The 54,373-nt window shown below is 30.8% G+C and carries 45 protein-coding genes; 37 read left to right on the top strand and 8 right to left on the bottom strand.

The window, feature by feature from the left end:
• The 11 genes from B2694_RS05445 to B2694_RS05395 form a co-directional block, all read left to right on the top strand.
• Positions 1–344, top strand: a 344-nt coding sequence (locus B2694_RS05445) for an HK97 gp10 family phage protein (RefSeq protein WP_346884883.1), incomplete at its 5' end; no start/stop codon positions are given.
• An 11-nt stretch (positions 345–355) separates the two neighbouring features.
• Positions 356–712: a hypothetical protein gene (locus tag B2694_RS05440; protein ID WP_346884882.1), complete on the top strand. Its 357-nt coding sequence runs from the start codon at positions 356–358 to the stop codon at positions 710–712.
• A gap of 15 nt (positions 713–727) precedes the next feature.
• Positions 728–1,294 (top strand): hypothetical protein, encoded by a 567-nt coding sequence (locus tag B2694_RS05435; protein ID WP_346884881.1) that lies wholly within the window; start codon positions 728–730, stop codon positions 1,292–1,294.
• Positions 1,295–1,353: 59 nt separating this feature from the next.
• Positions 1,354–1,896, top strand: coding sequence for a hypothetical protein (locus tag B2694_RS05430; RefSeq protein WP_346884880.1), 543 nt, complete (start codon positions 1,354–1,356; stop codon positions 1,894–1,896).
• Positions 1,897–1,913: 17 nt separating this feature from the next.
• Positions 1,914–2,225: a hypothetical protein gene (locus B2694_RS05425; RefSeq protein WP_346884879.1), complete on the top strand. Its 312-nt coding sequence runs from the start codon at positions 1,914–1,916 to the stop codon at positions 2,223–2,225.
• 43 nt (positions 2,226–2,268) lie between these two features.
• Positions 2,269–3,954 (top strand): hypothetical protein, encoded by a 1,686-nt coding sequence (locus B2694_RS05420; protein WP_346884878.1) that lies wholly within the window; start codon positions 2,269–2,271, stop codon positions 3,952–3,954.
• Positions 3,955–3,968: 14 nt separating this feature from the next.
• Positions 3,969–4,706 carry a hypothetical protein gene (locus B2694_RS05415; protein WP_346884877.1) on the top strand — a complete coding sequence of 246 codons (738 nt, stop codon included), beginning with the start codon at positions 3,969–3,971 and terminating at the stop codon, positions 4,704–4,706.
• Between the two features lie 52 nt (positions 4,707–4,758).
• Complete coding sequence (locus B2694_RS05410; RefSeq protein WP_346884876.1) at positions 4,759–5,535, top strand: hypothetical protein; 777 nt, start codon at positions 4,759–4,761, stop codon at positions 5,533–5,535.
• Positions 5,517–7,466, top strand: coding sequence for a phage tail spike protein (locus B2694_RS05405; RefSeq protein ID WP_346884875.1), 1,950 nt, complete (start codon positions 5,517–5,519; stop codon positions 7,464–7,466). Before B2694_RS05410 ends, B2694_RS05405 begins: the two co-directional genes overlap by 19 nt.
• A gap of 17 nt (positions 7,467–7,483) precedes the next feature.
• A complete protein-coding gene (locus B2694_RS05400) occupies positions 7,484–7,711 on the top strand; it encodes an iduronate sulfatase (RefSeq protein ID WP_346884874.1) in 228 nt (75 codons plus the stop codon).
• A gap of 190 nt (positions 7,712–7,901) precedes the next feature.
• Positions 7,902–9,596 (top strand): recombinase family protein, encoded by a 1,695-nt coding sequence (locus B2694_RS05395; RefSeq protein WP_346884873.1) that lies wholly within the window; start codon positions 7,902–7,904, stop codon positions 9,594–9,596.
• A 29-nt stretch (positions 9,597–9,625) separates the two neighbouring features.
• Here B2694_RS05395 and B2694_RS05390 read toward each other — a convergent pair whose 3' ends face one another.
• Both B2694_RS05390 and B2694_RS05385 read right to left on the bottom strand, forming a co-directional pair.
• Positions 9,626–10,012, bottom strand: coding sequence for a hypothetical protein (locus B2694_RS05390; RefSeq protein ID WP_346884872.1), 387 nt, complete (start codon positions 10,010–10,012; stop codon positions 9,626–9,628).
• A gap of 38 nt (positions 10,013–10,050) precedes the next feature.
• The gene (locus B2694_RS05385) at positions 10,051–10,665 is read right to left on the bottom strand and encodes a 3'-5' exonuclease (RefSeq protein ID WP_346884871.1); all 615 of its coding nucleotides are present in this window, start codon (positions 10,663–10,665) and stop codon (positions 10,051–10,053) included.
• A gap of 435 nt (positions 10,666–11,100) precedes the next feature.
• On the opposite strand from B2694_RS05385, the gene B2694_RS05380 reads away from it, so the two are divergent.
• Positions 11,101–12,993 carry a glutamine synthetase gene (locus B2694_RS05380; protein WP_346884870.1) on the top strand — a complete coding sequence of 631 codons (1,893 nt, stop codon included), beginning with the start codon at positions 11,101–11,103 and terminating at the stop codon, positions 12,991–12,993.
• Positions 12,994–13,065: 72 nt separating this feature from the next.
• On the opposite strand, the gene B2694_RS05375 is transcribed toward B2694_RS05380, so the two are convergent.
• Positions 13,066–14,418: an NCS2 family permease gene (locus B2694_RS05375; RefSeq protein ID WP_346884869.1), complete on the bottom strand. Its 1,353-nt coding sequence runs from the start codon at positions 14,416–14,418 to the stop codon at positions 13,066–13,068.
• Between the two features lie 77 nt (positions 14,419–14,495).
• Entirely contained in the window at positions 14,496–15,311 is an 816-nt protein-coding gene (locus tag B2694_RS05370; RefSeq protein WP_346884868.1) for a hypothetical protein, read from the bottom strand.
• Between the two features lie 187 nt (positions 15,312–15,498).
• On the opposite strand from B2694_RS05370, the gene B2694_RS05365 reads away from it, so the two are divergent.
• A complete protein-coding gene (locus B2694_RS05365; protein WP_346884867.1) occupies positions 15,499–15,921 on the top strand; it encodes a LysO family transporter in 423 nt (140 codons plus the stop codon).
• Between the two features lies 1 nt (position 15,922).
• Complete coding sequence (locus B2694_RS05360) at positions 15,923–16,522, top strand: lysine exporter LysO family protein (protein ID WP_346869579.1); 600 nt, start codon at positions 15,923–15,925, stop codon at positions 16,520–16,522.
• Positions 16,523–16,667: 145 nt separating this feature from the next.
• On the opposite strand, the gene B2694_RS05355 is transcribed toward B2694_RS05360, so the two are convergent.
• Genes B2694_RS05355 through nuoE form a run of 3 tightly spaced genes read right to left on the bottom strand, consistent with a single transcriptional unit; the run spans position 16,668 to position 20,814 of the window.
• Positions 16,668–18,401 carry an NADH-dependent [FeFe] hydrogenase, group A6 gene (locus tag B2694_RS05355; protein ID WP_346884866.1) on the bottom strand — a complete coding sequence of 578 codons (1,734 nt, stop codon included), beginning with the start codon at positions 18,399–18,401 and terminating at the stop codon, positions 16,668–16,670.
• Between the two features lie 22 nt (positions 18,402–18,423).
• Positions 18,424–20,319 carry an NADH-quinone oxidoreductase subunit NuoF gene (locus B2694_RS05350; RefSeq protein WP_346884865.1) on the bottom strand — a complete coding sequence of 632 codons (1,896 nt, stop codon included), beginning with the start codon at positions 20,317–20,319 and terminating at the stop codon, positions 18,424–18,426.
• An 18-nt stretch (positions 20,320–20,337) separates the two neighbouring features.
• Positions 20,338–20,814, bottom strand: a complete 477-nt coding sequence (gene nuoE / locus B2694_RS05345; RefSeq protein ID WP_035133630.1) for an NADH-quinone oxidoreductase subunit NuoE — start codon at positions 20,812–20,814, stop codon at positions 20,338–20,340.
• Between the two features lie 412 nt (positions 20,815–21,226).
• Here nuoE and B2694_RS05340 point away from each other — a divergent pair, with 412 nt between their 5' ends.
• The 4 genes from B2694_RS05340 (at position 21,227) to xdhC (ending at position 26,388) form a co-directional block, all read left to right on the top strand.
• On the top strand, positions 21,227–22,543 hold the full coding sequence (locus B2694_RS05340) for an amidohydrolase family protein (protein WP_346884864.1): 1,317 nt from the start codon (positions 21,227–21,229) through the stop codon (positions 22,541–22,543).
• Between the two features lie 103 nt (positions 22,544–22,646).
• Complete coding sequence (gene xdhA, locus B2694_RS05335) at positions 22,647–24,938, top strand: xanthine dehydrogenase molybdenum-binding subunit XdhA (protein ID WP_346884863.1); 2,292 nt, start codon at positions 22,647–22,649, stop codon at positions 24,936–24,938.
• A gap of 104 nt (positions 24,939–25,042) precedes the next feature.
• On the top strand, positions 25,043–25,900 hold the full coding sequence (gene xdhB, locus B2694_RS05330) for a xanthine dehydrogenase subunit XdhB (RefSeq protein ID WP_346884862.1): 858 nt from the start codon (positions 25,043–25,045) through the stop codon (positions 25,898–25,900).
• 14 nt (positions 25,901–25,914) lie between these two features.
• Positions 25,915–26,388, top strand: coding sequence for a xanthine dehydrogenase subunit XdhC (gene xdhC, locus B2694_RS05325; protein ID WP_346884861.1), 474 nt, complete (start codon positions 25,915–25,917; stop codon positions 26,386–26,388).
• Positions 26,389–26,533: 145 nt separating this feature from the next.
• Here xdhC and B2694_RS05320 read toward each other — a convergent pair whose 3' ends face one another.
• Entirely contained in the window at positions 26,534–27,883 is a 1,350-nt protein-coding gene (locus B2694_RS05320) for a nucleobase:cation symporter-2 family protein (protein WP_346884860.1), read from the bottom strand.
• Between the two features lie 421 nt (positions 27,884–28,304).
• On the opposite strand from B2694_RS05320, the gene ygeW reads away from it, so the two are divergent.
• The 19 genes from ygeW to B2694_RS05225 all read left to right on the top strand — a co-directional run bounded on the left by ygeW (position 28,305) and on the right by B2694_RS05225 (position 54,270).
• Positions 28,305–29,501, top strand: coding sequence for a knotted carbamoyltransferase YgeW (gene ygeW / locus B2694_RS05315; protein WP_346884859.1), 1,197 nt, complete (start codon positions 28,305–28,307; stop codon positions 29,499–29,501).
• Between the two features lie 85 nt (positions 29,502–29,586).
• Positions 29,587–32,619 (top strand): putative selenate reductase subunit YgfK, encoded by a 3,033-nt coding sequence (ygfK, locus tag B2694_RS05310; protein ID WP_346884858.1) that lies wholly within the window; start codon positions 29,587–29,589, stop codon positions 32,617–32,619.
• Between the two features lie 47 nt (positions 32,620–32,666).
• A complete protein-coding gene (gene ssnA / locus B2694_RS05305) occupies positions 32,667–33,995 on the top strand; it encodes a putative aminohydrolase SsnA (protein ID WP_346884857.1) in 1,329 nt (442 codons plus the stop codon).
• A gap of 16 nt (positions 33,996–34,011) precedes the next feature.
• Positions 34,012–34,836 (top strand): selenium cofactor biosynthesis protein YqeC, encoded by an 825-nt coding sequence (gene yqeC / locus B2694_RS05300; protein WP_346884856.1) that lies wholly within the window; start codon positions 34,012–34,014, stop codon positions 34,834–34,836.
• 12 nt (positions 34,837–34,848) lie between these two features.
• A complete protein-coding gene (gene mocA, locus B2694_RS05295; RefSeq protein ID WP_346884855.1) occupies positions 34,849–35,430 on the top strand; it encodes a molybdenum cofactor cytidylyltransferase in 582 nt (193 codons plus the stop codon).
• Between the two features lie 16 nt (positions 35,431–35,446).
• On the top strand, positions 35,447–36,268 hold the full coding sequence (yqeB, locus tag B2694_RS05290) for a selenium-dependent molybdenum cofactor biosynthesis protein YqeB (RefSeq protein WP_346884854.1): 822 nt from the start codon (positions 35,447–35,449) through the stop codon (positions 36,266–36,268).
• A gap of 195 nt (positions 36,269–36,463) precedes the next feature.
• On the top strand, positions 36,464–37,681 hold the full coding sequence (locus B2694_RS05285) for a YgeY family selenium metabolism-linked hydrolase (RefSeq protein WP_346884853.1): 1,218 nt from the start codon (positions 36,464–36,466) through the stop codon (positions 37,679–37,681).
• A gap of 164 nt (positions 37,682–37,845) precedes the next feature.
• Positions 37,846–39,084 carry a threonine synthase gene (gene thrC / locus B2694_RS05280; protein ID WP_346884852.1) on the top strand — a complete coding sequence of 413 codons (1,239 nt, stop codon included), beginning with the start codon at positions 37,846–37,848 and terminating at the stop codon, positions 39,082–39,084.
• 43 nt (positions 39,085–39,127) lie between these two features.
• On the top strand, positions 39,128–40,606 hold the full coding sequence (locus B2694_RS05275; RefSeq protein WP_346884851.1) for a pyridoxal-phosphate dependent enzyme: 1,479 nt from the start codon (positions 39,128–39,130) through the stop codon (positions 40,604–40,606).
• 153 nt (positions 40,607–40,759) lie between these two features.
• A complete protein-coding gene (xdh, locus tag B2694_RS05270) occupies positions 40,760–43,399 on the top strand; it encodes a selenium-dependent xanthine dehydrogenase (protein ID WP_346884850.1) in 2,640 nt (879 codons plus the stop codon).
• A gap of 74 nt (positions 43,400–43,473) precedes the next feature.
• The gene (gene guaD / locus B2694_RS05265) at positions 43,474–44,754 is read left to right on the top strand and encodes a guanine deaminase (RefSeq protein ID WP_346884849.1); all 1,281 of its coding nucleotides are present in this window, start codon (positions 43,474–43,476) and stop codon (positions 44,752–44,754) included.
• A gap of 57 nt (positions 44,755–44,811) precedes the next feature.
• Positions 44,812–45,396 carry a TetR/AcrR family transcriptional regulator gene (locus tag B2694_RS05260; protein ID WP_346880000.1) on the top strand — a complete coding sequence of 195 codons (585 nt, stop codon included), beginning with the start codon at positions 44,812–44,814 and terminating at the stop codon, positions 45,394–45,396.
• Positions 45,397–45,532: 136 nt separating this feature from the next.
• On the top strand, positions 45,533–46,369 hold the full coding sequence (locus B2694_RS05255; protein WP_346884848.1) for an FAD binding domain-containing protein: 837 nt from the start codon (positions 45,533–45,535) through the stop codon (positions 46,367–46,369).
• Between the two features lie 33 nt (positions 46,370–46,402).
• A complete protein-coding gene (locus B2694_RS05250) occupies positions 46,403–46,870 on the top strand; it encodes a (2Fe-2S)-binding protein (protein ID WP_346884847.1) in 468 nt (155 codons plus the stop codon).
• A gap of 13 nt (positions 46,871–46,883) precedes the next feature.
• On the top strand, positions 46,884–48,131 hold the full coding sequence (locus B2694_RS05245; RefSeq protein ID WP_346884846.1) for a xanthine dehydrogenase family protein molybdopterin-binding subunit: 1,248 nt from the start codon (positions 46,884–46,886) through the stop codon (positions 48,129–48,131).
• Between the two features lie 19 nt (positions 48,132–48,150).
• Complete coding sequence (locus B2694_RS05240) at positions 48,151–49,101, top strand: xanthine dehydrogenase family protein molybdopterin-binding subunit (protein WP_346884845.1); 951 nt, start codon at positions 48,151–48,153, stop codon at positions 49,099–49,101.
• Positions 49,102–49,208: 107 nt separating this feature from the next.
• Positions 49,209–49,751: an ECF transporter S component gene (locus B2694_RS05235; protein ID WP_346884844.1), complete on the top strand. Its 543-nt coding sequence runs from the start codon at positions 49,209–49,211 to the stop codon at positions 49,749–49,751.
• 233 nt (positions 49,752–49,984) lie between these two features.
• Positions 49,985–51,910 carry an ABC-F family ATP-binding cassette domain-containing protein gene (locus tag B2694_RS05230; protein ID WP_346884843.1) on the top strand — a complete coding sequence of 642 codons (1,926 nt, stop codon included), beginning with the start codon at positions 49,985–49,987 and terminating at the stop codon, positions 51,908–51,910.
• A gap of 41 nt (positions 51,911–51,951) precedes the next feature.
• Complete coding sequence (locus B2694_RS05225) at positions 51,952–54,270, top strand: ATP-dependent DNA helicase (protein ID WP_346884842.1); 2,319 nt, start codon at positions 51,952–51,954, stop codon at positions 54,268–54,270.
• The last annotated feature ends 103 nt before the right edge of the window (positions 54,271–54,373 follow it).

The following is a 54,373-nucleotide window of genomic DNA, read 5'->3' as shown; positions in this document are numbered from 1 at the left end:
ATGAGTTCATTATACAAGGTGACAATATGAAGAAAGTAAATAATCTAAAAAAGGTGATGGATAAATATAAAGATGCAGTTAAAGAAGCCAGTGAGGAAATTAGTATTACTGAGTTAGCTAATATACAATCTAATACTCCAGTAGGAGAAACAGGTAACTTAAAGAGGAGTATAGGAACAGCTATAGAAGGAGATGGAGATAAAACAGAAATTATTTGGGGTAGTGATTTAATATATGCCGCCAAAGTTGAATTTGAAAACACATCTTATTTAAGAGATACTTTAAGGGAAAATAATGACCAAGTTGTAGAAATACTTAAAAAGCACTTAAAAGAAATAAAGTAGGAGGTGCTTAAATGGTAGACTTAGAAGTTATACAAGAGAATATAATTAATCTAATTGCATATGACAATTTATTTTTAGATGAATTACCATCTGATTTTGATTTTATTAATTCTATAGGTATAGTTGCAAGGATAGGTGACTCTATCCAAGACAATACCTATAGAGATGATTTAACATTAGAATTAAGATTGGTGGGTAATAAAAATAAAAAAATAGATATGCAGAGATTAGCAATAGAGATGGAAAGGAAATTAAATAAAACATATTTTTTAAATTGTAGGATTATAAAACAAAATGCTTTTTATTCTAGTTATATAGATGAAGATAAGCAAAATATAGTTCTACAATTTTATATTTTAAATTATTAGAAAGGACGTGTGAAAATGAGTGATATTAAAGATATGAATATCTTGGTTGATAGTGCAGTTCTGTATTACGGAACATTTGACTTAACTACTGGATTAGATACAGTAATGACCACTATAAAGGATAAAGAATTAGGTCTTGCTAAAGGTTCTTTAAAATTTGAAGCCAAACCCGAGATTAGAGATATTGAACATTGTGGAGCTTTAGAAAGAAAGATAGTAGGTTTACAAAGAATTATGAAGTGGGATGTTAAAGCAGAAGCAGAAATACTTGATTTTAATAAAACTGTATTAGAAGCTAGTTTAATAAAGAAGGTTGAAAATACATCTACCAAGTTTGATGTATATGAACCATCTGATAAAATAGTGGTTGCTGATTATAAAGACTTGTTGATAGTAGGTCAAAAACATGGAAGTTCTGACCCAATTATTATACATATTTTAAATTCTTATAATGCTGACGGTATTAGTTTTGAAACTAAAGACAATGATGAAGCTAGTACTGCTATGACATTTAACGGATGTTATAAGTTTAATAGCAACGAAAAACCATTTAGAGTTTATATGCCGAAAGCAGTAATTTAAGGGATAGAGTAAAATCTATCTCTTTATTTGTATTGATGATTTAATTTAGTCTTCTATTTTTGAAGACTAGAAGATTAATAGAATTATTAAAAGTTAGAAAGGAAGTTAGTAAAATGATAAATGAAAATAATGAATTAATAATAACAACAAGTGAAGCATTTGAGGTTATAAGAATTATAAATAAGTTAAATATGAAGGATAGTTTAGTAAGTTCTATGGTAGAATTTACTAGATTAGAACAACAAAGTCAGCAGGAATATAGAAAGGTATCAGAGATAATGATTAAAGAAATTGGTAGTAGAGAAGAATATTTAAATCTTAGTGAGGAAGATAAAACTGCTATTAGTAATAAAGTATTAGCTGAAAATAATAATATTCAAGAATCTCTAGTTAAAATTAATGAAACACAAACTAAAACAGGAATGGATATTTTATATGATTTTATAAGTAAAATACCAATGGCTGAAAAAGAAGTGTATAAATGCTTAAGTAAGATATTTAACAAACCTATAAAAGAAGTTGAAACACAAGAACTAGATAAAACCATCGAAATGATTAAAGAAGTTGTTAAATGTAAAAGTATAATAAGTTTTTTCAAATAAGCAACCAAGTAGAAGAAATGGGAATTAGTCTTGTTGCAATTCTTTTAAAAAATGGTTGCTTTACATATGTAGCTAACATGGATATTGATGAAAGTATTTATATTATTGAAGAAGTATTACAGGAATATATGGACAGTAGGCTATATATGAGATATTGCCTTGATAATATATTATTGCAATTTACTGGAAAAACAATGTCTTATATAGATTATAAATCTGAAATTGGTGGAGTTTCTAAAACTAATAATATAGAGATATCACAAGTAGAAAAAGAAAAAATAAGAAATAATGCATTAGAGACTTTATCTAGTTTAGCTTTAGTTAATTAGATAATCTCTCTTTTTTTATTTTAATAAAAAGGGAGGTGAGAAAATGAGTGATGTATTTGATTTACAAGGTAGTATTAAACTCAATTCAAGAGAAGTATTAGATGGATTATCCAAGGTAGATAAACAAGTTGATGAAACTGGAAACTCTATGGAGAAGTTAGAAGGCAAAAGTGGAAAAGTCGGAAAAGTTATGGGCGGACTAGGTAAAACTATTGCTTCTGCTTTTTCTTTAAACGTTATTAAGAACTTTGCCAAAGAAGCGGTAGAAGGTGCTAATGTCCAGATAATGGCTGAGACCAAATTACAAAATAACTTAATGGCAACAGGTAAAGCGACTATGGAAAATGTAGAAAGTTTAAAACAATATGCTTCACATTTGCAAAAGGTAGGAGTTATTGGAGATGAAGTTGGTATGGCAGGTATGAGCCAATTAGCAACTTTTAATTTGACTAGTGACTCTATTAAAACTTTATCCGATGGAATGTATAACCTTGCAGTAAACCAAAAGGGTGTAAATGCTACACAGGAAGACATGATGGGATATGCCAATATGGTAGGTAAAGCTATGCAAGGACAAGCAACTGCCTTAACTAGAGTTGGTGTAACTATGAATGAACACCAAAAGAAAATTATAGAAACAGGTACGGAGCAAGAAAGAGCGGCAGTTATAGCAGAAGTTTTAAAAGCTAACTATGGTAACCTAAATGAAGAAATTGCTAAGACTCCAGAGGGTAAAATGCAACAACTAAAAAACGATTTAGGTGATATGAAAGAAACTTTAGGTATGGCATTGTTACCTGCTATAACTAAAGTAGTGGAATGGATACAACAATTAGTTACTTGGTTTACCTCTTTATCTCCAACCATGCAAAAGGTAATATTAGTAGGTGGATTAGTGGTTGCTTTTATACCTTCTTTAATAGGATTATTGAGTGGATTGGCTACGATTGCAGGTGCTTGTGGTATTAGTTTTAGTGCTATGGTATTACCTATATTAGCTATTGTTGGAGTTATTGCAGGTGTTATAGCCATTGGAGTTCTATTATATAAGAATTGGGACACTATTAAAGAGAAAGCAGGGCAACTAGGAGCATGGCTAGGTGAGAAATGGAATAACATTAAAGAAAAGACATCTCAAACTTGGAATAGTATGAAAGAAAATACTTCTCAAGCTTGGGGTGGGATGAAATCCAAAATTGAAGAGCATGGCGGAGGAATTAAAGGTATTATTGGAACAACTATGGAAGGTGCTAAAAAAGGTTGGGAATTAGGATTCAATGCAATGGATAAAACCACTGGTGGTAAATTATCTGATATGAAAGATAAGGTTAGCAGAGGGTTAAACGCTGTTAAAGATTTCTTTGCTAATTTAAAACTTCCAGAAATAAAAATTCCACACATCAAGCTACCTCATATTGGAGTTACGGGTGAATTTAGCTTGAAACCTCCTAGAATACCAAAGTTTAATGTAGATTGGTACTCTAGCGGTGCTATATTTAATAAGAAAACCATATTGCCTAACGGAGTAGGATTTGGAGATGCTAATAAAGGACAAGGTAATAATCCAGAAGCAGTAATGCCAATTGATGGTTTAAGAGATATGATTAAAGATTTATTGCAAGTAACTGTTATAAATGAAATGGATGGTAGAGAGATGTCTAGGATATTAGCTAAATACCAAGACGAATTTGATAAATATAATCAAAGAAATCCAAGATTATCATATTAGAGAGGAGGTATAAAATGAATATAGCAAGTGATATGTATAGTGTAGATACACCAACTCATGATTTTAGGTTTAATAGAAACCATGCCACAGATTTTAATTTATTAGTTAGTGAATATCCATCCATACCTTCTTTGAATGAAGAAGTTGAAGAGGTGTTAATACCAGGTACAGGTAAGATATTAACTACTAAAAAAAATGAATATATAGATAGACAAATAAAGTTTAAATTGAAAATGATAGATATTGAGTATTTTTGGGAAGAGATAGATGCTATTAAACTATGGTTAAGTGATATAAAAGACAATAGGTTATATTATGATAGAGAAGATAGATATTTTGAAGTGAAAAGAACTATCCTAGGAGATATATTTAAAGAGTTAAAAATGTATGGGGAGTTTGAAATTACTTTTATAGTAAAGCCATTCATGGTTGGTATGACAAATTCAAAAACATTTTTAGAAAATAATTTTGTTGTAAAAAATCCAGGCACTGTTGAAGTGAATCCTATTATAACTTTATACGGTAATGGAAATTTTCAATTAACAATTAATGATGAAACATTAACTATTAATAATGTAGTTAATCAAGTAAACATTAATTCTCATTTGATGCTTTGTACCAATGGTGATGGTAGTAATAAATTAATGGATATGCTAGGTAATTTCCCAACTTTAAATGTAGGAAATAACAATATAACTGTATCTAGTAACATAACAAACACAACTATAAAATTTGATAATTTGTATAGGTAGGGAAGTTATCTCTACCTTATTTTTTATTTAAAAGAAGAGAGGAAGATATAAAGTGAGATATATATTAGAGAATGAATTTAAATATGATTGGATGGATTCTGAAAGATGCTCTTTTACTCCATATGACACAACATTTGTACTAGAAAAAAGGGCAAAAAAAGATGGTGAACTATTAGAAAATGTAGGTAATTATATAGAAGTTCCCTTGCAAATTAGAAAAGTAGATATAGATGGAATATCTAAACCTATAGTGGGTGTAGAAGTAGAATTTATAAATAGGTGGTTATTTGGACATGCAAATGACCGAGATTTAGAGTACCAAAATAAACATTATAAAGGTTTATTTAGAAAAGGTTATAGATGGAAAGAAAATGCATCAAGTGGAATACTAGATGTTATCTTTACAATGGTTAATAATGCTTTTTCTCTTAGTCGTACTCATGGTGTCAAGGTAAGAGATACTAGAATTATAAAAATAGACAATAGAAGTAATGCAGTCGATTATTTAGATACAGAAATTTTGGTTAATTTAAAGGATAGTAATGTAAATAGTGTAACTATAGAAAATTTAACTAATGGAAATAAGATGGTTTTAGCTAACTTGGAAAGTAAAGAATGTTTATATATAAATAGTCAAAATCAGTACATAGAAAGTAAAGTAGATAGAAATAGAAATATATATCCTAAATTTACAGGGCAATATATTAAGCTCAGCAAAGGTATAAATGAAATAAAAATTACTACTAATGGATTAACTGAGGTTGAAATTATACATCAACCAATTTTTATAAATGAAAGCGAGGTGCTACAATGTCCAGAAATATCTTAATAAGTATATTTAATAAAAATACTCCTAAGAGTAAAGTTCTATCTTCCAATGGACTAGCTATTTTGGATAATATTTGTGTAGATTGCACAACAGAAGAAGACTTAAATGGAAACTATACTTTAGATGCTACATTTTTAATAGATGATGATGGAATTTATAAACATATCCATGAGGAAGCAATATTAAAAGTAAGAATGGATTATGGAAATGAAATATTTAGAATTGCAAAGGTAAATCCTAATAGACGTGATATAAACGTATTTGCTCGTCAGATAACTATAGCAGATTCTTTAGATATATTCTTAGGAGATGTAAGACCAACCAATTTAAATGGACAAGGTGCTATATCTTATATGCTTCAAAATTCCAATGAATATAAATCAAGTAAACAGTATGCTAGAGATTTAGAAGTATTTTCAGACATTTCTACCTATTCAACTGCTTATTACATGAATATGAATTTATATAAGGCTCTTCATGACACCGACCAAAGTTTTGAAAATAGATGGGGTAATTGTGAAGTTCAGAGAAGAGGATATAGGATTAATATAAATAAAAAAATAGGAACTAATAGAGGATTCCAAGTTAGAAGTAAAAAGAATTTAATAGGATTTGAATATGAAACTAATATAGATTCTGTTACTACCCGCATTAAACCAACAGGCTTTAACGGAATCACTACAGTTGGATATTGGGATAGCCCTTTAATTAACAACTATCCTAAAATTAAAACAAAGGAAATTAAATATGAAGATGTAAAAGTTAGAGATGAAAATACTAGAGAAGATGAAGAAGGAATGATATTTGAAACTTTAGAGTTAGCTAGAAATGAGTTAGTAAAAAGGGCAATTAAAGAATTTAGTGAAAACCACATAGATGAATTACAAGCACAATATAGGATTTCTTTTGTTCAGCTAGAAAAGACAGAGGAATATAAAGACTATGCAATATTAGAAAGGTGTTATCTAGGAGATATAGTAACAGTTATAGAGGATAAATTAAATATTAATATAACTGTTAGAGCTATTAAAAAGAAGTATGATGTATTGAGACAAATGGTTACTGAAATAGAACTAAGTAATTCTAACTTAATTAATAAGGGTGTAAGTATAGCAAGTATTATTAAAGAATTAGAAAAAATACCTAATGGCGATGAAATATTACAACAAGCTAAAGAATCAGCGACAAATATGATTAATTCAGGATTAAAAAATTCTTATGTAATAGTTAGACCGAATGAAATATTAATTATGGATACTAAAGATGTAAATACTGCTACTAAAGTGTGGAGATGGAATAACGGAGGTCTTGGGTTTTCTTCTAATGGATATAAGGGTACATTTGGAACTGCTATAACAGCAGATGGTGCTATAGTAGCAGATTTTATTACAACTGGTGTTTTAAATGCCAATCTAATAAAAACAGGTGTACTTTCTAGTATAGATGGTAGTGTATCTATAAACTTATCCAACGGAGCTTTTAGCATAGGTGGAAGAAGTGGTGATGTTGCTACTCATACGGGAAGTTATAGTGAATGGAAAAACACAGATGGTTCTATTACTAGATGTGATGCAAGTGGATTTTATAATAAAGTAGGAACTTCTAAAAGAGAATATCACCATTTAAGTTATAATACAACAGTCCTATTCCCATCTTATAGTGGTACTGGTTATTCTACAAAGTGGGTTACTTTACCTGCTGAGTTTAGAGGAAAAAATATTAATGCAACTGTTAGTATAAGTGAAGCTATGGCAAATGATGTACCGAGTGGATTAGGGGTTATAGGTTCGATGGGGACATATGTACAAGAAATAGACAAAGTTGGAGGAAGGGTACTTATATATGGCTTTATGAGTGGCTATGATGTAATTAATAAAAACTGGCATAACTTAAATCACAAATTAATTGTTAAATTAACAGTTATAGCATAAGAGAGGAGGTGAGAATAATGGAACAAAGTTTAGTAAATGCAATTAGTACATTAGGTTATCCAATAGTATGTAGTTGTGCTTGTGCTTGGGGAATGTGGAGGATGTATCTAAAGATGTCTGCTACCTTAGATGTTACAACAGAAACTAATAGGGAACTTGTTATAACTAATAGTAGTCTAATTAAAAACATAGATAATAAAGTAGATAAGCTAGAAGTAAAAGTAGACAAGTTAATAGAAAGATAATACATATATACATAGAAGGAATGAGTATTGATTTACTTGTTCCTTTTTTATTTTAGATAAGTACATAATTGTAATTGTCATAATTGTAAAGATGATATAATATTAAAATTGTAATTGATTAATATTTATATACTTAGTGCAAATTGTATAGTATAATATATTTATTACAATAAGAGGTAAGGTGAGAGAAGTGAATAAAAAAGCTTGTGTATATGTAAGGGTTAGTACAGACCATATAGAACAAGACCAAAGTTATCAGGCACAAATGACCTATTTCAAAGACCATTATTCTGAATATGATATAGTTGAAACTTACGCAGAGAGAGAGTCAGGTACAAGTATTAAAAACCGAACAGAGTTTCAAAAAATGCTTAAAGATGCAGGATTAGAATTAGAAGTAAAAAGAGGTAATATTAATATTTATAGCACTAATAAAGAGCCTAAATTTAACTATATAATAACCAAGTCTATAAGTAGATTTGCAAGAAATACTGAAATTAAGACCGTTATTAGAAAGCTTAAATCACAGGGTGTATATATAATTTTTGACGATATAAATAAAAGTAGTGAATCCGAAGATGATGAATTATTGTTAGGTATACTACTACAAATGAGTGAAGAAGAGTCACGCAACAAAAGTAAAATAATTAAATGGGGAAAGAAACGAAGTGCTGAGCAAAACGTAATTCCCATGAATATAATTCCCTATGGTTACAAAGGTAATATAGAAGAAAATAAACTTGAAATAGATGAGAATGAAGCCAAAGTAGTTAAATATATATTCCAACTTTATCTAAATGGTAATGGTGGTAGAAAAATTAGAGAGATACTAACCAATGAAGGATATACAAATAGAAAAGGTAAAGAATTTACCGAAAACATGATTTTATATATTATTCAAAATGCTAAATATTGTGGTATAAACGTAAGAAATCGTTACATGAAGGATGATATATTTAATCAAACTAGCCAAATTGAGTTAAGCGAAGACCAATGGTTAAAAATGAAAAATGAAAGAATAGATGTAATAATATCCGAAGAAGATTTTGCTAAAGCACAAGAATTAATTAACGGTAGAAGAAAGAATGGTAGAGGTTACAGAGGGTATACAAAATCTATATATGCAAATAAAATACAATGTGAATGTGGAGGTAACTATATACACAATATGTACTATAACAAAGATGGTACTAAAAGGGGTATATTCGTGTGTAACAGGCGTAAGAAGCTAGGTAAGGCTAAGAGTGGATGTACTAGTAGAAATATCTTTGAAAGCGAATTAGAAGAGGTTATAGACGAATATTGCAACGGTAAATATGAAAAATTATTACTTCATGAAATAGATGTGGCTAATAAATATTTAGATAAGAAATTAGTTGAAATTAAGAAAACCGATATAACTAATATTAAAAATAAAGCTACTCACATCGAGAATATACTTTTAGAAAACAAAAGAAAAATAGAAAAACTAATAGATATGCTTTTAGATTCCTCAAATACTAAAGAAGATATAGTGAATAAAAAAATAAATTTATTGGAGGAAGAAAATAAAAAATTAGAAGAAGATAAAAATGAATTAAGTATAGTAATCAAAAATAAAGATGATATATTAAATAATATAAATAATTTTAAAAAACTATTAAAAGAACTAGGAGATAAAACCGAAAATCTTATGACTTTAGATAAAAATGAATTTATAGAAGATATTTTATTGATTCAATTAGATGAAAATAATAATATAGAAATATATGATAAGATTATACTAAAAGTTAATACTTTACGTGTATCAGCTAAAAAATGGAATATAAATAAAAATTTAAGTGATAACTATAGTGGAATTATAAGAGATTTCAAAGAAAATTATAATAAAAATGATAGCTATTAAAAATTATGTATGTTAAAATGGAATAAAAACTACTGCACCATGTTAGTAATTACATTAGCACTTCCAGGACCAGTTGCCACAGTTGTAATACCAGCGTCTAATGCTTCTTGAAAACATTTGTCCACAGGATTTATTGCATCTATAGCTCTAAGATGAGGTGTAACTGGATCAGTAGTTTCATTTCCATCACTACCTTCAAATCCTAATCCATCTTCCCACATTCCAATATGACAATGAGCATCAATAATACCTGGCATTAAAAAGCCATTTTTCCCATCGATAATTTCTATGTTTTCAGGAATTGATATGTTTGAACCAAGGTTGCATATTTTGCCATTATCAATTAGTATAACACCATTTTTGATAATTTCATCTTCCGCCATAGTGTGGATAGTAACATTTTTAATAGCTATCATTTAAATCACTCCTAAAATAAAAGTTTTACTTCACAGTATTACTTAAATTGTAACATATTAGTAAAAAAATTTGGAGGAATTAATCCAGTTTTTATTCCTTGAATTACTAACATATAAGTACAAGTTGTATCAAATCTTGCATCATGATAGCCAGATGTCTCACCAAATAGAGAAGTACATTTATTTTGAAGAAAATCTCCCTTAAGGTTTAAAAAGTTTATCACTTCTCCAAGAGAAGGATTTTTTAATAAACCTCTAGAATTAGTAGCTTTACATATTTCTTTATAATATGACATAGTACAAAATGAACCTTTAGGATTAAAAGGAATATCTAAAAATTCTAGTTCGCTTTTTAAAAATTTAATATCAAATTGAACATTGTGTCCAATAATTATATCACTATTGATAAAATCATCTATAAATTCCTCATAAGTATCTTCGAAATATTTTCCATTACTTAGTTCGTAGAGCTTTTCTAAAGAAAAGCCATGTATAGCTTCAGCACTTTCATTCATTTCTTCTACAGTGAAGAAATAATTTTTACCTACTGTTGTTTGAGGTTTTGTGCTAGTATCAACAGTAATATATGACAATTGACATATATTACCGGGTTTTATACTAGTAGTTTCAGTATCGAAAAATAATAATTTCATAAATGTATTCTCCTTAATTTCTAATATAAACTATATATTTGCTAAATTTAGTCAACTTTAGCCAACAAATTAATAGTATAATTCTATTAAAGTTATGTCAATATACTGAGTAATTTTAGAGTTCTATAATTTGTATAAATTGTATAATTAATAGAAATAATAATTTGAATGAAAAGAAATATTATAAACATTAAAATATTTAGGTAAATTTTATATTGAGTTAATTATATATTTTACGTAAAGTGAAAAGGTTTAACTTACAATGTAAAGGATTATATATTAACAAAAAGTAAAAAATTAATATATTTTTAACGAAAGGTCGAAAAAAAACTATATATATTAACTTATTGTTAACAAAATTAATTATATTCAATGTTTTTATATTATGCTATAATGCAAATATTGAACACAATTATAAAAGGGGGCTTATATTATATGAGTTTATTATTTGTAATACCTACTAATAAACAAAATAAAGAGGAGTTATTAAAAATACTTCAGCAGCATAAGGAAATAAGATTTGTTTCTCTAGTTGGTATTGACTTTTTAGGTAATGATACAGACGAAAAAATTCCTGTTAAAAATTTCAAAGAAGATATTGAGACATTTTTACATGGTACAGCTGTCCAGACTGATGGATCATCTGTAATATTACCAGGAATAGCTACCCTTAATAATGCAAAGGTAGATATGAAGGTTGATTTAACTTGTAATTGGTATATAGATTATAATTATGATTATATAGATGAAGAAACAAATAAACCAGTAGGAACTATTAGAATGCCATGTCACTTATACCATGAAGATGTTGCCGTAGATTCTAGGTACATACTAAAAAATTCTGTAGATCACTTTAGAGCTTCTATGATGAAGTTATTTGAAGAAAATCCACAATTTTTAACTACCTTTGACATAAACTATGATGAAATAGAGGACGTAAGTATTACAGCAGCTACAGAATTAGAGTTTTGGGTAAATACTCCAAATGAATTAGCTGAAATAGAAGAATTATCCACTTCCCAAGTATTAAAGGAGCAGTACTGGAAGAGAACTAAGGGTCCTGTAAGAACAGCACTGGAAAAATCTTTAGATTTATTAGCTAAATATGGACTAGAACCAGAAATGGGTCATAAAGAAGTAGGGGGAGTTAAAGCTAAACTATCTGAGTCTGGAGTTCTAACTCACATAATGGAACAATTAGAAGTGGATTGGAAGTTTTCTACAGCCCTTCAAACTTGTGATAACGAACTTTTGGTAAGAGGTCTAATAAAAGAAACTTTTAGAAAAAATGGTCTTGAAGTTACATTCCAAGCTAAACCAATTGAAGAGGTAGCAGGAAATGGAGAACATTTACATGTAGGCGTTACTTTAAAGCTTAAAAATGGTAAGAAGATGAATTTATTCCACAGTTATGCTGAAAAAGACTTTTTAAGTGAAGTAGGATATGGAGCAATAATGGGAGTATTAAAGAATTATGAAGTAATAAACCCCTTTGTTTCTTCAAATTATGATGCATTACAAAGATTAAAACCAGGCTTTGAAGCACCAGTATGTATAGTAACTTCTTTAGGATTTACTAAAGATGTGCCTTCAAGAAATAGAACTATTCTTGTTGGACTAGTGAGAGATGCAATTAATCCAATGGCTACTAGGTTTGAGTTGAGATCACCAAATCCTAATACAAATATTTATTTAGTATTATCTTCAGTTATAATATCTATGGTAGATGGAATAAGCTATGTAGTTTCAAATAATAAAAGCAGAGAAGAACTTTTATCAGAACTTTCTAAAAAACCAGGGGAAAAGACTTCTTACCTAGAGGAAGGCAGATGTTATAGAAGTGAAGAAGATGTATTTGAATTCTATACAGAGGAAGAAAGAGAAGAGTATTTTGGTAAGGCTCCAAGTACTGTATATGAAAATTTATTAGCTTTTGATGATGAATCGAGAGTACATGTTTTAACTAAAGATGGAGTAATAACTAATAAAGTAATTACAGGATATAAGGAAGCTGTACTTGAAAGATGGACTACTGAGTTAGAGCATAGAATTCTTCCAAACTATTCTAATGAAATTAGAAGCATTAGAAGATATAATGGCGATGATTTTATGGAGTATGATCTTGAAAAATGGAGTGAAATAAATAAGCTAAGAGAAAAACTTATGAAAGATAATTATGTAAGTAAAAGCTTATTTACTCAAATGAGAGAAGCAATTAATGATAAAAATTATAAGGAATTATCTGAGTTACAATTAATTGTAGATGAAGATATGAGAATTCTAAGAAGGTTATATATGAATTATAGAAGAAATCTTATGGATATATAGAGATAAATAAAAGGTAATCACTGAAAAATTTTCGGTGATTACCTTTTTAAATTAATGATATCTAAAACATAGTTACATAAATATAAGTTTTAGTATAAATATTATGGATAGAATATACATTACTACTGAGATTGGTTTCTTATTTTCTTTCTTACCAAATATGTTATTTAATAAGTTTATTAATGTATATGAAAGAACTCCAAGGGTAAGACCATCACCGATACTATAACATAATGGCATTGCAGCTATAGTAATGAATGCAGGGAAACCTTGAGTAAAATCGGTAAAGTCTATTTTCATAACACTTTCTAGCATCATAAAACCAATCCAAATTAAGCAAGGAGCTGTAGCACAACTAGGTATAGCTATAAATATTGGAGATAGGAACATTGCCAATAAGAATAGAATACCTGTAGTAACAGCGGTTAATCCAGTTCTTCCACCTTCACTAACTCCAGCTGCGCTTTCTACATAAGTAGTAACAGTTGAAACTCCAACTAAAGAACCAAAGGTGGTTCCTATAGCATCTACGAGTAGAGCTTTTCTTGCCATTGGTACATTACCATCTTTATCTAACATATTTGCCTTAGAGCATACACCAACTAAAGTACCAACTGTATCAAAAAAATCTACAAACAAGAAGGTAAGACAAATTGTTATAAAATTAAGAAGAGCCGAACTATTAGTGAATACGGAGAAGTCAAGCTTGAATGCAATTGATTTGATAGATTCATATTTGAATAATCCATTTGGAAGATATATGCCAGCGGTAGTAGCTGCTTCAGGATTTATAACTGCACATATCCAACCGATTATAGAACAAATCAGAATGGACCAAAGCATAGCTCCCTTAATATTCTTAGAGTTCAAAACAGCTATAATAAGAATGCCAATAACTGCGATTATAGCACCAGGAGCTACCATAGAACCTAGAGATACAAGGGTAGCTTCATTAGATACTACAATACCAGCACCTGTTAAACCTATAAAAGCAATAAAAAGTCCAATACCAGCAGTAACAGCATGCTTCATTGTAAGTGGAATACAATTAACTACAGCTTCACGCACTCTAGTTACAGAAAGAATAATGAAAATTATACCTTCTACAAAAACAGCAGTAAGTGCTACTTGCCATGGAACACCCATGGCACCGCATACTGTAAATGCGAAGAATGCGTTAAGTCCCATACCAGATGCCAGTGCAAAAGGTGCATTAGCATATAGTCCCATGAGTATAGTAGTAAGTCCCGCAGCTAGACATGTAGCAGTTACAAGTGCTCCGGCAGTACCATCACCCATAGCTGTACTAAGGAAATTAGGATTTACAGCAATAATGTAAGCCATTGTTAGAAAAGTGGTAATTCCAGCAACAATTTCACGCTTTACGTTAGTTCCGTTTTCAGTAAGTTTAAAATACTTGTCCATATAAATCCCCCTAATATTAATAGATATAATTAATAATATTAGTACAATCTGTAAATATTACTAAAACAAGATATTTATCACATATAAATTATAAAAGGCACAATTTCCAACACTCTCTTATTAGAAGGAAATTCATTATTATAGTTTAAATGAGAAGCAAAGTCTTTATAGTTGCTATGAGATGTAATAAACCCCCATAATAATTTAGATACTAAAGGGTTACTATCAGTAATATTATGATTTGGCTGGGGATAGCCATAACTTGCTATTTCACCAACGATTGTACAAGGTCTACCAATATAACACTCTATGTCCATAGATGCATGTTTACTACAAACAGAAGTAATAATTAAAGTATCAGAATTAAAAGGAAGAGAGGTCGGATATTTTAATACTTTATCTTCTGTTAAAGATTTTATATTTCTTTTTATCCAACTAATCATAGAGGTATTATCTATATCAGAAGTTATTTGTTGAAACTCAAGTAACTCTAATGTATTTCTTAAAAGTTCTAAAGTACTATCTGATTTTTCTATAGTACACTGGAACTCTACAATATCTCCAGGAGAAATTGTATTCAGGTCACTATTTGTTTTTAAAGATTTGATTGCATTGTTTCGATTTAATAAAGTTTCTAGATTTATAAATAGATTAATAGATGAATTCTCTATTTCATCTATTGATTTTCTTTGAGTACTTTTAGATAAAGTCACTGTAGCTGAACCTTGAATAATTTTTCCACAAGTTAGTTCGGACAATGGTAGAGTAGCTTGAATTGTAGTTTCTTCTCTTTTTCCACTTATTTCAATGTTTTCATATCGATTTATAGCAATTTTATACATATCTCTAATAGTATCACCATTAATATAGTAGGGCATAAAGATGTTTTTCATACTATAACTCCTTATTTATAAATTTTTAATATATCCTATTTATATTCAAGATTAAATATATTTATCATTATTATTACAAATAATTTCATGTATAAATGTATAAAGTTAAATATAATAAAAATAATCCAAATATAATGTAACTGTTTCCAAATCTATGATATAATATCGTGGTAGAGGAGGGGGACATATGGAAATTTTAATTGCATTAATACTTGGTGCCATTGTAGGGTACTTTTTAAAATTAGGTGAGAAGGGGAAAATCATAAATGGTAAATTACAACAACTTGGTGTAATATTCTTATTATTTTCTATGGGAGCTTCTATAGGAGCTGATAAGAACATAATAAAAAATCTTCCAACCATAGGGTTAAAGTCTTTTTTATTTGCAGTAGCTACAATAGGTGTAAGTATAGTACTTGTGTATATCTTATCAGAAAAGTTTATGCCTAAAGAAACTCAATTACCCAAGGAAGAATCAATCTTTGATGTAGAAATCACAGAAAATGAAAAAGTGGTTGCTGAAATCCATAGTGAAATTTTAGATGATGGAAATGTTGTAATTGAAGAGTGCAGTGAGCTTTTAAGTGAGGCATGTGGGGAGGACAAGTAATATGACGTACATAATAATAGTATCTATATTAGTTGGAATGGGTTGTGGTTATTTTGTATTTCCACCAGAAATAATGAGTAGTATTGATAATCTTGCATCCATTTCATTATTTGTTTTAATCTTTTTAGTTGGTATAGATGTAGGTGGCAACAAGACCATATTTAAAGATCTAAAAAAGGCAGGATTTAAGGTGTTGTTAGTACCATTTGGAGGAATTGTAGGTAGTTTACTAGGAGGACTTTTAGTAGGATTCCTATTTAACATGGCTCTTAATGAGAGCTTAGCTATAGGTTCAGGATTTGGATGGTATAGTTTATCAGGAGTAATGCTTAAAGAGATGGGTGGAGATACTTTAGGAGCTATAGCATTTTTAACAAATGTATTCCGTGAGATGATAACAGTTATTTCGATTCCGATATTAGCTAAAAAACTGAATGGATATACTGCAATAGCACCTGCAGGAGCAACTTCTATGGATACAACATTACCACTTATATCTAAAGCAACAAATCCAGAGATAGCTGTAATAGCATTTATAAATGGAGTTATATTAAGTTCTTTAGTTCCAGTATTTGTAACATTCTTTTACAACTTAGGATAATATTACTTTATATGTTTTTAATTTTCATAATTGTAAATAAGGAATTATATAAAAATGATGGTATAAATAAGTTATTTATACCATCATTTTTATGTTTATATTTATATTAGTTAGGGACTAATAACTAATAACTAAATTAAGGTGTTTATCTATTTATATAGTGAGTATGAAGTAAATGGTGAGATTTTTCTCCATTAGGTTTTCCAAGGAATTCATCATAAAGCTTTATTATCTCAGGGTTTTCATGAGATTTTCTTATAACCTTATTAGCATCCTCACTATAAAGAGCATTCATTCTTTTTTCTATTAATGAATATTGCTCATTAGAATATGGTTGACCACCACCGTTTATACATCCTCCTGGACATGCCATAACTTCAATGAAGTGATATTTGTTAGATGTATCTTCTATATTATCTAACAAATTCTTTGCATTTGCAAGTCCATTTACAATAGCTATATTAATTTTGTTACCATCAATAACTAATGAAGCTTCTTTGATTCCTTCAAGACCTCTAACAGATTTAAAATCAAGTTCTTCTAAAGTGCTATTTGTAATCCATTCATAAGCAGTACGTAAAGCAGCCTCCATAACGCCACCACTAGTTCCGAAAATAACTCCAGCACCAGTAGATTCACCCATAATAGTATCAAAATCAGAGGAAGGTAGAGAAGCAAATTCTAATCCAGAGCGTTTAATCATTTTAGCTAATTCTCTTGTGGTTATAACTACATCGATATCTGGATTATTATTTTCATTGACAAATTCTTCTCTGTTAGCTTCGGATTTTTTGGCAACACATGGCATTACAGATACAACATAAAGTTTTTCCGATGGTATACCCAGTTTTTCAGCAAGGTATGTTTTTGCAATAGCGCCCCACATTTGTTGAGGAGATTTACATGTTGATGGAAGATTTAATAGATTTCCATAATGTTTTTCTATGAAATTAATCCATCCAGGACAACAACTAGTAATCATAGGAAGATTTTCACCACTCTTATACCTTCCTAGAAATTCTGTAGCTTCTTCCATAATAGTTAAATCTGCAGCAAAATCAGTATCATAAACCTTATCAAAGCCAAGTTCTCTTAGCGCTTCAACCATCTTACCGGTAACAGCACCTTCTTTAATACCAAATTCTTCTCCAAGTGCAGCACGAACAGCTGGAGCAGTTTGAACTACTACAAATTTATCTTTATTTCCTATAGCGTTTAATACATCTATAGTATTGTCTTTTTCCATTAATGCCCCAGTAGGACAGACATTTATACATTGACCACATAAAGTACAAGCGCTATTATTTAGCTCTTCAAAGAATGCAGTGCTTATAGTGGTATTAAAACCTCTATTTATTGGTCCAATTGCACCAACCTTTTGAACTTGGCTACAAACAGCTTCGCATCTTCTACATAAAATACATTTAGAAGTATCTCTTACTATAGATGGATTTTTAAGTTCTTTTACAGCTACAGATTTTGAACCAGTATATTTTAAGTTAGTTACTCCATAAGTACTAGCAAGCTCCTGGAGTTCACAATTTAAATTCTTTTGACAGGTTAAGCAATCCATAGAATGGTCTGATAATAAAAGTTCAATTATAGTTTTTCTTGCTGCTATTACTCTTGGAGTACTAGTATTAACAACCATACCTGGAGCAACAGTTGTACAACAAGATGGTGCTAAATTTTTTCTTCCTTCCACTTCAACTACACAAACTCTACAAGAACCAGGTTTATTAGTTGTCTTTTTATCATGAAGATTTAGGTAGCAAAGGGTAGGAATTTTTATATTAAGCTTACGTGCAGCATCAAGAATTGTGGTTCCTTGCTCCACTGATATTTCTTTATTATTTATTTTAAGTGTAACTAAACTCAATACTTTCACCTCTTTTAAATTATTAAACTAGATCTATTGCATCAACTGGACAGCTAGATTTACATGCACCACATTTAATACATTTGCTATGGTCAATTACATGCTTAGTTTTAACTTTCCCTTCGATACAGCCAACTGGACATTGTCTTGCACATTTAGTACAGCCAATACATCTATCAGTAATAACAAATTTCATAAGGTCCTTACAAACTCCTGCTGGACAAATCTTATCTACAACGTGACTTCTATATTCATCATAAAAATATTTCATTGTACTAAGAATAGGGTTAGGAGAAGTTTGTCCTAAAGCACAAAGTGAAGTATCTTTTATAGTGTTACTAAGCTCTTGAAGCTTATCCAGATCACTTAAATCACCTTCGCCCTTTGATATTCTTTCAAGAATTTCAAGTAATCGAGTGTTACCAATCCTACAAGGTGTACATTTACCACAAGACTCCTCTTTTGTAAATTCTAAATAGAATTTAGCTATATCAACCATACAGTTATCTTCATCCATTACTATCATTCCACCAGATCCCATCATAGAACCGATAGCACTTAAAGAATCAAAGTCAATAGGAGTATCTAAAAATTCTTTAGGAATACATCCACCAGAAGGTCCTCCTGTTTGAACAGCTTTGAATTCTTTATCAAATTTAATTCCTCCACCTACTTCAAAAAGAATTTCTCTTAAAGTTGTTCCCATAGGCACTTCTACAAGACCGACGTTATTAATTTTACCAGCAAGAGCAAAAACCTTAGTACCAGCAGAAGATTTAGTGCCGATTGAGCAAAACCAATCTGAACCGTTATTTATAATAGCTGGAATATTTGCTAATGTTTCAACGTTATTAACACAAGTTGGTTTATTCCAAAGCCCAGATTCAGCAGGGAATGGTGGTTTATTTGTTGGTTCTCCACGGTTACCTTCTATTGAGTGAATAAGAGCAGTTTCTTCACCACAAACAAAGGCACCAGCCCCGTATTTAATTTCAATGTCAAAATCAAAGCCTGAATTTAGTATATTTTCACCAAGGAGTCCATATTCTCTAGCTTGATTTATAGCAATTCTAAGTCTTTGAATTGCTAGTGGATATTCAGCTCTAATATATATATTACCTTTAGTAGCACCTATAGCATAACCAGCGATGGCCATAGCTTCAAGAACACTATTTGGATCTCCTTCTAAAATCGAACGATCCATGAATGCACCTGGATCACCTTCATCGGCATTACAAATAATATATTTTTGATCAGCATCATAGCTTTTTGCAAATTGCCATTTCTTTCCGGTAGGAAAGCCGCCGCCGCCTCTTCCTCTTAATCCAGATTTCAATATAACATTTATTACATCATCAGGAGTGTATTCTGTTACACATTTTCCAAGAGCTAGATATCCTTTTTCAGCAATATATTCATCAATATTTTCAGGGTTTATTAATCCACAATTTCTAAGAGCTATTCTAACTTGTTTCTTATAGAAAGTCATTTCATCTTGAGTCTTAACTTTTTCTTTTATAGTTGGCTCTTCGTAAAGTAATCTTTGTACAACATTTCCATTAACAATATGTTCATTTATGATTTCTTCAGTATCCTCAGGAGTTACGTGAACATAAAACACATCATCTGGAGTAACTTTTACTATAGGACCTTTTTCACAGAAACCAAAACAACCAGTTATGGAAACGTATACTTTATCTTCTAAACCTAACTTACTAATTTCTTTTTCAAGGTTATCTTTAATTAAATCACTTTGTGCAGACTTACACCCAGTTCCTCCGCAAATAAGTATTTCTTTTTTATAGTTATTTTTTTCACAAACAAAGCCGTCGATACCAGTTGCTTTTCTAATATCAAGGGATGATTTGTATTCCTGATAAATTTTGTTTAATTCTTCAAAGGAATTTATTTTATTCAACTTTGTTACCTCCTAATTTTACTCATATTCAGCTAATATACTTTTTACTTGGTCTGGAGTACAGTGACCGTAAACCTTATCATTTACAGTTAAAACAGGAGCTAGACCACAAGCACCAACACATCTTAAAGAACCTAGTGTAAATTTCATGTCTTCTGTAGTTTGTCCAGATTTAATACCTAGTTCTTTTTCAAATTCTTTAAGAACATCTCCAGCACCTCGAACAAAACATGCAGTACCCATGCACACATTTATTACATTCTTACCACGAGGTTCAGTAGTGAAAAATGAGTAAAATGTTACAACACCATAAACTTTAGATATAGGTAAATTTAGTTTATCAGCGACGAAAGTTTGAACTTCCTTAGGTAGATATCCAAAGATATGCTGAGCTTTATGTAAAACCTCTATTAAAGCTCCATCTTTGACAGGTAAGGAATTAATAAAGTCTTCTAATTCCTTAAACATTTGATTTTTTTCTAAGTTACAACACACTTAAAAAATACCCCCTTACTAAATAAGTTTAACATTGAAAATATACAAAATATTTTCAATAATTCATCAAATCACTAACAGTATAATACTTTTTTAAAGATTTGTATAGTGGGATTTTAAAAAAATGTAATCTGTTACAATAAATATTTATCTTAAGACTACTAGATCTAATACTCCATCTTCTTCGAGGCGGTAGTAAAGAACTGCTACGTCCCTAGATAACGATTTCTAAGCTTCCGTGGGAGTGAATACTCCATCTGAAACAAAGAACTCTGGTTATCAAGATCCATATTAGGAAAGTTAATTAAATATTTCATATCAATAATTTCTATTAGTACAATAATATTTTGTGGTAAATAAAAGAATATAATGGTAAAATATTAGTATAAAGTAAATATATGGGGTTGATATTATGAATTGTTATGATTTAGCCATAGTCAATGGAAATATATATGTGGAAGGGGAATTTATTAGAGGAAATTTGTACATTGGTAATGGGATTATTAAAAACCTGTCAAAGGATATTTTATTATCAAAAGATATTTATGATGCAAAAGGAAATTATGTATTACCGGGATTTATAGATCCTCATGTACATTTTCAGCTTAGAGTGGGTAATGAGGTTTCTACTGACGATTTTTACAATGGTTCTATAGTAGCTGCATATGGTGGAATTACAACATTTATAGATTTTTTAGATCCTGTAAAAAATATTGAAGAGTTAGAAAAAGCTTTTGTAGACAGAAAAAGAAAAGCAAAGGTTTCTCTTATAGATTATGGATTTCATAGTACTATTGCAAATTTTCAGGATAATGAAGAACTATTTATTGAGGAGATTAAAAAGAGGGGAATTTGTAGCATAAAAATTTTTACTACTTATAGTTCTAGTAATAGAAAAACCGGCTTAAGAACTATCGGCAATTTACTGAAGATTTCAAAAAAAATGAAAGTTATAATTTTATCTCATAGTGAAAATGAAGAGTTAATCAGAGAGGGAAAGTTTCCAGTAAAATCCCATGAAGAAAATAGACCCACATTATGTGAGACTACAGAAGTTTTAACTTTAGCTGAAATGACTAAGAATATGGATGGGTATATGTATATTGTACACCTTAGTTCAGGAGAATCTTTAAGACGAATTATGGATTTATATAAAAGTTTAATAAATAAAAATTTATTTATAGAAAGCTGCCCTCAATATTTTTATTTATCTAAAGATAATTATTTATTAAAGGATGGCTTTTTATATACCTTAACGCCACCACTTAGATCTTTAGAAGAAATTGATGAATTAAGAAAAAATATAGATCATGTTAGTGTGATAGGTACTGATCATTGTCCATTTAAATCTAATGAAAAAGCAAGAGAAACTTTAGATTTAATTCCTATGGGAATAGGGGGAATAGAATATTCTTTTAATTTATTGTATACAATGTTTGGTGATGAAATAATTGATAAGTTTACAAAGAATCCAGCAAAGATTCATGGTTTATATCCTAAAAAAGGAACGTTACTCTCAGGATCAGATGCTGATGTTGTAATATTTGACCCTTTAGATAGGCATAAAATAAAATACTCTCATTCCAATTGTGACTACAATTTATATGAAGGACTAGATGTAAAAGGTAAAGTAATTACGACTATTTCAAGGGGAAGATTTATTATAAAGGATGGAAAATTGGTAGGTAATGAAAAAGGAAATTACGTAGGTAGAGAGTTAAAGTTATAGAAAACACTAAAAAGCTTGTATAGTTATATATTTTTGTGACTAATTAATCAGTAAGAATAAAGGGAGGTGCTTTAGTAGGATTATAATCTTGCTAAAGAGAATTATGAATTATAAGGTAATAGGTAGTAGTGTATCTAGATTAGATGGTGTGGCAAAGGTTACAGGGAAGGCTAAGTATGCTGATGACTATTTTGAAAGGGAAATGCTAATAGGAAAGGTGCTTAGAAGTCCTTATGCCCATGCAAAAATAAGAAGTATTGATGTTTCTAAAGCAAAAAATTTAGATGGTGTTGAAGCAGTAATTACTTATCAAGATTTACCAAAAATAAAATTTGCAACGGCTGGACACCCTTGGACCTTTGATGAAGCACATAGAGATGTAGAAGATAGATTAATCATTACTGATAAAGTTCGCTTTTGTGGAGAACCAGTGGCGGCAGTTGTAGCCATAGATGAAATAATAGCTCTAAAAGCTATAAAACTTATAGATGTAGAATATGAAGTGTTGCCATTTGTAATGGATCAGGAAGAAGCTATAAAAGAAGGTGCCCCAATAATACATGAAGAAAGACAAAATAATATTATTAGCTCTTTTGGCAATGAAGTAGGAGACGTAGAAATAGAGTTAAAAGAAGCTGACAAAGTATTTACAGGTAAATTTAATACTAGTACTGTACAACATTGTCATCTGGAAAATCATAGTGCATATGCTTATATGGAGTCAGATGGAAGAATTGTAATAGTAACTTCTACTCAAATACCACATATTGTAAGAAGGGTAGTAGGACAGGCACTAGGGATGCCATGGGGAAGAATAAGGGTTATAAAGCCATATATAGGTGGTGGATTTGGAAATAAGCAAGATGTTGTTATAGAGCCATTAACTGCAGCAATGACACTTGCGGTTAATGGAAGACCAGTTAGATATGCATTAACTAGAGAAGAATGTTTTATAGACACAAGGGTTCGTCATGCTATGCGATTTACATTTAAAACTGGAGTTACTAAGGAAGGTAAGTTACTAGCAATAGATATAAAGAACTTAGTAAATAATGGAGCATATGCATCTCATGGACATTCAGTGACCATGAGCTGTGGGAGTAAATTTAGACCATTATATAATTTTAATGCTATAAAATATGAGCCTAAAACTGTATATACTAATATGCCGGTAGCAGGAGCTATGAGAGGATATGGAGTTCCACAAATTTCATTTGCTCTAGAAAGTCATTTAGATGATATTGCTAGAGAACTAAATATAGATCCTGTGGAATTCAGATTGAAAAATTTGGTGAAGCAAAATCATGTAGATCCATCCTCCAAAAATGTGGTGCGTTCCATGGGACTATCACAGTGTCTTGAAAAGGGAATGGAATTAATAAATTGGAATGAAAAGAAAAAGCTATATAAAAATCAAATAGGTAGTTTAAGACATGGAGTAGGAATGGCTTGTTTTAGTTATTTTGCAGGTACCTATCCCGTAGCTCTAGAAGCAGCAGGTGCAAGGATTGTGATGAATCAAGATGGTTCGGTACAGTTGCAAATTGGGGCTACAGAAATTGGTCAAGGTAGTGATACTATATTTGCACAAATGACTTCGGAGGTTTTAGGAATTCCAATTGATATGGTTCATGTAATTTCAAATCAAGATACTGATATTACTCCATTTGATACAGGTGCTTATGCATCAAGACAAACTTTTGTTACAGGTGCTGCAGTTAAAAAAGCTGCTATGGAGGTAAAGAGTAAAGTTCTTCAGTTTGCTAGCAGAAAAAATGGCCTCAATCCTGAGGTAATGGATATAGTTGACTGTAATGTAGTTGAAAAAACAACGGGTATAGTTGTCTGTTCTCTTGAGCATATAGCGTTAGAATCATTTTATGATAGGATTTACAGTTCTCCTATAACTAGTGACACTTCTGTTAATATAAGGACTAATGTAGTTGCTTATGGAGCAACCTTTGCAGAGGTTGAAGTAGACATAAAAACTGGTCAAATAACCGTAGTAGAAATATATAATATTCATGATTCTGGAACTATAATTAATCCAATGCTAGCAGAAGGGCAAGTTCACGGTGGTGTAAGTATGGCACTAGGATATGCTTTATCAGAGCAAATGATATTTGATGAGAAGACTGGAAGAGCTCTTAATAACAATCTTTTAGACTATAAATTACAAACTATTTTAGACACGCCTAATATTGGTTCAGCATTTGTAGAAATTCCAGATGATGCAGGAAGTTTTGGACAAAAATCTTTAGGTGAAAATACAACACTTTCTCCAGCCCCAGCTATAAGAAATGCAGTTTTAGATGCAACTGGTGTTGCTTTTAATAGAATACCAATGAATCCACAAAGAGTATTTGAAAAGTTTAAGGAAGAGGGCTTAATATAGGATTTACCTTAAATTTAAGAGTGCAGATTGTATAGTTAGTAGACTATATAAATATAGAAGGAGGTGAATTTTAGTAGAGTGTTAAATCTCTATTAAAGATAAAAATGTTTGATATTAAGAATATACAAGAGCCTAGAAGTGTAGAAGAGGCAGTAAAAATTCTTCATGAAAATAATAATCTAAAAATAATATCTGGTGGAACTGATGTTTTAATTAAATTGCATCATGGTGATATGGAAGAAGTAGAACTTTTAAGTCTAAAAAATTTAAAAGAATTAGACTTCATAAAGGTTCTAGAAAATGACACCATAGAAATTGGCTCTACTACTTGCTTTACCAATATATATAGAAATAAAATTATAAAAGATTTTATTCCTTCTTTAGGGCAAGGGGCTATATCTATGGGAGGACCACAGATAAGGAATATGGCCACTATTGGAGGGAATGTATGTAATGGAGCTGTTTCAGCAGACAGTGCACCAAGTTTATTTGCTTTTAATGCTAAATTAAGACTTAGAAGTTTTCAGGGAGAGAGAATAGTTCCAATAGAGGAATTCTACGAAGGTCCTGGAAAGGTTAATATAAGAAAAGATGAAATTCTAATAAGCATTTTAATTGAGAAAAAAGACTATGAGGGAGTAAGGGGAACATATATTAAGTATAGTAATCGAAAGGCAATGGATATTTCTATGCTAAGTGTATGCGTTGTAGCTAGTGTTAAGGAAAATAAATTTAAAGATTTAAGAATAGCGTTAGGGGTAGCTGGGCCTACTCCTATAAGATGTAAGGATGCAGAAAAGTATGCCCTCGGTTTAGAAAATTTAGAAGAAAATATTAATAATATTGCACAATATGCAGTAAAATCAGCAAGTGCGAGAGACTCATGGAGAGCATCAAAAGCGTATAGGGAGCATTTAATAAAAGAATTAACAGTACGAGGTATTTATGAAGTAACTAAATAAGGTGGGATTTTATTATGATTGATAAGAATTATAGAAAGATATCAGTAAAAGTAAATGGAAAAAATTATAATTTAGAAGTAGATGTACGAGAATCTTTGTTAGATGTATTACGAAATAGACTTCAATTTACAGGGGTAAAGCAAGGATGTTCAGTTGGAGAATGTGGAGCTTGTACAGTACTAGTGGATGGAATACCTATAGATTCATGTATTTATATGGCTGTGTGGGCTGATAAAAAAGAAATTTTAACCATAGAGGGTGTATCAGAAAATGGAAACTTATCAAAGGTTCAAAAGGCATTTATAGAAGAGGGTGCAATTCAATGTGGATTCTGTACTCCAGGATTAGTACTTACAACTACAGCGTTGGTAAATAGTGGTGAAGATTATACTGATGAAGAAATAAAAAGAGAAATATCTGGACATTTATGTAGATGTACAGGATATCAAAAAATATTTAATGCTACAAAAAAATCCCTTAAGAAATAAATTGAATAGAAAAAATTCCAGTTGATATTTAGGCTAGAATTTTTTGTGGAAAAATAAGAGATATAAAGAGTAGTGATCAACTTTCTATATCTCTTATATAGATTTGGGGAATACAAAGTAGTTATTTGTTTAAAGACATACCTGATTAAGCTTTAATAACAGGTTTTTGAGACTTATCACTAGGTAAGATTAAATTTAATATTACAGCAAATATAGTTGCAGTTGTTACACCAGAACCAAAGATTATTTGTAAGGATTCTGGGAACATACTAAGAGCTTCAGGTCTAACAATGACACCTACACCTAAAGCAAAAGATATCCCAATTACAAAAATGTTCCTTCTAGTCATATCAACTTTGCCTAGAATTTTAATACCAGAACAAGCAATAGAACCGAACATAACTATACCAGCAGCTCCAAGAACTGGACTCGGCATAATTGATATTAAAGAAGCAAATTTTGGTATCAAACCCATTATAGATAATATTATTCCAGCTATAATTATAACAAACCTACTAGCAACTCCTGTAACATTTATAAGGCCAGTACATTGGCTAAAGGATGTATTTGCAGTAGAGTTAAAAAATCCAGCTAGAATTGATCCAAGACCATCACAAAGTACACCTCCAGAAAGTTGGTTGTCAGAAACCTCAATTTCACATGCCTCTCCAATAGCTAGAGTATCACCTACAGTTTCTACAGTAGTTGCTAGATAAACAGCTAAAAAACTAATAATCGCTGGTATAGAGAATTTAATTCCGAATTTAAGAGGTCTAGGAATAGAAATCCAGGATGCAGCAGATATTGGAGTAGTGTCTAATAAGTTGAGAGGTATAGCTAATAAATATCCACATAATATACCTATAAATATTGAGCAAGAACTTATAAAAGTATTTTTAGATTGATTAGTAATTATAATAATAATTAGGACAATAGCACCAAGCAATAAAAATTTAGGATCTCCATAGTTTGGGTTTCCAGAGCCTCCAGCTAACCAATCAATTCCAACAGGAATGATAGTGATACCTATCATAGTAACAACAGTACCAGTAACAAGTGGTGGAAAAATTTTTTTAACATGGTTAATAAAAAAGCTTAGAATTACTTCTAGTAAGGCACCTACCATTGTAGCTGTACATATGGTAGCAATACCTAAAGTCATATTGCCGTTATAAGTGCTACCGATGGCAATAGCCGGACTTACAAAAGCAAAGGAGGTACCCATGATAAATGGAAGCTTGCTTCCTATAGGTCCAATACCTTTAGCTTGAATAAGTGTTGTAAGACCAGAAGCAAATAGGGCACATGAGACTAGAAATGATGTGTCAGATATTTTTAATCCTAGTGCACCAGCTACTACTAGTGGAACCGCTACTATACCACTGAAACATGCAAAAATTGCTTGAAATGCAAGAATTAAAGTTTGTTTCATAGGTGGTTTGTCATCTAGTTTAATTCTAACAAGCGATTTCTTTGGAGCGTTAGTTGTTTGCAATTTAATTCCCCCTCTAAATTTATAATTATATCTTATGCATAATGCATGAAGTGCCATAAATATTTTACTAACTAATTAATATAAAAGATAAAGAAAAAACATATACTTAATTATAGTTTATGAATAATCATAATGGATTTATGAATAATCATAATGGATTTATGAATAAATATTAAGAGAATAAAAAATCTAAGCTTGAAATAAATAAATCTAAGTTATTTAGATTATACCAATGAAAAAAGTTCAATAAATCTATAAAGCCAATAAAAATTTAGAATTATACGATTTTTTATTTACAATAAATGGTATAAGAGTTATAATTTAATTAACCAGTCAGTAAGTGAATTTGTGGTGAACTACAAAAAATAAGCATAGAAATTTATTCTGGAATAGGAGATTAATAAATTGAGGAGTGGATTTTGTGGAAAATATTAAAAATCTTATGGAGAGACTTAAAAAACTAGATTTTAGGGAGATGTACAATAATGATTTTTTCTTAACATGGGAAAAAAGTAATGAAGAATTAGAATCAGTATTTGTTGTTGCTGATATTCTTCGTTCAATGAGAGAAAATAATATATCCACGAGAATTTTTGATAGTGGATTAGGTATTTCGGTATTTAGAGATAATTCTACTAGAACTAGATTTAGTTTTGCTAGTGCATGCAACTTATTAGGACTAGAGGTACAAGATCTCGATGAAGGAAAATCTCAAATTGCTCATGGAGAAACTGTCCGTGAAACTGCAAATATGATTTCTTTTATGGCAGACATAATTGGAATTAGAGATGATATGTTTATAGGAAAGGGTAATGCTTATATGAAAGAAGTTTCTAATGCTGTTCAGGAAGGTTACTCTGATGGAGTATTAGAACAACGTCCGACTCTGATTAATTTACAATGTGATATAGACCATCCAACTCAATGTATGGCGGATTTATTACACTTGATTCACTATTTTGGTGGAGTGGAAAATTTAAAAGGTAAAAAATTAGCTATGACTTGGGCTTACTCACCTTCTTATGGAAAACCACTTTCGGTTCCTCAAGGAGTTATTGGACTTATGACAAGAATGGGAATGGAAGTTGTATTAGCACATCCAGAAGGATATGATGTACTTCCTGAAGTAGAGGAAGTTGCTAAGGTAAATGTAGAGAAAAATGGTGGAAGCTTTACAAAGACTAATTCTATGAAAGAAGCCTTTGAAAATGCAGATATAGTTTATCCAAAGAGCTGGGCACCATTTGAAGCTATGGAAAAACGTACACAACTATATTTAAAGAGGGATATAGCAGGTATTGATGAACTTGAAAAAGAATTGTTGAAAGAAAATGCTAGATATAAGGATTGGGAATGCAATGAAAAAATGATGGAGCTTACTAAGGATGGTAAAGCATTATATCTTCATTGTTTACCAGCGGATATAACAGGTGTAAGTTGTGAAATTGGAGAAGTAGGAGAATCTGTATTTAATCGTTATCGTGAATTACTATATCGTGAAGCTGGATTTAAGCCATATATAATTGCTGCCATGATGTTCTTAAGTAAAGTTAAGGATCCTACATCTGTTTTTGAGAAATTGCTAGAAGAAGATAAGCCAAGATTTATAGAAAAATAAAGAGTAAATAGATTGATTAAATTATGTATTTACTTAAGGGTATATAATGCTTTTAAGTAACTTATGAATTATAGGGGGAGTAAATATGAGTGACAAAATACGCCCAATAAGTTTTGAAAAACTCATTAACTGGATTTTTACTGAACTAAAAACTAAAGAAAGTATTTTTGGAATTCATAAAGATAAGTTTTACTATGGAATCCCTAATAACACTATTCCTTTTTTAGGGGAGAGTTTAGGCCTACCAATTGGTCCAGCAGCAGGTCCTAGTTCACAATTAGCACAAAATATTATAGCAGCATATCTTACTGGTAGTAGATTTATTGAGTTAAAGACAGTCCAGATTATTGATGGAGAAGATCTTCCAGTGTTAAAGCCATGTATTAATGCTGAGGATGAATGCTATAACGTAGAGTGGTCTACAGAACTAACTGTAGAAGAAGCTTTTGAGGAATATGTGAAAGCTTGGATTATATTACATGTTTTGATGAAGGAACTTAACTTAAGTGTAGACAGAGACTTTGTTTTTAACATGAGTGTAGGATATGATTTTGATGGAATAAAATCAGATAAAATAGATTCCTACATAGAAAATTTGAAAAATTCACAAAATACAAAAATATGGAAGGAATCTATTCAAGTGTTGGAGAATAATATAGAAAAATTTTATAGATTTTCAATTGAAGATTTATATAAAATTCCTTCAAGGGTGTGCAATTCAATTACACTATCAACTCTACATGGATGTCCTCCACAAGAAATAGAAAGAATTGCTATTTATTTATTAAAAGAAAAACATCTTCATACCTTTGTAAAGATGAATCCTACATTGCTTGGTGAAGCATTTGTAAGAAAAATTCTTAATAAAATGGGGTATGAATATATAAAACTAAATTCACATCATTTTAAAAATGATCTGCAATACAATGATGGAATAAAAATGATAAAAAAATTAAAAGCCGTAGCTGAAATGGAAAGTATGGAGATTGGAGTAAAACTTACAAATACTCTTCCAGTAAGGATATTAAATGAAGAACTACCAGGAGAAGAGATGTACATGTCAGGTAGATCTTTATATCCTTTAGCTATTAATTTAGCAAGTAACCTTTCAGAGGAATTTGAAGGAAAATTATATATTTCATATTCTGGTGGAGCTGAATTCTTTAATGTAGATAAGATATTTGAAACAGGAATATGTCCAATAACTTTTGCTACTACAATATTAAAACCAGGTGGTTATGAAAGAATTAACCAGATAGCTAAAAAGGTAGAACCACTTATTTCTAATAGAAAGTCAACAATTGATATGCAATTACTAAAAATACTAGCAAAGGAATCAATTGATGATAAGCATCACCTTAAGAAAGCAAGGCTAGTTAAAAGTAGAAAACTATATAAGGACTTACCCATATATGATTGTGCAATTGCACCTTGTAGTGAAGGCTGTCCCATTGAACAACAGATTCCAAAGTATATAGAACTTGTGGGAGAAGAAAAATACGATGAAGCTTTTGAAGTAATAGTTAGAGATAATGCAGCTCCAGCTATAACAGGGACCTTATGTAATCATAACTGTCAAAATAAATGTGCTAGACTAGATTATGATAGTTCCTTAGAAATTAGAAGAATGAAAAAAATAGCCGTGGATAATGCTGAAGAACTATATACAAAGAATATAAAACCAGGTGCAATTAAAAGTCATAAAAAGGTAGCTATCATAGGAGCTGGGGTAGCAGGTTTATCTACAGCAATGTACCTTAGAAGAAATGGTATTAGTGTAGAAGTATTTGAAAAAAGAGATAAACCATATGGAATTATAAATTATGTAATTCCAAGTTTTAGAATAGATAATTTAGCTTTAGAACAGGATTTTAAAATGGTAAAAAGCCATGGAGTTAAGATAAATTTTAATGTAGCTGAAGAGGTTGATTTAAATGTTCTAAAGAAGAATTTTGATTATGTTGTCCTAGCAACTGGAGCTTGGAAGCCAGCAAGTATTTCACTTAAAAAAGGTAATGATAGAGTCTTAAATGCTATTGAATTCTTAGAGGATTTTAAAGAAAACAGTGAGGATATAAAACTAGGAACCCATGTATGTGTTATTGGTGGAGGGGATGTAGCCATGGATGTATCTCGTGCTGCCAAAAGAGTTAATGGAGTTGAAAAGGTAACTATTATATATAGGAGAACTAAAGATTTAATGCCTGCTAGTAGAGAAGAAATTAAATTAGCTATTGAAGAAGGTATTGAATTTAAAGAGTTATTATCCCCTGTATCGTTAGAAGATAATATTCTTGTTTGTGAAAGAATGATTTTAGGAGAACAAGATAAATCAGGTAGAAAAGGTCCAATTTCCTTAGGAAAACATGAAAGTATAAATGCAACTACAGTTATAGTAGCTGTTGGAGAAAAAATAGATTCAGAATTATTTGAAAGTCTTGGTATAGATATAAATTCTAAAGGAATTCCTGAAGTAAACAGTAAATGTGAAACTAATATGTCTAACGTATATGTAGCCGGGGATGCCAAAGGAGGTCCAGGTACTATAGTAGAAGCATTGTCCCATGGAAAAATTATAACTCGGGACATTTTAAAAAAAGAAAATATGCCTTGTGATTTCATTAGGGCTGAGGAAAATACTTGTGGATATGAACTTAAGAAATCTTATGAAAGAAAGGGTGTACTACTTGAAACAATACCTTCTAAGGAAGAGGCTATCAGATGTCTTAAATGCAATAATATTTGTGAAATATGCGTAGATGTTTGTCCTAATAGAGCAAATGTGTTTATAGATATTAAAGAAGGTCCTATAGTAGGTCATCAAATTATACATTTAGATGGTATGTGTAATGAATGCGGAAATTGTGGAGTATTTTGTCCATATAAAGGTAATCCTTACAAAGATAAAATTACTATATTTTGGAGTGAGGAAGATTTTGAAAACAGTAGCAATTCAGGTTTCTGTGTAATAGATTCTATTAAAGGTATTTTTAAAGTTAGGGATGAAAAAGGTGAAATTTATAATTGGTGTATTGAAGAAAATAACTCAGAATCAATCTCCAAGGAAATGAAATCTATTATTAAAACTTGTGTAAACAGGTATGAATATATAATCTAGAGGTATATAAATAAGGTTATAATATTTAATCTATAGGGGGAGTGTGAATGCTACTAGTAGGTAATGGGATAGTTGTAACCAGAGATGATTTAAACACAATTATAGATGATGGATGTATAGTTATAGAAAAAGATAAAATTGTAGAAGTAGGAATTACAAAAAAATTAAAAGAAAAATATCTAGACTATAAATTCATTGATGCAAGAGGAAAATTAATAATGCCGGGTTTTATAAATACACATATGCATTATTACAGTACCTTTGCTAGAGGAATTGCTAATGATAGTCCTCCAGCAAAATGTTTTTTAGATATATTGAAGGGATTATGGTGGAGATTAGACAAAAAGTTAACTCTAGAGGATGTATATTATAGTGCAATAGTTCCAATGATAGATCAAATTAAAAATGGTGTAACAACTTCCTTTGATCATCATTCCAGTCCATATGGTTTAAGGGGGAGTTTATTTACTATTGCAGATGCAGCTAAGGAAGTAGGTATTAGAAGTAACCTGAGTTATGAAACTTCTGATAGAGATGGGGAGAACGTAATAAAACAAAGTATTGAAGAAAATATTGAATTTATAAAATATTGTAATAGAGAAAAGAATGATATGATAAAAGGATTATTTGGACTTCATGCATCTATGACTATTAGTGAAAATACTGTAGAGAGATGCCTAACAGCCATAGAGGGTTTAAATACAGGATTCCATGTACACTGTGCTGAAGGAATTGAAGATGTACAAGATTCTATGGAAAAGTATGGTGTAGGCGTAATTGAAAGATGGTATAAAAGAGGTGTTCTTTCTGATAAAACTATGGCTATTCATTGTGTACACATAACTGATGAGGAAATGGATATGCTGAAAGAAAAGAACTCCATAGTAGTTAATAATCCTCAATCTAATATGGGTAATGCAGTGGGAACATCACAAATCTTAAAAATGTCTAAAAAACAAATATTGTTGGGGTTGGGAACAGATGGATACACCTCTGATATTTTAGAGTCTTATAAAACTGGAAGTACTATTCAAAGGCATGAAGCTAAGGACTCAACAGTAGCTTGGGTAGAATTACCACAAATGCTTTTCAAAGGAAATAGAGTTATAACTGAAAGATTTATAGATAATTCCATAGGAATTATAAAAGAAGGTGCATTAGCTGACGTTATAATTGTTGACTATAATCCTCCAACACCTATATATAAAGATAATATAGATAGTCACATTCTATTTGGAATAAGTGGAAGACATGTTGAAACTACTATTGTAAATGGGAAGATTATAATGATGAATAGAAAACTGGTTAATTTAGATGAGGAAAGAATTAGGGCTAGAAGTAGAGAACTAGCAGCGGAGGTTTGGAAGAGGTTTTAAAAAGGAGTGAAAAAGGGTGGACATTTTAAATGTTCTTACTGTTAATAAAGGAGAAAAAATATCTATAGTAGGAGCTGGAGGAAAGACCACTCTTATGTTTATCCTAGCAGAAGAGTTGAAAAAAAGAGGAAGAGTTCTTATAACAACAACAACTAAAATACATCTACCTAAAAGAAATCAATACAATTGTTTAATTCTAAAGGACAGCTTTGAAGACTATATTAATGAAGAAAGTAAGTATATTCTAAACGGAAATGAAGTATATGTATACTATGGGGATATAAGTAAAACAAATGAATCAGATGGTGAAATTCATGTTTATGGTTCTAGTGTTAATATAGAAAATAAAGTCATTGGAATTGATGATAAAAGTATTTCTAATATACTTAACAATTATGATTATATTTTAATAGAATCTGATGGAGCAAAAGAAAAAACTTTAAAAGCTTGGAAGGAAGATGAGCCAGTAGTAAGTAATTTTACTAGTACAACAATAGGAGTTTTAAGCGGAGAAGCCTTAAATTTAAAAATCGATGATGGAAATATTCATAGGATTGATGAGTTTTTAAAACTTATAAATAAAAGCGTAGGAGATAGTATAAATGAAGAAGATTTGCTAGGTTTAATATTTAAAAAAGAAGGATTATTTAAAAACTCCAAAGGTAGAAGAATTTTATTTATAAATAAGGTAGAAGAAGAGGACTTTAAGAAATTAGAAAATCTAATAGAAAATATAACAATGAAAAATAAAGAATTAAAGTTATTAGACGGAATACTTATTGGAAGCTTATTAAATAAAACATATAGAGTTATATATGAAGAATCTAGAGAAAAGCTTTAAGGGGGATTCAATGTGGTGACTGGGATTGTTATGGCATCAGGCCGTAGTACTAGGATGGGAAGGTATAAATTACTATTAAAATATAAGGGTAAATATCTAATAGAATATGTTTTAGATGCAGTAAATAAAAGTAATTTAGAAGATAAAATTGTAGTAACTGACAATGAAACGATAGCAGAGTTAGCTCAGACTAGAGATTTAAAATTAGTTAAAAATTCCCAGGCATATATGGGGCAAAGTCAATCTATAAAACTTGGATTGAAAGCTGCATCTAAAATTTCTGGATATGCTTTTATTACAGGGGATCAACCTTTTTTAAATGAGAGTCTTATAAATAAACTTATCGAAGAATTTAAAAAAAATCAAGATAAGTTTATTGTACCAATTTATAAAGGTAGAAGAGGAAATCCTGTAATATTTCCATGGAAGTATCGAAATGAACTTTTAGCACTTAATGGAGATTTGGGCGGAAAAACCATTTTAAAAAAACATGAGGATAATATATTTTTTGTGGAAATAGATGAAGAGTATTTTCTTTGGGATATTGATACAGAAAAGGATTATATAGAATTATTGCAATCAAATTATCATTAAGTAAGGGGACGATTTGGTGATAAATAATAGAATAATTGTAAGAGGTGGAGGCGATATTGCCTCAGGTACTATACAAAAACTTCATAGAAGTGGATTTAAAGTCCTAGTACTTGAGATAGAGATGCCTTCTAGTATTAGAAGAAATGTATCTTTTAGTGAGGCAGTATTTGATGGTGAAACAACAATTGAAGGTATGAAGGGTGTTCTTGTTAGAACCTATGATGAAATACTAGAAGCTTGGGATATGGGATATATTCCGGTAGCTGTTGATAGATATGGAAAGCTCATTGAAACAGTTAAACCTATTGCTGTAGTTGATGCAATTTTAGCGAAAAAAAATTTAGGTACCACTATAGATATGGCACCTATAACCATTGCATTAGGCCCTGGATTTAAAGCAGGTATAGATGTAAATATAGTAGTAGAGACCATGAGAGGACATAGTTTGGGAAGATTAATATTTGATGGTTATGCTTTAGAGAATACAGGAGTACCAGGATATATATGTGGTTATGCAAAGGAAAGAGTAATTTATAGTTCTTATGAAGGAAAAATTAAGAATATAAGACAAATAGGAGATATAGTTAAAGCTAACGAAACTATAGCACTAATAGATGATTTAGAAGTAAAAGCTAAAATTGATGGAGTACTAAGAGGCATTATTAGAGATAACACTTATGTTACAAAGGGGTTAAAAATTGCAGATGTAGATCCAAGGTATGATGAGATAAGTAATTGCAATACTATTTCTGATAAGTCAAGAACTATAGGTGGATCAGTTCTAGAAGGAATATTATACTTTCAATCTATTATACCCTTTTTATCTGCAGCAAAGTAAATAAAAGTTTCTAGTTTATTGGCGTTGCTAAATTTATTTAGTAATATCAATAAATTAGATTATAATACAGGTTAATTGTATTGAATTATATAGGTTTTTATTTGAATCAACTAATTAATTAGTTAGTAAGTATTTAAATTATTGAAATAATGGTTTATAAATAAAATATATTTATATTTAAAGGGGGATTTAATTATGTCAGAAATTACATGCCAAGAAGAAATATTGAAATTAGCAAAAAACTATAAGGCTGATATGACAAGGTTTTTAAGAGACATGATAGCTATTCCTAGTGAAAGTTGTGATGAAAAGAGAGTAGTTTTAAGAATCAAAGAGGAAATGGATAAAGTAGGTTTTGACAAAGTAGAAATAGACAAGATGGGAAATATACTAGGTTATATAGGACATGGCAAGCATGTAATTGCTATGGATGCACATATTGATACTGTTGGAATTGGAGATATAAATAATTGGACTAATGATCCATATGAGGGTTATGAAAATCATGAAGTTATTTATGGTAGAGGTGGTTCTGATCAAGAAGGTGGAATGGCTTCAATGGTTTATGCAGGTAAGATAATCAAAGATTTAAATTTAGAAGATGATTACACTCTAATAGTTACAGGTACTGTACAGGAAGAAGATTGTGATGGATTATGCTGGCAATATATTATAAATGAAGACAATATAAAACCAGATTTTGTAGTAATAACTGAACCAACTTCAACTAATATTTATAGAGGGCACAGAGGGAGAATGGAAATAAAAGTGACAACTCATGGAATTAGTTGTCATGGTTCAGCACCAGAAAGAGGAGATAATGCGATATTCAAAATGGGTCCTATTCTTAATGAATTAAAAGAGTTAAATAAAAGATTAATAGATGATTCATTCTTAGGAAAAGGAACTTTAACAGTTTCAGAAATATTCTTTTCATCACCTTCTAGATGTGCAGTAGCTGATGGTTGTACTGTTTCCATAGACAGAAGACTTACTAATGGGGAGACTTGGGAATACGCTTTAGATCAAATAAGAGAATTACCTTCAGTTAAAGAGGCTAAGGCTAAAGTAGAAATGTATACCTATGAAAGACCTGCCTATACAGGACTTATCTATCCAACAGAGTGCTATTTTCCAACTTGGGTTCTTGAAGAATCACATCCAGCTTGTAAAACTTTAATAGATTCTTATAAAGGGTTGTTCAAGGAAGATCCATTAGTAGATAAGTGGACATTTTCGACTAATGCAGTATCTATAATGGGAAGGTATGGTATACCTTGTGTTGGTTTTGGTCCAGGCCATGAAGATCAAGCTCATGCACCAAATGAATTAACCTGGAAAGATGAACTTGTAAAATGTGCAGCTATGTATGCTTTAATTCCAATTATCTACGTAAAAGAATACTGTAAGTAAGACTCCAAATCTATGATTTGGTTAGTCGCACTTACTCATTCGACGAAGGAGAAGGAGTTTCATTTAATACAACTCCAAATCTATGATTTGGTTAGTCGCACTTACTCATTCGGCGAATGAGAAAGGATTTTTAGAGGTTAAGTCAATAAAACTGAGGTGGGATTATGGAAAAAGTTAAGGGATTAGTATGTTCTAAATGTGGTAAGAAAGTTGGAGAAGAAGTAATGTATCACTGCCCAGACTGTGGCATAGAAGGAACACTAGATGTAGTTTATAATATGGACTTAGTTAAAAGGGAATTAACTAAGGAACATCTAAAGGGAAATGAAGATAAGAATGTTTGGAGATATATTCCTATTCTTCCTCTGGAATCTAGAGAAGGTATGGCACCTTTACAAATAGGAGGAACACCACTTTATAAAGCCAATAGATTAGAAAAGTTATTAAATATAAAGAATGTATATGTTAAGGATGAAGGTAGGAATCCTACAGCATCTTTTAAGGATAGAGCTACAGCTATTGGTGTGGCCAAAGCAATAGAACTAAAAAAAGATATTATGTGTGCAGCATCTACAGGCAATGCAGCTTCTTCTCTTTCAGGATTTGCAGCTTGTATGGGAATAAAAAACTATATATTTGTTCCTAAAAACATTCCAGAGGCAAAACTAACACAACTTCTAGTATTTGGAAGTGATGTAATTTTAGTAGATGGTGATTATGATGTAGCATTTGGATTTTGTTTAGAAGCTGTGAATCATTTTGGTTGGTATAACAGAAGTTGTGCCATAAATCCTTACTTAGCAGAAGGGAAAAAAACTGCTGCTTTTGAAATATGCGAGCAATTAAACTTTAAGGTGCCAGACAAAGTAATTATGTCTGTGGGGGATGGATGTTCCATATCTAGTGTATGGAAAGGGTTTAAGGAATTTTATGAACTAGGTTTAATAGATCGGCTTCCAACAATGGTATCAGTACAAGCAGAAGGAGCTAATCCAGTTAATAGAGCTTATAGAAATGGAATAAGAGCATTTAGTTATATACCACCAGTAACTATTGCAGATAGTATATCTGTAGGAGTTCCGAGAAATGGATATAAAGCTTTAAATGCTCTTGAGGAAAGCAATGGGATTGCTATTGATGTCAGTGATGAAGAAATTTTAAGTGCAATAACAACCTTAGCAAGGCAGACTGGAGTATTTGGGGAACCAGCAGGAGTAACTAGTTTTGCTGGACTTAAAAAATTAGTTGAACTAGACCAAATAAGAGAAGATGAAACGGTGATTATTGTAGTTTCAGGTAGTGGTCTTAAGGATATAAAATCAGCTCAACAAGCAGTTAATAAGCCAGAATTAATAAAGCCAGATATAAATAAATTGATTGAATATTTAAAATGTTTGTCCTAAATGATAATGAATTCCTTTATAAAGATTTTGAGGAGGATATAAAATGCATAAATTAATAGATTTAGAAGTTAATGAGGATCAAATTCTAAAAACAGCAGAGAGTGCAAAAGAGAGAAATATAATTATTCCTACTATTGCTCAAATGAAGGATCCAAATAAAATACCAGAAGAGATTAAAAATAAACTTGCCGAAACTGGCCTTTGGGATATTGATCCAATCAACTTATTTAGAATATCTTGGTACAATCAGCCAATTAAAGAAGGCGGTTTATATAACACATTACCCAATTATATAGAAATACCACAAGAAATATCAGGAGTTAAAGCTAGGATTTTTGCTATGTCAGGAAAGTTTTTTCCTATAGGAGCTCATAAAGTTGGAGCAAGCTATGCTTGTCTTGTACCAAGACTTGTAACAGGACAATTTGATCCAAAGTTTCATGAAGCTGTTTGGCCATCAACTGGAAATTACTGCAGAGGCGGAGCTTATAACTCAACATTACTAGGTTGTAAATCAATTGCTATTCTTCCTGAAAATATGAGTAAAGAGCGTTTTAATTGGCTAAAGAGTATAGCTGGAGAAGTAATTGCAACTCCAGGATGTGAAAGTAATGTTAAAGAGATTTATGATAAGACCTGGGAACTCAGAAGAACTAGAGATAATGTTGTTATATTTAATCAATTTGGAGAACTTGGAAATCATCTTTGGCATTATGAAGTAACTGGTAATGCCATGGTTTCTATTATAGAACATGAAAAAAGTGATAATGGAAAAGTGGCTGGTATTTGCTTAACCTCAGGCTCAGCAGGTACTTTAGCAAGCGGGGATTTCATTAAAGATAAATATCCAGGTGCTAAACTTGCTGTTGGGGAAGCCCTTCAATGTCCAACACTTTTAAATAATGGTTTTGGTGATCATAGAATTGAAGGTATAGGAGATAAGCATGTACCTTGGATTCATAATGTAAAAAATACAGATATGGTTATCGCTATAGATGACAATGATAGCTTAGCTATGTTTAGACTATTCAATGAACCGGTTGGTCAACAATATTTAAGATCCATTGGAGTGTCAGAAGAAGTTATAGAAAAGCTTAATTGGGTAGGTATTTCTGGAGCAGCCAATATAATATCTGCAATAAAATTTGCAAAATACTATGAGCTTGATGAAAATGATATGGTATTAACTGTTCTTACAGACTCAGCAGAAATGTATCAGTCTAGACTTGAAGAAATGAGAAAAGATAGAGGGAATGAATATGAAGAAAAGGATGCTATGGTTGATTATAACAGAAGTATTATAGGTATAAGAACAGATTCTATGGAAGAACTAACTTATGCGGCTAAGAAGAGAATTCATAATTTGAAATATTATACATGGATAGAACAACAGCAATATGAATTAAATGAATTAAATGCTCAATGGTATGACTATGATAATTATTGGGGAAGACTTCATAAAATGGCACCAGAATTGGATAAATTAATAGAAAAATTTAATGAAAAAGTTAAAAACTTATAAGAAATAAAAGTAAATTTTATAGCCTTGTAGTTAAGCATACATTATAATTAAAATATGCTAGGACCCTGAGTTTATACTATATTTGAGGGGTCCTATTTAGCTATATAATGTGATGAGTAATTTATACATTAGTAAATTATTGGGAGGAAATTTATGTATGAGTTTGTGCTAAACGGAAAAAAAATTTCATTTGAAGAAAATATGAACTTGCTTGAATACTTAAGGGAAGAAGCAAATTTAACATCAGTTAAAAACGGGTGTGGAGAAGGTGCTTGTGGAGCTTGTATGGTTTTAATAAATGGAGTTCAAGGAAGGGCTTGCATAAATACTCTTGAAAAAATTAATGGTAAAGAAGTACAAACTGTTGAGGGTTTATCAGAATTCGAAAAACAAGTATTTTCATGGTCTTTTTCAAAGGTTGGTGCAGTTCAGTGTGGGTTTTGCATTCCAGGAATGGTAATTAGTGCTAAGGGATTATTTAATAGAAATTTAAATCCATCTAAAGATGAGATAAAAGCTGCTATTAAAGGAAATGTATGCAGATGCACAGGCTATGTAAAGATAATAGAAGCAATAGAATTATCAGCACAAATTTTTCGGCAGGGAAAACTAAATTTTGATTTAGAACGAAACGGTTCTATAGGAAAATCGTTAACAAGAATTGATGCTATGGATAAAATTTTGGGAACTGCTATATATGTTGATGATATGAAGATTGATGGGCTTGCATATGGCTCCGCATTAAGAACAAAATATCCAAGAGCACTGGTTAAAAAAATTAATATAGATAAAGCTCTAAACCATCCTAATGTTATAACCATATTAACAGCAAAGGATATACCTGGGAATAGATATATTGGACATATTTCAAAGGATTGGCCTGCTTTAATAGCAGTGGGAGAAGAAACTAGATACGTGGGAGATGCTATAGCACTAGTGGCTGCAAAATCAAAAAAGGCTTTAAAGGAAATTTTACAGCTTATAGAAGTAGAATATGAAGAGCTTGTACCACTAACGAAACCTGAAGTGGCTATGAGATATGATGCTCCAAGAATTCATCCTGAAGGAAATATATATAGAAGTGAAAGAGTTAGAAGAGGTAATATTGAGGATGCATTAAAAAACTCTAAATATATAGTTACTAATTCTTATTCAACTCCATTCACAGAGCATGCTTTTTTGGAACCGGAAAGTGCTTTGGCAATGCCGGATGGAGATGGAGTGCTAGTTTATACTGGCTCCCAAGGAATTTATGATGAGCAAAGAGAAATATCAGAACTATTAGGGCTGCCTAAAAAAAAAATAAGGTGTATTAGTAAATATGTTGGAGGTGGCTTTGGTGGAAAAGAGGATATGAGTGTTCAACATCATGCAGCTTTACTAGCATATATTATAAAAATGCCAGTGAAGATTACCTTAAGTAGAAAAGAAAGCATGATGATTCACCCTAAAAGACATGCTATGGAGATTAAAGTAACTACAGCATGTGATGAAGAAGGAAAATTAACAGCTTTTATAGCTAATATAGTTGCCGATACTGGAGCATATGCATCTTTAGGAGGACCAGTATTACAAAGGGCATGTACCCATGCTGCAGGGCCATACAGGTGTGATAATGTTGATATCACTGGCACAGCAGTTTATACTAATAATCCACCTGCAGGAGCTTTTAGAGGATTTGGGGTAACTCAATCTGTATTTGCAGGAGAGTGTAATTTAAATCTTTTAGCTGAAAAGGTTGGCATATCAAGCTGGGAAATTAGATATAGAAATGCTGTAGAACCAGGAGATATACTTCCTAATGGTCAGATAGCTGATTCAGGTACAGCAATTAAAGAAACGTTACTAGCTGTAAAAGATAAATATTATGACAATGAAATTGTAGGAATTGCTTGCTGTATGAAAAATAGTGGAATAGGAGTTGGACTTCCTGATATAGGTAGGTGTAACCTAGTCATAAAAAATGGAGTTATTAATGTGAGAACTAGTGCAGCTTGTATAGGGCAAGGCATAGGTACTATAATGACACAGATAATTTGTGAAATTACTGGATTATCACCCAATAAAGTTGCAATAGGTTTTCCAGATACCTTTGATTCACCTAATTCAGGAACAACTACAGCTTCAAGACAGACATTGTTTACAGGAGAGGCTGTTAGGATTGCTACGATGAAGTTTATGGAAGAAGTGATGAAGCAATATAGTGAAGAAAAATTAATAAACTATGCAAAAGAAAGTTGCATAGATCGTAGTATAATTAGAAAATGGCTCTTAAATAATACAGATAAGGTTTTGAATTTTTTAAATGATAGAGAATTTTATGGAGAATACAGGGGAATAACAGACCCTATAAATTCTCCAAAGGAAAATCCTGTTAGTCATGTAGCCTATGGGTATGCAACACAACTTGCAATACTTGATAAAAATGGTAAACTTAAAGAGATAGTTGCTGCTCATGATGTGGGAAGAGCAATTAATCCTATAAACGTGGAAGGACAAATTGAGGGGGGAGTTGTTATGAGTTTAGGATATGCTTTAACAGAGGATTATCCACTTAATAATTGCATACCTATAGCTAAATTTGGAACTTTAGGTTTATTTAGAGCTCAAGCAGTTCCTAAGATATTACCTATAATAATAGAAAAGAATACTAGTGATTTAGCCTATGGGGCAAAAGGGATAGGAGAAATAACATCTATACCAACAGCGCCGGCAATTCAAGGAGCTTACTATATGCTAGATCATAAATTCCGAACTACTTTACCTCTAGAAGATACATTTTATAAGAAATAAGAAGAAAAAGAGTTCAATAGGTAGAAAGATTAAATTATAGTTTGAATATGATAATTTAATTAAGGAGGAATGTGATGAGCCAGATTAAAGCAATAAAAGGAAACATTATTTTTACCAAAAACTTTGGAGAATATGAAATAATCGAAAATGGGTATGTGGTACTAGTGAATAAGATAATAAAGGGAGTATATGAAGTATTACCAGAAGAACTTAAAAACGCATTAGTAATAGATTATGGAGATAAATTAATTATTCCTGGTTTTGTTGATTTGCACCTTCATGGACCTCAATTTCCTAATTTAGGGTTAGGATTAGACAAGGAATTAATGCCATGGTTAGAGACATATACTTTTCCAGAGGAAGAAAAGTACTGGGATACAACCTATGCAAAAGATGTATACACTAGTTTAGCAAAAGAACTTTGGAAAAATGGAACTACTAGAAGTTGTATATTTGCCACAGTACATCTAAATTCAACAAAGCTTTTAATGGATATCTTAAATCATTCAGGACTAGGTGCTTATGTAGGAAAGGTAAATATGGATAGAAATTGTCCGGAATTTTTAAGAGAAGATTCAGTGAAATCTATTGAAGATACGGAAAACTTTATAAATGAATATGGGGATAAGTATGAACGTGTAAAACCAATTATAACTCCTAGATTTGTCCCAACTTGTACTACGAAATTATTAAGAGGATTAGGTGACTTAGCTGAAAAATATAAAATACCAGTACAGTCACACTTAAGTGAAAATAAAGATGAAATAGAATTTGTAAAATCCTTGCATCCAGAGTATAAAAGTTATGCTAGTATTTATAAAGATGCAGGGCTTCTTGGTAATCAACCAACAATTATGGCTCACTGCGTATTGCTTGAAGATGAAGAAATAGAGATGCTTAGGCAAAATAAAGTGTTTGTAGCTCATAGTCCAAATTCAAACTCAAATTTAGCAAGTGGTATAGCTCCTATTAGAAAATTTATAAATGAAGGAATACCAATTGGACTTGCTTCTGACATATCAGGAGGACATAGCTTGTCTATGTGCAACGTAATGGTAGACAGTGCACAAGCATCAAACATTAAATGGCTTGAAAGTGGTAAAAAAGAAACACCACTAAATACAGCTGAATTGTTTTATTTAGCAACTAAGGGAAGTGGAAGTTTCTTTGGAAAGGTTGGTAGCTTTGAAAAAGGTTACGAGTTTGATGCATTAGTTATAGATGATAGTTCATTAAAAAGTTTCAAAAAACTATCAATACAAGAAAGATTACAAAAATTTATTTATACAGGAAATCCTAAAAATATCATTAAAAGGTATGTGTCTGGAAAAATTATAGATGAGCCATATAGGTAAATTAAAAACTATATACTTTTAGATGAAATTAGGGTTAAGTGAGAAAGAAGGTTAATTATGGAAAAAGATGTGGATAAGAGGATACTTAAAGCGGCACTTGAAGTAGTATCTAAGGAAAAAATTAGTGGAACTCGTATGCATATAATTGCTAAGGAGGCTAATATGAGCCAAGCTAACCTACACTATCACTTCTCTACTAAGAATGATATTATGGTAGCATTACTTAATAGCATACAAGAGGAGTTTTCTAAGGGTCGTAAGAATTATATAGATACTGAAGCTAAAACTGTTACTGAAAATATTCAAGGGTTCTTTGAACAGAAAAAAGATGATATTTTAATAAATAAAAAGATGGAATATGCCCAAATTGATTATTGGGTTCAAGGAACTGTAAATGAAGAGATAAGGACTATATTTCAAAATACCTTTAATATCTGGAGAAAGAGTATAGAAGAGACTTTTTCTAAAGAAGAACAAGAAGGAATTGATGATAAAACTATGAGAAATATTCCTTTTGTAATGGTATCCTTAATGTTAGGGGCTTCATTACAGTACTTAATTGACGAAGGGAAATTTGATTTAGATGATTATTTTCAAGTTGCAGAAGAGATGATATTAACGGCATGCAACAAAACAAAATAAAATAATATCATTACAGTAAAATAAGTCTTCTATATATTTAATATAGAAGATTTTTTTTAAAAATTATATGTAATAAATTTGAATAAAATGAATAAATTGAATAAATATATATGAATGGGGGTATAGCGTAAAAGTGTTGAAAATTTACAGTCCTAAAACTATAGAAGAAGTTAAAGAATATATGAAAGATCATTCTAATTTTAAACTGTTAGCTGGGGGCACAGACTTAGTTCTAGACTTTAAAAGAAATAAAGTAAAGTGTGAATCCATAGTCTCCTTAGAAAAAATTTCAGATTTGAAAAAAATAGTAGATGATAAGGATGAAATATATATTGGTGCTATGGTGACTTTTAGTGATTTAATTGAAAATAATATGATAAATAATTACTGTAATTTACTTTTAAATTGTAGTATGTCTATGGGATCACCACAAATTAGAAATGTAGCCACTGTTGGAGGTAACATTGCTAATGGAGGATCAGCAGCTGATATAATACCTTGTATAATTAGTTTAGGAGGAATATTACTTATAGAATCTGAAGAAGCAATAAGAAGAGTAAGTTGTGAAGAATATTTTGAAAATTATAAAGAAGAGGGATTAAAAGAAAATGAAATATTAACTCATATTATTATACCTAAAACACAAAATATAAGTGGCTATTACAAGTTAGGTAAAAGAAATTCTTTAGCCATTTCAAGAGTAAGTGCTGCTGTAAATTTAGAAATAAAAAAAGATAGGATTTGTGCTATAAATATATGTCTTGGAGCAGTTGGAAGATATCCCTTTAGGGCTAAAGAGTTAGAAGAAAGGTCTTTGGGAAAAGATATTAAATGGCTATATTCTGAAGAAGCCTTAGAATATTTAGAAGGTATAGTAGAGAAAAGCATTGAGGGTAGGAAAACTATGCCTTTTAAAAGGGAGGCAATTAAAGGTGTATTTAAAAGAGCCTTAGATAACGCTTTACAGCAGTAGATATAATTTTGAATTATAGAAAAGAGGTATGTTGTGGTAGAAGTAAATATAAAAATAAATGGAATTAAATATAAAAGAAATATAAATAGTATGATGAGACTAATAGATTTTATAAGGAACGAAATTAAGCTAAAAGGAACAAAGGAAGGGTGTGGAGAAGGAGAGTGTGGTGCTTGCACTGTTATTCTAGATGGTAAAATCGTGAATTCTTGCCTTTTACTAGCGGCAACTTTAGATGGTTGTGAAATAATTACTATAGAAGGTATTAGTAATAACGGAATACATCCCATTCAAGAAGCTTTTATGGAGGTAGGAGCAGTTCAATGCGGATATTGTACTCCAGGAATGATACTAAGTGCTAAAGCTATACTAGATAAAAACATAGATGCAACTGAAGAGGAAATAAGGGAAAGTATTTCAGGAAACCTTTGCAGGTGTACAGGTTATGACAAAATAGTTCAAGGCATAATTTTAGCTCAAAGCAAGTTGAAAAATAATTAGAGGAGAGGTTGCAATGGAGTCTGTTGGAAGAGGACTTATAAGGCCAGATGTATACAATAAAGTACTAGGTAAATCGATTTATCCTGACGATTTAGAATTTGAAGGTATGTTATATGCTGGAGTAAAAAGAAGTACAATTCCCTATGGAAAAGTTAAAAATATAAATATGGAAGAAATAAGAGCCATGGAAGATGTGGAAATGGTCATAGATTATACTATGATACCAGGAGCTATAAGTCATGGTGTTGTATTTAAGGATATTCCTACTCTTGTGAAAGATATAATTAAAAGAGTAGGGGATCCTATAATTATAATAGTTGCTAAAAATAAGGAAGCTTTAAAAGACGCTTTAAATAATGTGAAAATAGAGTATGAAGAGTTTAAGGGCATTTTTAATATTGAGGATGCTTTAAAAGAAGATTCTCCAATTTTAGGTGAAGTAAGTAATTTACTTTATGATTTAAAGATAAAAAAAGGGAATATTGATGATGGATTTGAGGAAGCTAAATATATAGTAGAGAACTGGTATAATACTCCTATGGTAGAACATGCTTTTCTACAGCCTGAGGCATCTGTAAGCAGAGTTGATGAAGAGGGAGTGGTAGAAGTATATGTTGCAACTCAATATCCACATTATGATAGAGAAGAGGTAGCTAGATGCTTAAATATTGAGGAAGAAAAGGTTAGAATTAGAAATTTGACTATTGGTGGAGCATTTGGAGGTAGAGAAGATATTAATCCACAATGTCACGCAGCAATTGCAGCTTATTTGACTCAAAAACCAGTTAAGGTAGTTTATGATAGAGAAGAATCTACTATATCCCATAGTAAAAGACACCCTATGAAAATTTTTTTAAAAACAGGGGTGAGAGAAGATTGTAAACTTTGTGCATTAAAAGCTAGAATCTATGGAGATACTGGTGCATATGCTTCATGGGGGATGAATGTATTAAGAAAGGCTGCAGTACATGCTACCGGTCCATATAATATACAGAATGTAGATATAAGAGCCATGGCTGTATATACAAATAATCCATATAGTGGGGCAATGAGAGGATTTGGGGCAACACAATGTCCTATTGCTACAGAAAGTCAGATGGATATGTTAGCTGAAAAGATTGGGATTCACCCACTAAAATTTAGATATATAAATGCTTTTAAAGTAGGAGATAAAACTGCTACAGGTCAAGTGTTAAAATCAAGTGTAGGTCTTAAAAAATGTATAGAAAAGCTTGCAGACCTTGATGGAGTAGAAATTTAAAAGAAGGTGTGAAGTTGATATGAAGAACCGTGGTGTAGGGTATGCTACTATATTTTATGGTACTGGGTATGGAAATGGGTTTCCTGATGAATCAAGAGCAACGGCAGAACTTATGGAAGATGGTGAAATTGTAGTATATGTGGAAGTTTCAGATGTAGGTTCTGGTGGTATAAGTGTGATGTGGCAAATTGCTACAGAAACATTAAAAATAGATAAAAATCTAATTAAAGTAATGTATGATAACACTAGTTTTGTAAAAGATAGTGGTACTGCAGCAGCAAGTAGACAAACTTACAATACAGGAAATGCTGTATATGATGCTTGTAAAAAACTTAGAAGTAATTTAAATAAAGGTTTAAGTAGATCAAACGATAACTGTATTAATAAAGAAGAAATAAAGCTCCTTTATAAGCAAATGAAAGAAAAGGGAATTCCGGTAAAGACAGAAGGTTATTTTAAAGCAGAAACTTCACAAATTGATATGGAAACTGGTGAAGGTAATCCTTATTGGCCTTATACATTTGGAGCACAAAAAGTTACTATTGAAGTAGATGATGAAACTGGCAAGGTTGACATAATTGAAGTTATAGCTGTAAATGACGCAGGAAAAATAATAAATCCAGCTTCGGCAGAAGGTCAGGCACAAGGCGGAGTTGCCATGGGAATAGGTTATGCACTTATGGAAGAAGTAGAAATAGAAAAAGGTTCTATAAAAAATAGAAATTTTTCAAATTATATAATACCAACCAGTAAAGATGTACCACATATAAATACTTATTTTGTGGAGGAATTTGAGGAATCAGGTCCTTATGGAGCTAAAGGAATAGGAGAGCCTGTAATGATACCTACAGCTCCAGCTATATTAAATGCCATATATGATGCAGTAGGAGTTAGAATGTATAGCATACCTGTAACATGTGATAAGTTATTATTAGCGTTAAAAGAAAAAAAAGGTCAAATTTATAACTGATTTAAATAGAAAGTATCCATTGTTTTTTTATAATGGATACTTTCTATTTACAACTGTAACTTTATGATATATACTAATGTATATACAGTACAGGCAGGAGGATAAAAATGAAAACAAATCTAAAAAAGATGGTAATTAGTTCATTATTAATAGCTATGTCTATTATAATACCAGTAATATTTGGGCCTTTTCTTAAGGTATATATACCACCATTCACTGCAACCTTGGCATCACACGTACCTATGTTTATTGCTATGTTTTTAGGACCTTTTGAGGCTGCAGTAGTTGGAATTGGTTCAGTGGTAGGTTTTTTATTTGCTATAGGAGATCCAATTGTGGCAATGAGAGCATCATCTCATATAGTAGTAGGATACATTGGAGCTAAAATGATTATGAAAAAAATGTCTTATGGAAAAGTTGTAGCTTTTACAGCACCAATACATGGAATTTTTGAAGGATTAGTAGTACTTATATTTACAGGTAATTTTGTATTATCAATTGTTGTAACAGGAATAGGAACTATAATTCATCACGTTGTAGATGGTTTAATTTCTCTTCCAATTATTAGAATAATACAAAAAGGATTAGGAATTAATTTATCTACTATAGGTGAAAAAAAGAAAGAAGATCCGGAAGATGTAGCGGTATAACACATTTCTTATAGTTTTATTTTATGAAAGTTATATTCTTTAGAATAAATTTGATTAGCGATATAGTATAAAGTCCCTATAAATATTAAATAAAAACCTTTAGATAATAATAGTATCTAGAGGTTTTTATTTCTTTCTCGATTAGGTATAATGTCCATAGGAAAGATTTATAAATAAAACTATTATAAGATAAATTTTAAATTTAAACATAGCAAGAATAGAGGATGATACATATGAATTTAATAACACTTGAAAATATATGTAAGAGTTATAGTGAAAAACCATTATTGACAGATGTGAAGTTAACTATAACATCAGAAGATAAAATTGGAATAATTGGTGTAAATGGGGCTGGGAAGTCGACATTATTAAAAATAATTGCGGGAATAGAGCAAGAAGATTCTGGTGCAATTACAAAAATGAATGGACTAAATATTTCTTACTTACCTCAGCATATTGAATTTAATCCTGAAGATAGGATTATTGATCATGTTTTTAATGGTGCTGGGGAAGTAATGGAAGTACTAAGAGAGTATGAACATGTATTAGAAGAACTAAAAACCAATAGTGATAATTCAAAGTTGCAACAACAGTTATTTAAGCTTACTAGTAAAATTGACGCATTAGGAGGTTGGCAAATAGAAAGTGAGGCAAAAGCATTACTAACAAAGTTAGGTATAACAGATTTTGATGCTAAAATGGGAAAGCTCTCTGGAGGGCAAAGAAAGAGAGTAGGGCTTTGTAATGTGCTAGTTACTCCTTGCGATCTTTTAATATTGGATGAACCTACTAACCACATGGATAATGAAATAATTGATTATATGGAGGAGCTATTACAGAAAAGAAAAGGTGGGGTTATAATGATAACCCACGATAGATACTTCTTAGATAGAATTACTAATAGGATCTTCGAACTAGATAGGGGAGAGCTTTATTCTTATCAAGGAAATTATTCTGTATTTTTAGAGAAGAAAGCAGAGAGAATGCAGCTTATGGAGGCTCTTGAAAGTAAAAGACAGAATCTCTACAGAAAAGAGTTAGCTTGGATAAAAAGAGGAGCTAAAGCTAGATCTACTAAGCAAAAGGCAAGGATTGATAGGTTTGAAGAGTTAAAAGAAACATCCTATAAGATAGATGAAGATAGAATGGAATTAAATACAGCCGGTTCAAGGTTAGGAAAGAAGATATTAGAACTTTATAATATAAGCAAGGACTTTGGAGATAAGATAATTATAAAGGATTTTAGTCATATCTTTACAAGGGAAGAACGGGTAGGCGTTATTGGAAACAATGGTATGGGAAAAACTACTTTATTAAATATTATAAGTGGAAAATTAAACCCAGATAAAGGGCAAGTCATACAGGGTGAAACTGTTAAGATAGGATATTTTACTCAAGAAAATATAGAATTAGATGGGAATATGAGAGTTCTTGAGTTTATTAAAGAGATAGCAGAGTATATAACTACAAATGATGGAAATAAAATTACTGCATCCCAAATGTTAGAAAACTTTTTGTTCGATGGAACTATGCAACATAGCTTTATATCTAAATTGTCTGGTGGAGAGAAGAGAAGATTATATCTTCTAAGAATACTAATGGAAGCACCTAATGTATTGTTTTTAGATGAGCCAACCAATGATTTAGATATTCAGACTTTAACAATTTTAGAAGACTATTTGGATAAATTTAATGGTACAGTAATAGCCATATCCCACGATAGATACTTCTTAGATAGAGTTGCCAATAGAATTTTTAGCTTTGAAGGAAAAGGAAAGATTTTAGAACTTGTAGGGAATTATAGTGATTATAAAGGATATAAGGATATAAAAGCTGAAGAAGAAGTTGCTACATCAAGTACTAACAAAGAAAAGAAATACGATGAAAATAAAAATCGTAAAGAAAAGCCAAGTAAATTAAAATTTACATTTAAAGAGCAAAAAGAATTTGATACCATAGATGAGGACATTGAAAAAAAAGAAGAAAATATTACATTAATTGAGGCTGAGATAAATCAGTGTGGAAGTGATTTCGTAAAGCTACAACAGTTGTTGGAAGATCAAAATAGATTAAAAGAGGAATTGAACTTTCTATTAGAAAGATGGGAATATTTAAATGAAATTTTTGAAGAGATGGAAACCCAGAAACAAAATAAGTAAGTACTAGGTTTAATCATGGATATACCTTTTAGGAGAAGAATATGATAGAAAATAATATGAGAATATCTGTTAGAAATTTAATAGAATTTATTTATAGACAAGGAGATATTGATGATAGAATAGGGGGTATTGCATCAGCTCAAGAGGGGACTAGACTTCATAAAGTCATACAAAAGGAACTTAAAGAGCAATGTGATGAATCTGAAGAGAAGACCTATATTAATGAGATGTATCTATCAAGAGAGTTATGCTATAAGGAAATAAATATTATTTTAGAAGGGAGAGCTGACGGTGTTATTATTAGTTCACAGGAAGGTAGTAACACTAGAGTTAAAATAATAGAAATAAAGACTACCATGAAGGACTTACTTACCCTTGAAGAAAATGAAAACTTTCTTCACTGGGCCCAAGGAAAACTATATGGGCACATCTATTGTGAAGAAGAAAACCTAAGTGAAATAGATATAGATCTTATATATTGTCACAGAGAAAGTTTGCATACAAAGACCTTTTCAAAAACTTTTTTAAGGGAAGAACTAAAGGGATTTTTCAATGAAGTGATGGGCAGGTATACAAGGTGGATTCATCTTCAAAGTAGTTGGATAGAACTAAGAAATAACTCTATTGAAAAGTTAGATTTTCCTTTTAAAAATTATAGGAAGGGTCAAAGGGAACTAGCTATAAATATATATAGAACTATTAAAGAGAAAAAAGATATTTACATTGAAGCACCTACAGGGACAGGAAAGACTATTTCAACAATTTTTCCTGCAATAAAGTCTTTTACTATAAATAATTCAGCTAAGCTTATATATCTTACAGCAAAAAATATTACTAAAGGAGTGGCTGAAAATACCTTAGACATATTAAGAGGCTCTGGTATGAAGCTTAGAACATTAACTATTACTGCAAAAGATAAGATTTGTTTTCTAGAGGAAAGAATATGTAATGGCGATGCCTGTGAATATGCAAAGGGACATTTTGATCGAGTTAATGACGCCATATTAGCTATGATAGAAAACAATGAAGTTTTTAATCAACAGATTATTGAGGAGTACAGCAGGCAATTTAAGGTATGCCCTTTTGAACTTTCCTTAGATTTAATTGCTTGGTGTGATTTTATAATAGGTGATTATAACTATTTCTTTGATCCTAAAGCTATGATAAAGAGAATGGCATTTGATGATACACCATATATATTTCTTATTGATGAGGCACATAATTTAGTAGACCGTGGAAGAGAAATGTATTCTGCTGAGATAAAAGAAAGTGATTTGAAAGAATTAAAAAAAGAATTTAAATATAAAAATAAAAAACTAATAGGTATAATAAATAAAATAATTAAGAAACTAAAGGAATATACAATAGGTGAAAAGGGCAATATAATAATAGATGAAGGACCTGGAGAAATGCTAGTTCTTTTCAGGCTTTTTTCAACAGAAGGTGAAAATTATTTAAAAGAACATAGTGGTGAAACCATAGATGAAATATTTTTAAATGTATATTTTTCTTTCTTAGATTTTATTAGAATTGGAGAGTTATTTTCAAAGGATTTTGTACTATACTGTAATAATCAAGATATGGATATCTGGATAAAAATATTCTGTTTAAATCCAAGTAATGTGATAAAACAGTGTATAAAAGGTAATATAAGTAATATATTTTTTTCAGCCACTCTGTCTCCAATGAATTATTTTAAAAATCTACTAGGTGGAGATGATAAAAGTTATAGCATAAAACTTCAGTCTCCCTTTCCGCCAGAAAATAGAAATTTGATTCTAAAATATGACATTGATACTAGATACAAGTACAGAGATAAAAGTTATTACCCAATCTGTAAATATATCAATGAAACTCTAAATAATTATGAGGGAAACTTTTTAGTATTTTTTCCTTCCTATGAATATATGACAAAAGTATATGAAGTTTACTGTAAGAATTTTAGTGAACATAATATATACTTACAAGAAAGTGTTATGACAGAGGAAGAAAGAGAAGAATTCTTGGAAAGATTTTCTTTGGTGGATGTAGATAAAAATAGTAAGGAGAGAACTATAGGTTTTGTAGTTCTAGGAGGAGTATTTTCAGAAGGAATAGATTTAATTGGGGATAAACTTAAGGGAGCAATTATAGTGGGAGTTGGATTACCTAAAATATCCTTTGAAAGAAAATTAATAGAAGAATATTTTAACGAAATAGGTGAACCGGGATTTCACTACGCGTATACATTTCCAGGAATGAACAAAGTTATACAGGCTATGGGAAGGGTTATTAGAACTGAAGAAGATAAGGGTACGATAATGCTTTTAGATAAGAGGTATAGAAGTGAAATATATCAAAAGTTAATGCCTATAGAATAAGACTTTAATATAGAATAAAACATATTAAATAAGGGTATTGAATCTAGAATTAATTCTTGATTCAATACCCTTATTATTTTAACTTTATAGGAAATTGCTTTGT

Origin of the sequence: Clostridium sp. UBA4395 (assembly GCF_002390995.1) — a bacterium.
GTDB classification, from domain to species: Bacteria; Bacillota; Clostridia; order Clostridiales; family Clostridiaceae; genus Clostridium_J; species Clostridium_J sulfidigenes.
The sequence above is the reverse complement of the archived record's forward strand: the minus strand, read 5'-3'. Positions and strand labels throughout refer to the sequence as shown.

Bases quoted from the DNA above. Each gene is read 5' to 3' on its own strand.
- thrC (WP_346884852.1), top strand. From the start codon at position 37,846: ATGGAAAAAGTTAAGGGATTAGTATGTTCTAAATGTGGTAAGAAAGTT.
- B2694_RS05275 (WP_346884851.1), top strand. From the start codon at position 39,128: ATGCATAAATTAATAGATTTAGAAGTTAATGAGGATCAAATTCTAAAA.
- ygfK (WP_346884858.1), top strand. From the start codon at position 29,587: ATGAGTGACAAAATACGCCCAATAAGTTTTGAAAAACTCATTAACTGG.
- xdh (WP_346884850.1), top strand. From the start codon at position 40,760: ATGTATGAGTTTGTGCTAAACGGAAAAAAAATTTCATTTGAAGAAAAT.
- B2694_RS05405 (WP_346884875.1), top strand. From the start codon at position 5,517: ATGTCCAGAAATATCTTAATAAGTATATTTAATAAAAATACTCCTAAG.
- B2694_RS05435 (WP_346884881.1), top strand. From the start codon at position 728: ATGAGTGATATTAAAGATATGAATATCTTGGTTGATAGTGCAGTTCTG.
- B2694_RS05340 (WP_346884864.1), top strand. From the start codon at position 21,227: ATGAATTGTTATGATTTAGCCATAGTCAATGGAAATATATATGTGGAA.
- B2694_RS05380 (WP_346884870.1), top strand. From the start codon at position 11,101: ATGAGTTTATTATTTGTAATACCTACTAATAAACAAAATAAAGAGGAG.
- B2694_RS05365 (WP_346884867.1), top strand. From the start codon at position 15,499: ATGGAAATTTTAATTGCATTAATACTTGGTGCCATTGTAGGGTACTTT.
- B2694_RS05370 (WP_346884868.1), bottom strand. From the start codon at position 15,311: ATGAAAAACATCTTTATGCCCTACTATATTAATGGTGATACTATTAGA.
- B2694_RS05240 (WP_346884845.1), top strand. From the start codon at position 48,151: ATGAAGAACCGTGGTGTAGGGTATGCTACTATATTTTATGGTACTGGG.
- B2694_RS05260 (WP_346880000.1), top strand. From the start codon at position 44,812: ATGGAAAAAGATGTGGATAAGAGGATACTTAAAGCGGCACTTGAAGTA.
- guaD (WP_346884849.1), top strand. From the start codon at position 43,474: ATGAGCCAGATTAAAGCAATAAAAGGAAACATTATTTTTACCAAAAAC.
- B2694_RS05420 (WP_346884878.1), top strand. From the start codon at position 2,269: ATGAGTGATGTATTTGATTTACAAGGTAGTATTAAACTCAATTCAAGA.
- B2694_RS05235 (WP_346884844.1), top strand. From the start codon at position 49,209: ATGAAAACAAATCTAAAAAAGATGGTAATTAGTTCATTATTAATAGCT.
- xdhA (WP_346884863.1), top strand. From the start codon at position 22,647: ATGAATTATAAGGTAATAGGTAGTAGTGTATCTAGATTAGATGGTGTG.
- xdhC (WP_346884861.1), top strand. From the start codon at position 25,915: ATGATTGATAAGAATTATAGAAAGATATCAGTAAAAGTAAATGGAAAA.
- ssnA (WP_346884857.1), top strand. From the start codon at position 32,667: ATGCTACTAGTAGGTAATGGGATAGTTGTAACCAGAGATGATTTAAAC.
- B2694_RS05360 (WP_346869579.1), top strand. From the start codon at position 15,923: ATGACGTACATAATAATAGTATCTATATTAGTTGGAATGGGTTGTGGT.
- B2694_RS05425 (WP_346884879.1), top strand. From the start codon at position 1,914: ATGGGAATTAGTCTTGTTGCAATTCTTTTAAAAAATGGTTGCTTTACA.
- B2694_RS05415 (WP_346884877.1), top strand. From the start codon at position 3,969: ATGAATATAGCAAGTGATATGTATAGTGTAGATACACCAACTCATGAT.
- xdhB (WP_346884862.1), top strand. From the start codon at position 25,043: ATGTTTGATATTAAGAATATACAAGAGCCTAGAAGTGTAGAAGAGGCA.
- B2694_RS05230 (WP_346884843.1), top strand. From the start codon at position 49,985: ATGAATTTAATAACACTTGAAAATATATGTAAGAGTTATAGTGAAAAA.
- B2694_RS05390 (WP_346884872.1), bottom strand. From the start codon at position 10,012: ATGATAGCTATTAAAAATGTTACTATCCACACTATGGCGGAAGATGAA.
- B2694_RS05225 (WP_346884842.1), top strand. From the start codon at position 51,952: ATGATAGAAAATAATATGAGAATATCTGTTAGAAATTTAATAGAATTT.
- B2694_RS05385 (WP_346884871.1), bottom strand. From the start codon at position 10,665: ATGAAATTATTATTTTTCGATACTGAAACTACTAGTATAAAACCCGGT.
- B2694_RS05285 (WP_346884853.1), top strand. From the start codon at position 36,464: ATGTCAGAAATTACATGCCAAGAAGAAATATTGAAATTAGCAAAAAAC.
- B2694_RS05400 (WP_346884874.1), top strand. From the start codon at position 7,484: ATGGAACAAAGTTTAGTAAATGCAATTAGTACATTAGGTTATCCAATA.
- B2694_RS05245 (WP_346884846.1), top strand. From the start codon at position 46,884: ATGGAGTCTGTTGGAAGAGGACTTATAAGGCCAGATGTATACAATAAA.
- B2694_RS05440 (WP_346884882.1), top strand. From the start codon at position 356: ATGGTAGACTTAGAAGTTATACAAGAGAATATAATTAATCTAATTGCA.
- B2694_RS05375 (WP_346884869.1), bottom strand. From the start codon at position 14,418: ATGGACAAGTATTTTAAACTTACTGAAAACGGAACTAACGTAAAGCGT.